General features: G+C 53.8%; 39 protein-coding genes (1 of these 39 running past the window's edge). 23 read left to right on the top strand and 16 right to left on the bottom strand.

Features of this window, described 5'->3' with window-relative positions:
- From Q8902_12210 to Q8902_12195, 4 genes are all read left to right on the top strand, one after another.
- Nucleotides 1-1,162: the 3' portion of a glycosyltransferase family 39 protein gene (locus tag Q8902_12210; protein ID MDP4200319.1), read on the top strand. The gene continues 104 nt to the left of window position 1, outside the view; only the last 1,162 of its 1,266 coding nucleotides appear in the window; its start codon lies off the left edge, out of view; the stop codon is at nucleotides 1,160-1,162.
- A 465-nt stretch (nucleotides 1,163-1,627) separates the two neighbouring features.
- Nucleotides 1,628-2,020, top strand: a complete 393-nt coding sequence (locus Q8902_12205; protein ID MDP4200318.1) for a hypothetical protein — start codon at nucleotides 1,628-1,630, stop codon at nucleotides 2,018-2,020.
- Nucleotides 2,021-2,024: 4 nt separating this feature from the next.
- Nucleotides 2,025-3,380, top strand: a complete 1,356-nt coding sequence (locus Q8902_12200) for a T9SS type A sorting domain-containing protein (protein ID MDP4200317.1) — start codon at nucleotides 2,025-2,027, stop codon at nucleotides 3,378-3,380.
- A 159-nt stretch (nucleotides 3,381-3,539) separates the two neighbouring features.
- The gene (locus Q8902_12195) at nucleotides 3,540-6,743 is read left to right on the top strand and encodes a choice-of-anchor D domain-containing protein (protein MDP4200316.1); all 3,204 of its coding nucleotides are present in this window, start codon (nucleotides 3,540-3,542) and stop codon (nucleotides 6,741-6,743) included.
- 59 nt (nucleotides 6,744-6,802) lie between these two features.
- Here Q8902_12195 and Q8902_12190 read toward each other — a convergent pair whose 3' ends face one another.
- Nucleotides 6,803-7,108, bottom strand: coding sequence for a hypothetical protein (locus Q8902_12190; protein ID MDP4200315.1), 306 nt, complete (start codon nucleotides 7,106-7,108; stop codon nucleotides 6,803-6,805).
- 217 nt (nucleotides 7,109-7,325) lie between these two features.
- Between Q8902_12190 and purB the strand changes: the two genes are divergently transcribed.
- Genes purB through Q8902_12175 form a run of 3 tightly spaced genes read left to right on the top strand, consistent with a single transcriptional unit; the run spans nucleotide 7,326 to nucleotide 11,561 of the window.
- Nucleotides 7,326-8,639 carry an adenylosuccinate lyase gene (gene purB / locus Q8902_12185; GenBank protein ID MDP4200314.1) on the top strand — a complete coding sequence of 438 codons (1,314 nt, stop codon included), beginning with the start codon at nucleotides 7,326-7,328 and terminating at the stop codon, nucleotides 8,637-8,639.
- Between the two features lie 52 nt (nucleotides 8,640-8,691).
- Nucleotides 8,692-9,684 (top strand): T9SS type A sorting domain-containing protein, encoded by a 993-nt coding sequence (locus tag Q8902_12180; protein MDP4200313.1) that lies wholly within the window; start codon nucleotides 8,692-8,694, stop codon nucleotides 9,682-9,684.
- Nucleotides 9,681-11,561 carry a hypothetical protein gene (locus Q8902_12175; GenBank protein ID MDP4200312.1) on the top strand — a complete coding sequence of 627 codons (1,881 nt, stop codon included), beginning with the start codon at nucleotides 9,681-9,683 and terminating at the stop codon, nucleotides 11,559-11,561. Before Q8902_12180 ends, Q8902_12175 begins: the two co-directional genes overlap by 4 nt.
- Before the next feature lie 54 nt (nucleotides 11,562-11,615).
- Here the strand turns inward: Q8902_12175 and rpsU are convergent, their stop codons facing one another.
- From rpsU to Q8902_12155, 4 genes are all read right to left on the bottom strand, one after another.
- Nucleotides 11,616-11,810: a 30S ribosomal protein S21 gene (gene rpsU / locus Q8902_12170; protein ID MDP4200311.1), complete on the bottom strand. Its 195-nt coding sequence runs from the start codon at nucleotides 11,808-11,810 to the stop codon at nucleotides 11,616-11,618.
- Nucleotides 11,811-11,929: 119 nt separating this feature from the next.
- Nucleotides 11,930-12,691: an exodeoxyribonuclease III gene (locus Q8902_12165; protein MDP4200310.1), complete on the bottom strand. Its 762-nt coding sequence runs from the start codon at nucleotides 12,689-12,691 to the stop codon at nucleotides 11,930-11,932.
- Between the two features lie 136 nt (nucleotides 12,692-12,827).
- Nucleotides 12,828-14,147, bottom strand: a complete 1,320-nt coding sequence (locus tag Q8902_12160; protein MDP4200309.1) for a M20/M25/M40 family metallo-hydrolase — start codon at nucleotides 14,145-14,147, stop codon at nucleotides 12,828-12,830.
- Nucleotides 14,134-14,649 (bottom strand): peroxiredoxin, encoded by a 516-nt coding sequence (locus tag Q8902_12155; GenBank protein MDP4200308.1) that lies wholly within the window; start codon nucleotides 14,647-14,649, stop codon nucleotides 14,134-14,136. Before Q8902_12155 ends, Q8902_12160 begins: the two co-directional genes overlap by 14 nt.
- Nucleotides 14,650-14,730: 81 nt before the next feature.
- Here Q8902_12155 and Q8902_12150 point away from each other — a divergent pair, with 81 nt between their 5' ends.
- Nucleotides 14,731-16,104 carry a hypothetical protein gene (locus Q8902_12150; protein MDP4200307.1) on the top strand — a complete coding sequence of 458 codons (1,374 nt, stop codon included), beginning with the start codon at nucleotides 14,731-14,733 and terminating at the stop codon, nucleotides 16,102-16,104.
- Here the strand turns inward: Q8902_12150 and Q8902_12145 are convergent.
- Nucleotides 16,094-16,948 (bottom strand): 3-hydroxyacyl-CoA dehydrogenase NAD-binding domain-containing protein, encoded by an 855-nt coding sequence (locus Q8902_12145; GenBank protein ID MDP4200306.1) that lies wholly within the window; start codon nucleotides 16,946-16,948, stop codon nucleotides 16,094-16,096. The genes Q8902_12150 and Q8902_12145 overlap by 11 nt on opposite strands.
- 54 nt (nucleotides 16,949-17,002) lie before the next feature.
- The gene (locus Q8902_12140) at nucleotides 17,003-17,692 is read right to left on the bottom strand and encodes a hypothetical protein (GenBank protein ID MDP4200305.1); all 690 of its coding nucleotides are present in this window, start codon (nucleotides 17,690-17,692) and stop codon (nucleotides 17,003-17,005) included.
- 107 nt (nucleotides 17,693-17,799) lie between these two features.
- On the opposite strand from Q8902_12140, the gene Q8902_12135 reads away from it, so the two are divergent.
- Entirely contained in the window at nucleotides 17,800-19,863 is a 2,064-nt protein-coding gene (locus Q8902_12135) for an ATP-dependent helicase (GenBank protein MDP4200304.1), read from the top strand.
- A gap of 40 nt (nucleotides 19,864-19,903) precedes the next feature.
- On the opposite strand, the gene Q8902_12130 is transcribed toward Q8902_12135, so the two are convergent.
- From Q8902_12130 to Q8902_12120, 3 genes are all read right to left on the bottom strand, one after another.
- Nucleotides 19,904-20,491 (bottom strand): YdeI family protein, encoded by a 588-nt coding sequence (locus Q8902_12130; GenBank protein MDP4200303.1) that lies wholly within the window; start codon nucleotides 20,489-20,491, stop codon nucleotides 19,904-19,906.
- Nucleotides 20,492-20,659: 168 nt separating this feature from the next.
- Entirely contained in the window at nucleotides 20,660-21,043 is a 384-nt protein-coding gene (locus Q8902_12125; protein ID MDP4200302.1) for a GerW family sporulation protein, read from the bottom strand.
- Nucleotides 21,044-21,078: 35 nt separating this feature from the next.
- On the bottom strand, nucleotides 21,079-21,615 hold the full coding sequence (locus tag Q8902_12120; protein ID MDP4200301.1) for a hypothetical protein: 537 nt from the start codon (nucleotides 21,613-21,615) through the stop codon (nucleotides 21,079-21,081).
- A gap of 433 nt (nucleotides 21,616-22,048) precedes the next feature.
- Between Q8902_12120 and Q8902_12115 the strand changes: the two genes are divergently transcribed.
- Genes Q8902_12115 through Q8902_12085 form a run of 7 tightly spaced genes read left to right on the top strand, consistent with a single transcriptional unit; the run spans nucleotide 22,049 to nucleotide 32,768 of the window.
- The gene (locus tag Q8902_12115; protein ID MDP4200300.1) at nucleotides 22,049-23,662 is read left to right on the top strand and encodes a methylmalonyl-CoA mutase family protein; all 1,614 of its coding nucleotides are present in this window, start codon (nucleotides 22,049-22,051) and stop codon (nucleotides 23,660-23,662) included.
- A 12-nt stretch (nucleotides 23,663-23,674) separates the two neighbouring features.
- Nucleotides 23,675-25,318, top strand: coding sequence for a hypothetical protein (locus tag Q8902_12110; GenBank protein MDP4200299.1), 1,644 nt, complete (start codon nucleotides 23,675-23,677; stop codon nucleotides 25,316-25,318).
- Nucleotides 25,319-25,329: 11 nt separating this feature from the next.
- Nucleotides 25,330-26,988, top strand: a complete 1,659-nt coding sequence (locus tag Q8902_12105) for a hypothetical protein (protein ID MDP4200298.1) — start codon at nucleotides 25,330-25,332, stop codon at nucleotides 26,986-26,988.
- Between the two features lie 47 nt (nucleotides 26,989-27,035).
- The gene (locus tag Q8902_12100) at nucleotides 27,036-28,673 is read left to right on the top strand and encodes a hypothetical protein (protein ID MDP4200297.1); all 1,638 of its coding nucleotides are present in this window, start codon (nucleotides 27,036-27,038) and stop codon (nucleotides 28,671-28,673) included.
- A complete protein-coding gene (locus Q8902_12095; protein MDP4200296.1) occupies nucleotides 28,670-29,566 on the top strand; it encodes a decaprenyl-phosphate phosphoribosyltransferase in 897 nt (298 codons plus the stop codon). Before Q8902_12100 ends, Q8902_12095 begins: the two co-directional genes overlap by 4 nt.
- 3 nt (nucleotides 29,567-29,569) lie before the next feature.
- On the top strand, nucleotides 29,570-31,081 hold the full coding sequence (locus Q8902_12090) for a glycosyltransferase family 39 protein (protein ID MDP4200295.1): 1,512 nt from the start codon (nucleotides 29,570-29,572) through the stop codon (nucleotides 31,079-31,081).
- Nucleotides 31,074-32,768 (top strand): hypothetical protein, encoded by a 1,695-nt coding sequence (locus tag Q8902_12085; protein MDP4200294.1) that lies wholly within the window; start codon nucleotides 31,074-31,076, stop codon nucleotides 32,766-32,768. Before Q8902_12090 ends, Q8902_12085 begins: the two co-directional genes overlap by 8 nt.
- Here Q8902_12085 and gatA read toward each other — a convergent pair.
- Nucleotides 32,755-34,095, bottom strand: coding sequence for an Asp-tRNA(Asn)/Glu-tRNA(Gln) amidotransferase subunit GatA (gene gatA, locus Q8902_12080; protein MDP4200293.1), 1,341 nt, complete (start codon nucleotides 34,093-34,095; stop codon nucleotides 32,755-32,757). The two genes, Q8902_12085 and gatA, sit on opposite strands and share 14 nt — an antisense overlap.
- A gap of 24 nt (nucleotides 34,096-34,119) precedes the next feature.
- Nucleotides 34,120-35,640: a hypothetical protein gene (locus Q8902_12075; GenBank protein MDP4200292.1), complete on the bottom strand. Its 1,521-nt coding sequence runs from the start codon at nucleotides 35,638-35,640 to the stop codon at nucleotides 34,120-34,122.
- 236 nt (nucleotides 35,641-35,876) lie between these two features.
- On the opposite strand from Q8902_12075, the gene Q8902_12070 reads away from it, so the two are divergent.
- The 4 genes from Q8902_12070 (at nucleotide 35,877) to Q8902_12055 (ending at nucleotide 38,726) form a co-directional block, all read left to right on the top strand.
- A complete protein-coding gene (locus Q8902_12070; protein MDP4200291.1) occupies nucleotides 35,877-36,308 on the top strand; it encodes a hypothetical protein in 432 nt (143 codons plus the stop codon).
- 146 nt (nucleotides 36,309-36,454) lie between these two features.
- A complete protein-coding gene (locus Q8902_12065) occupies nucleotides 36,455-37,420 on the top strand; it encodes a fumarylacetoacetate hydrolase family protein (protein MDP4200290.1) in 966 nt (321 codons plus the stop codon).
- Between the two features lie 7 nt (nucleotides 37,421-37,427).
- Nucleotides 37,428-37,811, top strand: coding sequence for a hypothetical protein (locus Q8902_12060; protein ID MDP4200289.1), 384 nt, complete (start codon nucleotides 37,428-37,430; stop codon nucleotides 37,809-37,811).
- A gap of 3 nt (nucleotides 37,812-37,814) precedes the next feature.
- Nucleotides 37,815-38,726 carry an EamA family transporter gene (locus Q8902_12055; GenBank protein MDP4200288.1) on the top strand — a complete coding sequence of 304 codons (912 nt, stop codon included), beginning with the start codon at nucleotides 37,815-37,817 and terminating at the stop codon, nucleotides 38,724-38,726.
- Between the two features lie 12 nt (nucleotides 38,727-38,738).
- Here Q8902_12055 and Q8902_12050 read toward each other — a convergent pair whose 3' ends face one another.
- The 4 genes from Q8902_12050 to Q8902_12035 all read right to left on the bottom strand — a co-directional run bounded on the left by Q8902_12050 (nucleotide 38,739) and on the right by Q8902_12035 (nucleotide 45,673).
- The gene (locus tag Q8902_12050; GenBank protein MDP4200287.1) at nucleotides 38,739-39,398 is read right to left on the bottom strand and encodes a hypothetical protein; all 660 of its coding nucleotides are present in this window, start codon (nucleotides 39,396-39,398) and stop codon (nucleotides 38,739-38,741) included.
- A 48-nt stretch (nucleotides 39,399-39,446) separates the two neighbouring features.
- Complete coding sequence (locus Q8902_12045) at nucleotides 39,447-40,184, bottom strand: hypothetical protein (protein MDP4200286.1); 738 nt, start codon at nucleotides 40,182-40,184, stop codon at nucleotides 39,447-39,449.
- 6 nt (nucleotides 40,185-40,190) lie between these two features.
- Complete coding sequence (dapF, locus tag Q8902_12040; GenBank protein MDP4200285.1) at nucleotides 40,191-41,090, bottom strand: diaminopimelate epimerase; 900 nt, start codon at nucleotides 41,088-41,090, stop codon at nucleotides 40,191-40,193.
- Between the two features lie 155 nt (nucleotides 41,091-41,245).
- On the bottom strand, nucleotides 41,246-45,673 hold the full coding sequence (locus tag Q8902_12035) for a choice-of-anchor D domain-containing protein (GenBank protein ID MDP4200284.1): 4,428 nt from the start codon (nucleotides 45,671-45,673) through the stop codon (nucleotides 41,246-41,248).
- Between the two features lie 830 nt (nucleotides 45,674-46,503).
- On the opposite strand from Q8902_12035, the gene Q8902_12030 reads away from it, so the two are divergent.
- From Q8902_12030 to Q8902_12020, 3 genes are all read left to right on the top strand, one after another.
- On the top strand, nucleotides 46,504-49,065 hold the full coding sequence (locus tag Q8902_12030) for an OmpA family protein (GenBank protein MDP4200283.1): 2,562 nt from the start codon (nucleotides 46,504-46,506) through the stop codon (nucleotides 49,063-49,065).
- 425 nt (nucleotides 49,066-49,490) lie between these two features.
- Nucleotides 49,491-53,879: a hypothetical protein gene (locus Q8902_12025; GenBank protein MDP4200282.1), complete on the top strand. Its 4,389-nt coding sequence runs from the start codon at nucleotides 49,491-49,493 to the stop codon at nucleotides 53,877-53,879.
- Between the two features lie 153 nt (nucleotides 53,880-54,032).
- Nucleotides 54,033-57,671, top strand: a 3,639-nt coding sequence (locus Q8902_12020) for a hypothetical protein (GenBank protein ID MDP4200281.1), incomplete at its 3' end; no start/stop codon positions are given.

Here is a 57,671-nt window from a genome sequence, read left to right as displayed (position 1 = left end):
CGATGTCTATGGCGAGCCGTATCTCATCGCTCGCAATATCGTGCATGGCAAGGGCTTCGTGTTCCTCTATCCTTACACGTTTCAAGAATCGGTCACGGCTTACGTGCCGCCACTGTATGCTTGGCTCTGCGTTCCGTTTCTCGCTTCCGGTCTTGGCGAGACGGGTATTCAGATTTTCAATTTGCTTTGCCTCCAAACGGCGTGCTTTTTCATCTATCGCTTCTTTCGGCCATACACGACTGCGAACATTTCGCTTCTGATTTTTGCCGCCGTCAGTTTTTACATTCCATTTTGGGCGCTGGCCGATGCGCTCGAACCCAACGCGCTGAACATTCTGCTGCTGGTCCTCACGGTCTTGTGTCTTGCCAATCTCTCGAAACGTCCCTCGCGAAAGCTTTGGATTGCTGTTGGCGTTCTGACCGGATTGCAACTGCTTGTCCGGCCCGACATGCTGCTGGGTGCCACGCTGTTTTCGCTGTGGCTTATCATTGTCCGGCGAAATCAGTGGCTCCAAATCGCGAAAGGCATCGCCATCGCCGCACTCGTGGCCGTTGCCATCGTTGCGCCCTGGACTATCCGGAACTACCTGACGTTTCACAAGTTCGTGCTCGTCAGTGCGAACTCCGGGATGAACCTCTTCACGGGCAACAATCCTGTTGCCACTGGCGAGTTTCGCGAGACCGGAATCACGCCGGAAAGCGAACGCATCTACCATCAGGTCCTCGACTATTCCAAGTCCCACGATCAGATCGAAGTCGATCGACTCCGATGGCAAATCGCAATGGACTGGATCAAGGCGCATCCGATGGAGGCTGCCGCGCTGGACCTGAAGAAGATCGCCTATCACTGGATTGGCCGCGCCCACACCGGCAACGAATATCGCGTCTGGACTCCGGGCCTCGCTTCGGACTGGATGAAGAACGCCTATCGCATCTTCTCGATCGTTCTGATTGCCTTTGGCGCGATTGGCCTCTTCTCGCAACGCGCCAAACCAATTCGTTCGCTGCTGCTCGTTGTCTTTCTCTATTCGACCATCGTCTCGGCAATTTTCTTCGTCCAGTCTCGCCACCGGACACTGAAGGTCGATCCCTTTTTGGTGCCGTTGGCAACCATCGGTGTGGTGATGGTAGGTGCTCGGTTGCCAAAGAACGCTCGGAGCTAATTACGTATTTATTTCTTGCGCTTCTCCCGATTCAATATTGAGCTTTATTCAAAAATTCCTAATTGAAAACAGGTGCCCAAAGTTAAAGTAAAGCTTTAACTCTCTCTTTTGAATTGTCATTTAATGAACGCCCGGTCTTCCCAATTCGCAATTCGGCATTTGAGGAAGTCCCGGACCCCCATTTCATATTTCATAATTCATATTTCATATTTTCCCCGAAAGCGGTGCCCATCACCTGATAAGTAATATAATACTATTTTTGGAGACCCATTCAAAATCAAATTTCTCTTTTTTCAATAGCCGCGTGTTCTTTCGATGTAGTTTTGAGTTGAAGGATGAGCGATCATTCCCGGAAGCACTCTGTCCGAACCGCCACCGATCTTCCCGAAGAGGCGACGATACTCTCAAGGCGCTCCGATTACGCCGGGCAAAATGTCGCCCGGAGGTCACGCTAAATTACCAACGATGATACAAGTCACACGACCTAAAGTGCAATTCGAGGAAGCCATGCTCGATAATAATTCGACCTATTTCGATACGACCATCGCCGCAGGAACATTTTCAGGCATTTTGCCTCCCCCCGATACGTCTTTTGCCGTGATCGGCCCGTACTCGAATCCTTCGTTACCCGGCGCACCCGACGTTTCGATCCTTGTACACTATTGTGCGAGTGGTTCGCTCATTAGTGCGCAAGTCTATGACATGCTTGGCAATCCGATTGGTTGGCCATCTACATTCACTTCGGACGGTCAAACGTGGGATCGCATCCCGGTTACCGCTCCTCCAGTCAGCGGCACCTATTACATCGTCGTCACGTGTGCCGGCAATTCGAAGACGCTGGGCTACACCGTCTATTGATGCGATGAGACTCCGTGCTTGGATTTGGCTGACGCTTGCAGGCTGCTCGTTCTTCGAGCAGCCTGTTGCCGCGCAGTGGCGGAAGGTCTCACATCTCGGCGACAGCATTGATTTCAACCATCGCGGAGGCGACGGCATAGGGTGTGTCTATTTCCTCGATAGGCAAGGTCTGCCAAACGTTGGCTTCGCGGGTGGCCACCACATGTGGAAGACAACGGACCGTGGCGTGAGTTGGGATACTTGTCGCCTATCCTGGCCTGCAGACTTCACAGATATTTCGTTTAGAGACACTGTCACTGGATGGGCATCGAGTATTGGTGGCTATGGCTGCTACAAAACCACGAATGGAGGGACTACTTGGTTCGCCCTATCAGTTATCGCCGGGACCTATGCTGTCTATTACAATGACTCCACTGGGAAGCTTCTGCTCGGGGCTTATGATACGACCATGCTCGTCTCAGGTGATTTGGGCGAAACGTGGCAGTCCTTGCCTGTTCAAAGTGTTGTCTCGCTCTCCTTTTCGGACGGCTCGCATGGCATCGCTTCGACGTGGCCGTATTGGGACGGGATTGCTCCATTCTATACATACGTGGATACGCAATCGTATATCTTTGTCACGTCCGATGGTGGAGCAACCTGGGACAAACGAATCCGAATCAGTCTCGATTCGCAGAATGTCTGGTGGGTTCCTACTCAGCTCCTCGCCGTGCAAGGAACGCCTACTTGTTTTGCTGTCACCGGTGGCGGAATCGTGATCTTTCGCAGCGACGATTATGGCTGGCACTGGCGCAAGATTCGTGATGACACGGCGCGGTTTCCGACGCAAGTGAATACCGGTGTAATCGCCGGTGACTTACGAAGACTAATGGTGCAAACCGACTCTGGTTTGTGGGTTTCGATCGACGAAGGCATAAGCTGGACTTACGACCACGGGCCAGGTTATACCGTCGTATCGAACGCGTGCAAATTCTACTGTGCAAACGGTCGCACAGTTGCCGGCGAAGTCTTTCATAACGGCGGCTACGGTGGGCTTTGGGAAGAAGACTGGGGCACGGCGGGCGTGGCAGAGCCGCCCGCCAGCCAGCTCAATTCGCTTGCCACGCCGAACCCGGCGGAAGACGTGGCGACGATTAGCTTCACGCTCGCGCAAGATGGCTTTATGAAGATCGAGTTGTTCGATGCACTGGGCCGCGTATCGGGCGCCGCCCTCCCCCGGTCTCTCCCAGAGGGAGACGAGTATTTTACAAAGGGTACTCACTCCGTCCCTATTTCGCTACGCGGCCTGCCCGCTGGTGTTTATTACGCGCGCATCAGCACGTCGTTTGGCTTTTCGCAGACGGTGATGCTTGTGAAGGAATGATCGAATCGCCGTTTTTGAGCTACCGCGGGGCACATATTTTTCCCCGATTTCCGTGTAACCTTCCGGTTCGGGCGGGGTTATAAGAACGAGCCATTGCTGCGATGGCCATTGTATTTCGGCTTCACCTGCTCCGTGATGTCACCTTCAAGGTCTGTTATATTGCTTCTCGTAGGTCTTGCGCTTTTGGCACAAGGCTCGCCGCGTGCGCAGGCGCAAAACCGGCACAATCTCGATAATCTCGGCACCGAGTTTTACCTCGCGTTCGGTCCGAACCTGGGCGCGAACGACCAAAGCAATGTGATGGACCTCTACATCACCGGCCACACGCACGCGCATGGAAAAGTGGAAGTGCCCGCGCTCGGCGTGTCGCAGACGTTCACGATCACACCGGGGCAGATCCAGACGATCGAGCTGCCGAATGGCAATAATGGCAACCCGTCGGTCGAAGTGACGACCGACGAGCAAATCGTGCGCGGCATGGCTGTGCATGTCACGAGCGATAGCGAAGTTGCAGTCTTTGGTCTGAATCACAAGTTCTACTCGAGCGATGCCTTCATGGGTTTGCCGAACGATGTGCTCGGCACCGAATACCGGACGATGTGCTATCAGGCCGGTACATTCGGCGGAATGAACGGCGTGCAGTATACACCGAGCGAGTTTTGGATCGTCAGCATCCAGGACTCGACGAACGTAAAGATTACGCTTGCGGACCGGTCCGCCGGTGGTGTTCAGCGCAATACACCGCAATCGGTCTTGCTGATGAAGGGCGATATCTATCTTGTCCAGGGCGTGGCCCAGCGGGGCAACGACCTGACGGGCAGCCTCATCGAGTCCGACCGGCCTATCGCGGTGTTTAGCGGTCACCAGCGGACGAATATCCCGGATACAGCACTGAACTCCGATGGCGATCCAAGCCGAGACCATCTGGTTGAGGAGCTACCTCCGGTGAGCGCGTGGGGCGATTCGGCGCTCGTCGTGCCCTTCGCAACCGCAGATTTGCCCGATCTTGTCCGCGTCCTCTGCGCGGAGGATTCCACCGAGATTTCTGTCAACGGCACGAGTGTCGGCTCCTACAATGCCGGTCAGTTTTACGAGATCACGCATCTCGCCGGCGTGACTGATATTCGCGCCTCGAAGCCGATCTTAGTCGGGCAATACATGCATACGAGCCTGGGAGGACTTAACCAGAATGGTCCACAAGCTTACGGCGATCCGGCGCTGGCGCTGGTGTTTCCCGTCGAGCAGTTCACCACATCGTACACGATCGTCAGCATCGTCGACCAGTTCTCTTTTAGCGGCAACTTCGTCAATATTGTCGTGCCAACGGACAGCATCTCGAGCATGCAGCTCGATGGTCAGCCGATGGACCCGGCGGAATTTCACCCGATCGCAAACAGCCGCTACGCCTACGCGCAGCACTCACTCGAGCAGGGGACCCACAACATCACCGGCGGTGCGCCGTTCGGCGTGACGGTCTATGCGCTCGGGCCGGTCGATAGTTATGCTTATACCGGTGGTACACTACTCAAGACCATCACGCCGCTGAAGACCGTTGGTCTGAGTATTGATTTCGGCGATCGCGTCCTGGGGGCAGCGCCCGGATATGCCGGGACGTTCGATACGACCGTTACCCTCATCAATGTCTCCGAAGATACCGTCAATATCTACTCCTTCCCGAAGCGGATTCAGGACACCGATCGATTCGATGTCAAGTTGGGGGCACCGGTACTTCCGCTGATGATATCGCCTTTGACGACAGATTCCTTCACGATTCAATTTACACCACACGAAGTCAACCGCCGGATGCACACGCAGATTACGGCGAAGACCGATCATCTGCGGGCGTATGTCGTCGATGTTTATGGTCGTGGGGTAGTAGGGGAGCTGGGCATCTTTCGTGATAGCACGAAAATATATAATATCGATACGCTTGATTTTGGCACATTCACAAAGGACGATGTGCCGAAAGATTCGGTAGTTTATATCGGTAATGCCGGTCTGGCAAAGCTCACGATCAATTCCGTTGCGATCGTGGGCGCAACGAACAATGATTTCTCGATGACGGGATTTGCCGTACATGACTCGACGGTCGATACTCCGTTTACAATTGCGCAGGCGCCGTCAACGCCGGCTGTGGTCGGGGTGCGGTTTACACCAAACGGGGCCATGAGCAATGGCTTGCGATCGGCGCAACTCACGGTGACATCCGGCAGTACCGTCCACACGGTCGTGCTCCTTGCCCGGATGGAGACGATTTATCCGATGACGCAATCGACGGCGAGCATTCCATACGGTTCCGCGCTGGTCTGCGATGACATCCCGAACACATTGACCGTGACGAATCCGAATGACGTGGCGGTCACGCTGTTGGGTACATCGATCGCTGGCCCGAATGGTGGCGATTTTACTGTCACGACACCGACGCCGATTCTGATTGCCCCGCACGGTTCGACCGATCTCAGCGTACACTTCAAACCAGCCAGCGGCACAACCATAAACCGGCAAGCCACGCTCACGCTGCAGTTCGATCTGCCCAAGAAGGACACCGTTCCGCACGTCATCAACCTGACCGGTACGGCGACCAAGCGTCAACTGGGTTTTGCGGCATCGCAACATATTCATGTCAATGGCACCGATCCGTTCAGCATGCCGATCTATGCGACGGCCGACCTGACTCCTTATAATGCCAGTGGCTACATGATTCGACTCAGTTATGACTCGGTGAATCTCAAGCTTGTGGATGTCGCCACTGCGGGGACGTTGACTCCGCAAGGCACATCGTTTCCCTTTGCCGTTTTTTCCAAGCCGCCGGGACATGATACGGTGATCTTCGAGCAATCCGAAAGTAATTCCATTCCGATTGCCGGCGGCGGACCGAGCAGCAGGCCGCTCATCTGGCTGAAATTTCAGCCCGCGCATGCTAATGATGGAAAGTCCAGTGACAGCTCCTTCACGATTGCCTATGATATTACGCTGAACGGCATGAATATCACCTCACGGTGTTTCGATCTGGTGGTCGTGCCGGGTCAGGTGGAGATTATTTCCTCGTGTGCCTCGCCATCGCTCACACCGGCGGATCAGCTCCCGCCAACAACAGTCCTGGCGCAGCCAACGCCCGATCCATTCCAACAATCGACCACGATGGAATATGGCGTGGCGGCCGATGGGCCCGTAAAGATCGAAGTGCTCGACGCGACTGGCCGCGTACGTCGCACGTTGGTCGATGGGTTTGTGAAAGCTGGTCGATATACTGCAACACTCTCTGGAGAGGACCTCCCATCAGCAGCATACTTCATTCGGATAACCGCGCCGGATGTTAAGGGAGAGTACCGGCGGGTCAGAAGAGTCGTGCTGGCGAGATAAATGATAGAACGGATCGGCCCAATGCGACCGATCCGTCCAAGCGAATCAATTCCGACGGCTTATGCTGCGTCGATTCCGCCGTTCTTCCATTCGTCCACATGCTCCGGTGCGATGACCGTCCGGGCACACTTGAAGCATGACTCGTACCACTCCGTTTTATCAAAGCGATCGCGACCCGGGAAGAAATATTTCTCTTCATCGGTCATCGAGTGCAAACCGGTCGTAACACGTGGCTCAGTTTGTGTTACGTGCGATTGTGTTACCGTAGCACGCGACAGACTGCGTTGCATGGCGGCGTTGTGCGAATGAGTCGCGGGCGAAGTGGTGGTCAGCGAAGCGGCAAGTGCAATTGTTGTTAGAATCATAAAGAACATTCTCCTACAAAAAACCTTTTTGTGGCATCAGCCCAAAGCGGGTCGGGTGCCGCACAACCGAATCGATCCGAACGAGAGCAGATCCTACTGTCAACACGGAGGGGGCGATCCATCCTCTGCGTGTTACCGGATACTGCACAGCCAACTGTCACTAAGCGGTTGGAGAAAGTGTTAGTCTCCCCACACGTTCGAGACAAAGAAACAGCAAATGATCCCTCGTTACACTCGCCCCGAAATGGGAGCTATCTGGACCGACGAGAACAGGTACCGGATCTGGCTTGAAATCGAACTCCTTGCTACTTGTAAGCAGGAGGAACTTGGCATCGTTCCCGAAGGAACGTCCGGAAAAATACGTGAGAAAGCGCGTTTCGATCCGGCAAGAATTGATGAGATCGAGCGCGAGACCAAGCACGATGTTATCGCGTTTTTGACCAATATTGCCGAATCTGCCGGCCCCGACACCCGGTATCTGCATCTGGGAATGACATCCAGCGATGTTGTCGATACGGCATTTTCCGTCCAACTCGTCCAGGCTGGCAGGCTGATTCTGGATGATATTTCGCAACTGATCAAGGCGCTCGGAGCGCGGGCACGCGAGTTCAAATACACACCCATTATTGGTCGCACGCATGGAATACACGCCGAACCGACGACCTTTGGACTCAAGCTCGCGGTGTTTTATGATGAGATGAACCGTGCAAAGGTACGGATGGAACGTGCCGTCACCAACATGGCAGTTGGGAAGATCTCTGGCGCCGTCGGAACATTCGAGCACCTGGATCCCAGTGTCGAAGAATTTGTCTGCGCAAAAATGGGACTGCGACCGGCACCAGTTTCGACACAGATCGTGCAACGCGATCATCATGCCGAGTATTTTACAGTGCTTGCGCTTGTCGCGTCCAGTCTTGAAAAGATCGCCGTGGAACTCCGGCATTTGCAACGCACAGAAGTGCGGGAAGTCGAAGAATATTTCTCGAAAGGGCAGAAGGGATCAAGTGCAATGCCACACAAACGAAATCCCATTACGCTCGAACGCGTCTCCGGCCTTGCGCGACTCATGCGTGGCTATGCGATGACCGCCATGGAAAATGTGGCACTCTGGCACGAGCGCGATATTTCGCACTCTTCCACAGAACGTGTTATCGCGCCGGATGCGACCATCGCGCTCGACTATATGCTCGAACTCATGACGCGCACGATTCGGACGATGTTCGTCTATCCCGAGGCGATGCGCCGTAATCTGGATCTAACGCGTGGCCTTGTCTTTAGCCAGCCGGTGCTGCTGGCACTCGCCAAGAGTGGACTCACACGTGAGCAAGCTTATTCGATCGTGCAGCGCAATGCCATGCAGGTCTGGGAGCTTGCGGCCAGCGGGTCACAGCCCGAAATAACCTTCCGCTCGCTGCTCGATAAGGATGCCGACGTTCAAAAGCGATTGACCCCGCAGGATCTCGACCATGCGTTCGATCCCAAATGGGCGGCGCGTTCGGTCGATCTGATCTTTGAACGCGTCGGGCTGTAAGCTAAACTTTTTTTTCGGATCGTACGTCTTCAGAGAATAACCGAATACGGTCATGCGCATACAATTCTATGTTCTGCTGCTCCTCGTATTGTTTCTGAGTCCCGCGCTCGTGCTTCACGCGCAACCGAATCTTGGTGGTTCGATCGGACTGGACGCGATGCCGGATGATAACGAGGGCATCTGCACGCATCCAATGTTTCAAGTCACCAATCCGGCGGATTTCAACTCCACCGGACTGCCCGAAGGCGTTGCGATTCCTGATTTCACGTTTTACACGATGGATAGTGTGCCGGTCACTGCGAGCAAATTGCTCGCGACCGGTAAGCCGCTCGTGTTGATCTCGGCGAGTTATACGTGCGATGTATTCCGGAATCAAATCCCGCAAATCAATCAATTGGTCACCAATTACGGAAATGCCGTTTCAATCTATCTTGTTTATACGATCGAAGCGCATCCAATCGTCGATACATGCGTCTATGTGAGCCGGAATTGGGTCGTTCGACAGGACTCGACGGATCATGTCCTGTATCGCGAGCCCAAAACCTATGGCGAGCGCAAAGCTCTTATCGATACGATGCTGCGGCGTCAGACGGACCCGGCAATCAAAGCGCCGATCATTATCGATGGGCCGTGCAATGATTGGTGGCGCACGTTTGGGCACGCGCCAAATTGTGCTTATCTGATCGATCCAAACGGGAAAGTTGTCACCTATCAGGGTTGGTTCAACGATTCGCAAAGTCCTTCACCAACATACTTATTTCAGGCAATTGATAAACTTCTGGGCAATGCATCAGTCCAGCAGACCGAGCCAACGCCCGCATCTGTTTGGCCGAATCCGGTGCCGATGGGTAGCATGCTTCACGTGACACAGATGTCTTCGAACGCAAGGTTCATACTCAGCGATGTGCTCGGGCGGTCCGTGCTTGCGGAGGGAGTTAATGCGGATGGCTCTGTCTCACTCCAATCGACAGCACCCGGCGCCTACTATTACCGGCTTGAAACTGGCGGCTCGGTCACGGCTGGAAGGTTGATTGTATCGCCGTGATGCTTGCCGGGCGGTTTCAGCGTCCGTGGTTCCTTGCTCCGCTCGCTTTGCTGCTCTATTTGGCGGTGAGCGGGTTGTTTAATATCAGTATCCTCGTAGCGTTCTATGTTGCGGTCTTGCTGGTTATCATCGGTACCCCTCTTGCAATTATTGTCCGGCTTACTGAAAAGGCCGGGCAACCGCATGTAAGCTCAATTCGAGATGTACTCGCCCTTTTCTCGCTGGCGCTTCTCCACCTAGCGCTTTACAATCTGATCCAATTTCACTGGCTCGCGGATGGCTCGATCGTTACACGCGGTTTATTCGGTGTAGACATCCCGTTTCTGGCCGGTGAAGTCCATGGCATCCGCCTGTTCGGCACACTCCGCGACTTGCATCAATTCGGAACCCCGTGGCAGTATCACGACGCGCTCTACCGGCTGCTAGCGCTTTTTCCGCGCGAGGAAACGCTGCCCGATCTTGCGTTTACGGCGCCGCTCGTTGGTTATACGTTGCTCGGTTTCTCCGTCCTTGCCCTTGCCCGGCGCCTAACAGAGAACAGCACTGCTGCCTGGGCGACCGTCGCAGCATGGTTTCTCGTTTCGGGATTTGCTGGCCTCGATCAAAGCAGTTACGCCCTGAGTCCGTCATTTGTCTTCGGCAGCCTCATCTTCGTGTGCATTCTGCTCTTGCTCGATGCGCGAAGTGAGGACATGAGTGGCCCACGGCGCGTGGTGTTTGATCTGGCAATCGCAGCTTTGCTCCTTTTGCTGGCTGAGACGAAGCTAACAACGTTCGTTGTGCTCGCTGCTGGTCTTGGCGTGCTCAGCATCCTTGCGTTGTTTCGGAAGCGATGTCGATGGGCGGTCGAGATGGTTACGATTCTGGCAGTACCAACGATTTTGCTCGCGCTTCAATCGAAGCCAAATCCGCTCATGCCGGCGGGGGATTTTCTCGTCGGCGCCCCGCTTCTGGGATATGGTAATCATCTTGCGACGCTACTCCACATGCCAACGGAAGCGTTGGACCCGGTATCACATGGCCTCTCCTTCACATGGCGTTCGCTACTGATCGTACCATTCTTCCTCCTTCATTTCATTCGCTTCACGATCGGCGATCCCCGCATTCTGGCGGCGATCATCTCGCTCATCTTTGTCTCGGGCAGGATCAAGAGCGACGTTCATCGGTTATGCGTTGTGCTCGTGCCAGTCGGATTTCTGATGCCCGTCATCTATTCACCCGCGTGGTATCCGCTGGCGCTGTCGTTTTATGCACCACTCGTAAGCACTCAGGCGGCGATACTAATCACAGTGCCCTTTGCATTCGGAATGGTTCGGGGGACGGGCCAACCGCGGCGAATGATTCCAGCCGCAGCAATTGGCATGCTGCTACTCCTTGGCTTCCTTGCCAATGGCTGGTCGGTCGTGATGCAAGATCGCGCACCCAAAGATATTGTTGGAGCGGACTTCATCCGTGCGGTGAGGAGCATCGCCAACGAGAGCGATTCTGGCGTCGTTGTTACTCGAAGATTCGATTACGAACAGCCTGGGGACGAGTCATACTTTTGGTACGCCGCACTTTCAACGCACCCGGTGGTATCGGAAGGGGCAAAATACGGCTCCTTGCTCGCGGCAGTTGCAGATACGGACTCTGCGAAGGGACTGCATCGTGTTACGGAGGCAGAACGGCTGCTGCACGTTCGCCGTGCTCTGCTGGATACGATTTACCAGTGTGCTGACTCAGCCCGGGTTGCCGAAGTGCTAAGGACACTTCATGTGGGCTATCTGGTGGAAGATAGGACGGACCATGGATCGCATGGGACCAATGAGTCCCATTTTCCCGTTGCTGATTTGGTATTCTCAGACTCCGCCTGCACGATCTGGAGGATTCGCCCGTAACGCAAAAAACCCGCTCAGAAAAGCGGGTTCTATAAAAAACCAGTTAAAGAAGCGTTACGCTTGCTCTTCCTGAATGCGCATCTGGCGTCGCGCAGCGCGCTGGCGGAGCATCTTGTTTTTCACAGATGGCTTCTCAAATGCCGTCCGGCGGCGGTATTCCTTCAGGATTCCGGCGCGCTCGTACTTCTTCTTAAAACGGCGGAGGGCTCGATCGATCGGCTCATGCTCCTGGACTACAATTCCTACCACGCTATTTCTTATCTCCTTTTCAATTGGGACGTGGTAAACCGCATTCCCTTTCTCAGGGTTCCGTGGATTTCCGAGGAAGGAATTCCGAGGAAGCTCGCCCCGAAGCTGCGTGCCCCAAATTACTCGATTATCAGTTCCACCGGGCAATGGTCGCTGCCCATGACATCTGGGTAGATTGCGGCCTGTTTCACGCGGGACATAAGTCCCTCGGTCACGAAGAAATAGTCAATTCTCCAGCCCACATTGCGCTCGCGAGCTTGCCGGAAGTTATCCCAATAGGTGTACTGCTCAGGCTTTTGGTTGTTGGCCCGGAAGGCATCGACATAACCCATATCCGTGATTTTGTCGAGCCAGGCCCGCTCCTCGGGCAAGAATCCTGACTGCCGCGACCACTCTTTCGGTCGCGCCACGTCGATCTCCTTGTGCGCCGTGTTGACATCGCCGCAAATGACGATTTCGCGCCCTTCGGAGCGCAACTCCTGCCACTGATCGAGGAGGTGATCGTAAAAGTCCAATTTGTAGCGAACGCGCTCGGGACCACGACCGCCATTCGGGAAATAAATATTATAGAGGACGAAATCACCAAAGTCCGCCGAGATTACACGGCCTTCGGCGTCGAACCGCGTTGCACCACAGCCCGAAATAACCTGCGCGGGTTTCTGCCGGGTGTAAATCGCAACGCCCGAATAACCTTTCTTTTCCGCGCTGACGAAGTGCGCGTCATAGCCACTGACAGCGAGCAGCGCCTCGTCAAGTTGCTCCGGCGAAGCTTTGGTCTCTTGTAGGCACATAACATCGGGATCCTCTCGCTTCAGGTAGTCGAGGAAGCCCTTTTTTTGCGCGGCACGGATGCCGTTGACGTTCCAGGAAAGAAGGCGCATATGGGAAGTGCTGAGTGCTAAGGCGCTCAGTAACAATGTTCTCCGATGCAAACTCTGTTCCTTATATTTTTCTTCCCCGAGATGAAGAAGCCCGGCGGGTGGCCGAACTTTCGTAAAGTCTCATGCGGCTGCGTTTTCAATGTCCTTTTGCACGGCTTCCGAATACGACCGGGACAACAACCTCTTTGCCATTGCGAAGCACCTTGAAATTGGTCAAGTCGCCTGGTTTGTGCTTGGCCAGAGCGTTTGTGTAGTCATAAATTGTGTGGATTGTCATGTCGCCAACGAGGATAATCACATCACCCTTGGCGAGCCCTGCAATTTCGGCCGGCGAGTTCTCGGTGATATCAGAGATTCTTAAGCCGTCGCCATCGTAGCCATAATCGGGTACGCCACCAACATATACGCTAAAGGATGCGGCCTTCTGTTCGGTGTCGCCAGCGGGACGCGAAAACGGAATTTTGTCCGGGCGGTTGGCTAGATCGAGCAAAATGGACTCGACGAATTTTGCGACCCGCACCTCACCATCGGCATTAATCTTCTCTTTCGTATCTGTGGCTTTGTGGTAGTCCGGATGGAATCCGGTGAAGAAGAAGAGGACCGGTACATCCTTCGAATAGAATTTCGCATGATCGCTCGGTCCGGTGCCCTTTTGAAAATACTTGAGATGCAGAGTCGCCGGAGCGTTCAAGCTATCGACCAGCCCACGAAAGACTGGTGACGTACCGACCCCTTCGAGGATCAGGGTGCTATCCTGCATCCGGCCGATCATGTCCATGTTCAGCATGGCCTGGACTTTTGTGAGCGGAGTGATCGGGTGTTCGGTGTAGTAGGCGCTTCCGAAGAGACCTTCTTCTTCACCGGAAAATGCAATGAAGATAATATCGCGCTTTGGCTTAATATTGCCCTCCCGTAGGTTTTCAGCAATTTCCAGGAGCCCGGTCACACCACTCGCATTATCATCCGCCCCATAATGGATCGCATGGACCGTATCGAGAGCGAATGGCCCGCCCATGCCAAGATGGTCATAATGAGCCCCGATAACGACAGATTCATCTTTCAACCTGGGGTCGGTGCCGCGGATTAATCCGATCACGTTCATGGCACGAGTGTGCTCATGCTTCGAGGTATCGAGCGCATGTTCGGAAAAATCAAACGGCTGTTCGTATTCTGCGGAGGTTCCAGCATGGGAGAGTCCGATGCGCTGGAACTCGGACGAGATATATCTCGCAGCCTTCTCTGCGCCCGGCTCGCCCGTGCGACGCCCTGCAAGCGAATCGCTGGCGAGGATGGACTCGCGCTCCATGACATCGTGTGCGGTGATCGCGGCGGAAGTCTTGACCTTCGGTGCCTGACCGGCGGCCCATGGGACCCACGTGACGCATAGGACCCACAGGACACATTGGATTAACTGGGGAGGACGAAGCGCAGAACTGCGCGGCTTAGTGTTTGCCATTGAGTGTGGTTATGTCTTTCAAAAGCTCCTCGCTATGGACGCGCGCATTCACATTGTGATACACGTGTGCAATCTTGCCGTCCTTGCCGATGAGGAATGACCATCGATTGGCATGATGTCCGTTGACGGGTACTCCATAGGCATCAATGATCTTGCGGTCGGTATCGACAAGCAGTGGGAAATTCAGATGGTCCTTCTCGGTGAACTGCTTGTGCATTTCGATCGGGTCCATCGAGACTCCGAGGACAACCGTGTTCTCGGCTTTGTATTTGGCATTGTCGTCGCGGAAGTTGCACGCTTCAATCGTGCAGCCGCCTGTCATGTCTTCGGGATAGAAATACAGCACGACATTGGATTTGCCCTTATAATCGTGCAAGGAAACATGCGATCCATCGGTGATCTGAGCAGTGAAGTCCGGGGCGGTATCGCCGGGTGCAAGAACGACTGGTTGAACGTTGGCTGAAAGTGTCATGTTAAATAGTGCGACAAGTAAAGGTATCATAGTTTAGAGGTTTCATCGTAGCGCAGGAAAACGCCGGACGCGCGAGATACATTTCCCCTGGTTTCCCATCCAGCAAGCCCCGTGCCGCAGCCCACATCTACCACCACATCACCCTATAGGCTTGTCCTGCTCATTTGCGGGCTGATCCTCATTCGATTTCTGTATAGCCTTACATCGGAATTCTGGTTTCCGGATCAGGATGTGCTGCAAATCTATCTGATCGGACTCAAGTCGTTTGCGACACACTCATATCCCTATTTCGGGGCCGATCTCGTCTACAATGGCTCGCAGATTCCCGGCGCGCTGCAAGGCTATGTAGTCTCGGTGGGATGGTACTTCTGGAAAATCCCGGAGGCGCCGTTCATCGTGCTGAATGTGCTGCTCGATTTGAGCTTGGGTTTTCTTGCATGGTATGCCTCGAAACGGTTGCCCGATCTTTCGCGAGTCTTTATTTGGTGCTACGTTTTTCTGATTCCGTGGTCGCTTTGCTTTTTTTCTCGCATTGTCAATCCATCGTATGTAATCGTTGGCGCGATCTTATTCTTCATCGCATTCTTTGAATCGCATCCAACGCTGCGCATCGGTGTGATGCCGCAATGGCCCTGCTTTTTCCTGATGGGATTCGCGATTTTCTGGATCATGCAGCTTCACCTCTCGTGGGTGTTGCTTGGGCCATTCACGGCTGTTGCATTCTTCTATTTGCTGCGGACGAAGAACATTCGGATTATTCTGACGGGTATCCTCGCATTTCTTGCTGGGTGTCTGACGACCGGCAGTCTTCTTATGCCCACACTGCTCACGTATGGTTTGGCTCCGGCCTCCGCCTCTGGTGGGCAGACACAAAGCACAGTTGGGATGGTGCAGGTCAATTTCGAGAATGCGAAGGATCTGTTCCGAATTCTTAGTATTTACTTCGCATATGCCAGCTTCGAAGTCTCACGCTTCATCGGGGCGCATACGCCAGAACGCCTGCAATTCCTGAAGGATTATTGGTGGGCAGCGCCATTCACGGTGTTCGTGGCATTGATTGGCGTTGCACAATTGCTCTTTTTGGTTTTTCGATCCATTCGACCGGGCCGTAAAGATACGATGTTTCGCCATGTGAGTCATGGGGTCCTATCAGGACTTGGTATACTTTACGCGAGTTCGCTTTTCTCCAAAGTGCAGGTTCCGGCGCACGGAGCAGTGTTGCTCTTTCCACTTGTTGTGCTATTTGCCTTACATGCCTTTCACGAACCGATGCGAAAGCAATGGATTCGCAGGACGATGTACACGGCGTTTGCATCAGCAACCATCATGTATGGTGCGATCGCATGGAAGAATTACACAACGATCTCCATGTACACCAATAGAGAACCCATTGTCCGGGCACTCGCACAGGAAGATTACACTATCGTGGGTCGTCGCCGGTACGAGAAAGAGTTTGATCCGAAGGCTGTGTCGCTCAAGCCTTAGGCGAGTAGTCGTAAAACCCTCGGCCTGTCTTCTTGCCGAGTAAATTTGCTTCGACCATCTTCTGTTGCACCAAGTGCGGGCGGAAGCGCGGCTCCTGGAAGAACTGGTCATAGACCGATTGCGTAACGGCAAGGTTCACGTCGATGCCGATCAGGTCCATCAACTCGAACGGCCCCATCGCAAAACCGTTGGCCTTCATAATGCGATCGATTTGCGCGTGCGTCGCAATGCCATCACCAAGCAGCCGGAATGCTTCGCCATAGAAATTGCGAGCGACGCGATTGACGATAAAACCAGGCGTATCCTTGGCAAGTACCGGCGTCTTTCCTAATTGCTTGATATAGCCTTCGGCGCGGTACATCACGTCGTCGGTTGTCTCGTGTCCACGAACGATTTCGACCAACTTCATAAGATGCGCCGGGTTGAAGAAGTGCAGGCCTAGCACCCGATCCGGCTTACGTGTTGCACTGGCAACTGCGGATATCGAGAGCGAAGATGTATTCGTTGCGAGCAGGCAATCTTCGCCGACCATGTCGCCCAGCTTTGAGAATAAGTCCTGTTTTATTTCGAGTTTTTCGATCGCGGCCTCGATGACGAGTTCGGCAGTCTTCAGATGATCGAAGTGCGAGGTGGTCCGGATGCGCAGTGCGGCTTCGTTCGCTTCCTTGTGCGTGAGTTTGCCGCGCTCCACCATCTTATCCGTCATGCTACCGACTGAGCGGTACGCGCGTTGCAAAAAGCCGTCTGCAATGTCGTAGAGCACGACCTCATAGCCCGCGAGCGCGCTCGAAAGCGCAATGCCGGTCCCCATGGTGCCAGCGCCGATAATGCCAATCGTTTTCATAGATTAAGGCCAACGTACTGTCGGCAACGTTAGCTCCACTCGGAGTGGCTCAGTCTATTGAGAAAGCTTCATCACTTTTCCGCCTCGAATCCAGTTGTCGCCTTGTACGATATACCAATAAAATCCCGCCGGAAGAGATGTGACATCCAGATCAAACGTGTTCGTGCCTTCGCCGCAATCGCGTCGAACGGCTCTGACCTGCCGTCCGCCGATATCGAACAATGAGATACTTACGGGGCTAGACGTTGTCAGTGAACAAAGAACGTGTATGCCAGCAATAAACGGATCAGGGGTCAATTCAACCACCTTTACTTTTGGATCACTGCTCACTTCATTAAGTGGCAGAATACCCGTACCACCAATTTTGGTCCCGCCGACACGATCTCCGCCACATGTGCGAACACCACCCAAGTGCATATCAATACCCACGGTGGTGGAGTCAGGTCCTAATCGTTGTGGCGCAAAGTAGAGGTCAAAATATCGGGCCGACGGATCAGCCGGCTTTGAAGAATTGACAAGATCGAAGCGACCGTCATCAGGATAATAGCCATGAGTGATGGAAATGCTAGGACAAAACCACAAGTCCGAGTATAATCCAATGCGTGCGATTAGCGCTCTATCTCCCAGCGTAACGGAATCCACGAATTGGTGGTCGATGAAGACATTGTAATTATGGAATTGTCCAAAGCATGGAACCGCTATCATGGATGGCACCCAAAGTAGTACCCAAGCGTATCTGTTCATGTCTCAATATACGTCTGAAACGGATTGATTGCAAGGTCACAAATCCATACCCTTGAGAACCGTAGTGCATAGCTTAACTAATCGCGTGCTGTCACGGTTGTCCTTTTATGTCCGAACAGGTGCCCATCAACGAGGGATTAACGGTTGCTCCGAAGCGCTTCGTGCTCAAGCGAGCGGCCGATCTCGCCCAAATTGATGAATCGCGCTTCAAAGTCCGTTACGAGCAGGAGCTGAATCCGGCACAATTCGAGGCCGTTAAACACAAGGATGGTCCTGCTCTTGTCATTGCTGGCGCCGGTACTGGCAAGACACGCACGCTGACCTATCGCGTCGCACGCTTGGTCGAGCAGGGGGTCGATCCCAAGTCGATCTTACTGCTGACATTCACCCGCCGCGCCTCGCAGGAGATGCTTCGGCGTGCATCGGCACTGCTGCATGATCGCGCTGCCGAAAACGTTGCCGGTGGCACATTCCACTCGTTTGCGAATCTCACGCTCCGCAAGTATGCCGCCGTTATCGGATTCTCCAATAATTTTTCGATTCTCGATGCCGGCGATTCGCACGATGTGATTAATCTGCTTCGCTCACAGATGGGCGTTGCGACAGCGCGCCGTCGCTTCCCGAAGAAGACAACGCTTGGCGCGATGTTCTCGCTTGCCGTTAATCGCCTAATGTCGGTCGAGGAAGTTGTCGAGAATGATTTCCCGCATTTCCGCGAGGATCTGGGCGATATCCTTCGCCTGCATGGCGCGTATCATGCCTACAAGCGCAAGGCGAACGCGATGGACTACGACGATCTGCTGACGAACCTCGTGCTCCTGTTGGAGACCGACGAGAAGATCCGCCGTTCGGTCGCGCAGAAATATCGATACATCATGGTCGATGAGTATCAGGACGTCAATCGTCTGCAAGCCCGCATTGTGCAGTTACTCTCTGGTGATGATTCATCTCGCGCGAATGTGATGGTCGTTGGCGATGATGCACAGTCCATCTATCGGTTCCGTGGCGCGGAAGTCGAGAACATTTTCGATTTTCCGAAAGAGTATCCGGGCGCGAAGATCATTCCGCTCGAAGAGAATTATCGCTCGACGCAGCCGATCCTTACGATGACGAATCACATCATCTCGCTTGCGGCCCGGCGATATGAGAAGACGCTCTTCACCCGCTCGGTGCGCGGCGAGATGCCGCAGGTCGTTTGCGCCGAAAGCGAAGCTCAACAATCGCTCTACGTCGTCGAGAAAATTCTGGAATATCGCGAGATGGGCGTGGGCCTGAACGACATCGCTGTGCTGTTTCGGTCGGGATATATGTCGTTCGATCTCGAACTCGAACTGCAGCGCGCAAACATCCCGTTCCAAAAATTCGGCGGCATGAAGTTTATCGAGACGTCGCACATCAAGGACCTCACCGCGATGCTCCGCGTCATTGAAAATCCGAAAGATGCTGTAAGCTGGTTTCGGATTTTACTGCTTCATGATGGTGTCGGTCCAAAAACCGCGGAGCGCATCGTCAATCAAATTGTCGATTCTGGTTTTGGATTTCGTACTTCCGATATTGATAGCGAAGAGGCTGCTTCGCCATCGAGTCCGGCGCCGAAAGTATCGTCCGCAATTCAGGATTTGTTCGGCGCTCTGAAGTTTGTTGCCAGCGAACGCATGACGCCGCCCGAAAAAGTCGAGCATCTGATCGAGTACTATAAGCCCATTCTGCGCCGAAAATACGATGATTACCAGAAGCGCGAGAAGGACATCGAGACGTTTCAGCTTATTACGGAACGCTATCGCTCACTGACTTCGCTTCTCAGCGATCTCTCGCTCGATCCGCCAAGCGAATCGCTCACGGACATCGAAGAGACCACGAAGGACAACGAAATCCTGACACTTAGCACGATCCACTCTGCGAAGGGCCTCGAGTGGAACGCAGTTATTATCACGAATTGCCTCGATGGCCGCTTCCCATCGGTCCACGCCGCGCGCGATCAGGAAGATTTGGAGGAAGAGCGCCGCCTTATGTACGTCGCCGCCACGCGCGCGAAGGAGCATCTCATCATCACGTATCCGACCAATCTCTACGATCGCGAATCAGGGATCGTCCTCTCGAAACCGAGCCGGTTCATTGATGGAGTGGTCGAAAAAGAACTTGCCGAAGGGTGGGTGATTGCGCAGGAGTAGATCGCTCAGCGTGATCGGTAACCATCGGCGTCATCCCGATTCAGTCGTCGAATCCTTTTCCTTTAAGTATTTTCGGTATGTATTTCTCAACCCGTGCCTCTCGAGTTTTGGATTGTTTGGCTGTGGAGAAGTAGTAAAGGTATCCTCGTTCCCGTCCCGGTGTAAGTGCCTCAAAAGCGGTCTTCAGGTTTGGGCTTGCATCTAACCTGCTTTGAAATTCTTCAGGAACAGCGTATTCAGAAGTCTCCTTATGCTTCACTTTCAATCCGGCCTTTTCCACTTCTATGGCTTGGCGGATATAGGCTTTTAAGATAGGCTCCAACTCGATAATTTCTCGAAGGTGGGTAAACCGAATCTGGCGTGCGGCCTGCACATTTTTCGTTTGCTGGATGAGAATTGCCTCCGGATCATCCAACAAGGCACCTTTCATGAAGAGAAGCGCACAGTATTCCTTAAATCCATGGATCAGGACGATGTTTCTCCCGTCAATCGTGTAGCAAGGTTGGCCCCACTTCAACTCTTCGGTCAGCCCACAGTCAAGAACGATCGTTCTCAGCTTCTCATACTCTTTCTGCCACGTTTTGGCATTCTTGAGGAAAAAATCGACCTTGGGGTTCTTTCCATCCATTGATTCTTTGGATTACAGTGAGCGTCGAAGTCATGGATTCGCGAAGTGAACCCCTTCCACCCTATACAACAAGGTTTGACACTCCCGGCATCGCAAATTTTCAATGAATTTTTGAAAATCGTTTTTAGCTAGAGGTCGCGCGCGACGTGCGCGACCTCTGCCGATCACTTAATTCGATGAGGCGGGGACCTTCCCGTCCTTCTTGAGATATTCGGAGAGAATATCGGGGGCTTTCTCCAGCAATGCGTTCAACCCTTTGTTCGACTTTGTCGATACGAAGTTGATCATGTCCCCTCGCGTGACGAGGAATCCGATCGGTTCGATTCCCGTCCCCGCTCCGGCTCCGGAGCCCTCGCCCTTACCCTTGCCGTTTTTCGGTGCGTCGCCTTCGCCTTCTCCGCCGCCGAATCCGAACCCGAGTCCCACACGGATGACCGGCACGCAGGTGAACTCGCCAAGCTGGAATTGATCTCCGATGACGGTCTCCGTTTTTGCTTCACTCTTCAGGAAGTCGGTCACTTTCGAGATGACCGTGTCAAATTGTGCATTCATGTTGGTTGTGTAAGTTTTGTGATAGATGAGATTGTTTATGCCATGAGCGCCAAGAGTATTTTTCCGATCCGATCTTCAACGCGGATTCGGAACTCGGTCGCGCCGTCAAAATTGATTCGAAAGAGCCGGTCTTCGTTCGAGAGCCACACTGCCAATGGAAAGAGCCAGGCATTCGTGACGTAGTCGTCGGTATCGAGATTCAAGTAGAAATCCCTCACCACGAACGTGCGCATCACGGCCATGCCTTTCCTCTTTGCCTTCGCGAAAGAGATGTGTCGCTTGCGGGCTGCTTGCTTCTGGGTCGCTTGCTTCTGCTTTCTCTCGAACGGGTCGATCGTCTTCCGCCATCCGAGGACGCAGAGCCCCAGGAGGAGCCGCCGATCCTGAAAGAACGCATCGCACGATGCGACGCCTCGATACGAAAGCCTGCACACTCCCCGTGCGCTATCGAGCTCGAGTGCCACCGGTGTCAGCAACAGAAAGCAAAGGATTGCGATGAAGAGCAGAAGTACGAGGTAGATCATCAGCGCGAGCCATCCGCACGCTGACATACCGAATGGCGTGCCACGCATGGAATCGAAGTCTTTGCGCTCCTATCACACCCCGCCCAGATGAAACGCAGCGAGAACTTGACGGGCCGTTTGAATATCTGCCTTGAGGTCGGTCAATTCCGGGGCCGGGGTCGCAGGTGTGGCACATGCATTATCTTGTGCGAAATAAGCAATCGCAAGCTCCGCGTGCCGCGCAGATTAGGCTTTGCCGAACGACCCCGGAACAAAACACAGCGTGTGATCTGGCCTCCGCCCCCTGGGGACGAAATCCGCCGCGTCATCGTTGACCCAGAATATCCGAGAAACCATGCAAAACGGCAGTAAAAATGGCAAGATGAGTACCAATGGTGTCGCCGCCAATGGTAGCCTTCCCACATCATTCGAGCAGAGCGAGGAATACCAGCAGGCTTATCTATTGTGGAAGGCGCGCGCGGAAGCCGGGACGACGACCGGGATGAAGTACACCACGCTCTCGGGCAAGCCAGTGGAGATGCTCTATTCACCCACCGGAGCAGGGGAGGACGTGCGCGGCACATCCCTACAAAGTCCAGACGACTTTGTCGAGAATGTCGGTTTCCCCGGACAATTCCCGTACACGCGCGGGATTCATCCGAACGGGTATCGAGGCAAGCTGTGGACGATGCGGCAGTTCGCCGGATTCGGCACGCCCGAGGACACCAACGAGCGATTCAAGTATTTGCTCGCGCACGGACAGACGGGACTCTCGACGGCATTCGATCTGCCGACGCTCATGGGCCGCGATGCGGACGATGCATGGTCGGAAGGCGAGGTCGGGATTTGCGGCGTCGCGATCTCCTCACTCAAAGACATGGAGACGCTCTTCGCCGGCATCCCGCTGGACAAAGTCTCGACCTCGATGACGATCAACTCGCCCGCAGCGATGGTCTTCGCGTTCTATCTTTGCGTTGCCGAGAAGCAGGGCGTGGCGTTCGACCGCCTGCGCGGCACACTGCAAAACGACATCCTGAAAGAGTACATCGCTCAAAAGGAGTTTATCTATCCGCCGGAGCCTTCGATGCGGATCATCACGGACATGATCGAGTACTGCACGAACGAGGTCCCGCAGTGGAACCCGGTCTCGGTCTCGGGCTATCACATCCGCGAAGCCGGTTCGACCGCAGCGCAAGAGCTGGCCTTCACGCTCGCTGATGGATTTTCGTATGTCGAGCATTGCCTGGCGCGCGGGATGGACATCGATGCATTTACGCCGCGCATTTCGTTCTTTTTCAATTCGCACATCGACTTTTTCGAAGAGATCGCGAAGCTCCGCGCTGCACGCCGTATTTGGGCGCGCCGCATGAAGGATAAATACGGCGCAAAGTCGGCACGCTCGCTTTCGCTTCGCTTCCACACGCAGACCGCTGGTTGCTCCCTCACAGCACAGCAGCCGGAGAATAATATCGTCCGCACGGCATTCGAAGCGCTGGCGGGCGTGCTCGGTGGCACGCAATCGCTGCACACGAACTCGATGGACGAAACGCTGGCGCTGCCGAGCGAGAAGGCCGTGAAGATCGCGCTCCGCACGCAGCAAATCATTGCCTACGAGACTGGCGTCATCAATACGGTCGATCCGCTTGGCGGCTCGTACTTTATCGAATCCGAAACGGACCGGTTAGAGCGCGAGGCGAATGTGTACTTCGATCAGATCGACGCCCTGGGCGGCGTGATTCCGGCGATCGAAGCTGGATTCTTCCAGCGCGAGATTGCGGACGCGGCCTATCGCTATCAACTCGAACTCGACCGGAAAGAGAAGTATATTGTCGGCGTGAACGAGTTTGTCGAACTCAATGAGAAGATCGACATTCCGATCCTGCAGATTTCTCCTCAGGTCGAGATCGATCAGAAGCGCAAACTCGCCGAACTGAAAGCGAACCGCTCGCAAGCGGACGTCAACGAGTCGATCGAAGAGATTCGCGCCGCCGGATTCGGACACACGAACCTGATGCCGGTGCTCGTCCGCGCCGCACGAAACTACGTCACGCTTGGCGAGATGATCAACACACTGAAGGTGCCGTTCGGAGAGTATCAGGAGGCGATCGTATTTTGATTGCCTAATCACGTGAAGAAATTCCGGCTTCCTCGAAGCCTGGAGGTCCTCCTTGGCCTCGTTGTATTGATCGAACTCGTGCTGCCGCTCTTCAAACGAACAGCAGGCCTCGATGCGTCGGAACTGATACTACTGGTTGGTCAGTATTCCAGACTTGTTGCACATGGCGTACTCTTGCCCAGATGGGCGCCAGACGGATTCTATGGATTTGGCGTGCCGAGTTTTTACTTTTATCCACCGGTTGCCTTCTACTTGTGCGCCCTCGTTCGAGTTATTACTGGTCTAACTGATCCGTATTCTTTATTTCACGCGGCAAGTTTTCTGGCAACGATCGGGAGCTTCTTCACGGCTCGGGTCCTTCTGAAGATTCTCGGCTCGCGAGGCTACCAAATGAATATTGGCGCCATAATCTATACCTTTGCGCCATATCGCCTCGCGGAATTATACTCCCGCTCTTCTATTACATGCCACGTTGGCTATGTCTTTCTGCCCCTCGTTTGGGCGGGCCTTGTTTTGATTGTGAATGGCGAATCGGCACGCCGCATGAAGGGCATCCTGTTGCTGGGAGTCTCATCCGCACTTATTGCCTTAACCAATGTTCCATTAATGCTAATCACCGCAGGTTCCATCGGCCTTGCGGCAATCGTGTGTTGGAGACTGTGGACAAGGCAACGTGCGGCACATGTTGCACTGGCAGTCGTGATCGCAGCAGGACTCGCTGCATTTCATTTCTCTTCCGTTCTTGCAGCCCAACCGCAGACGCAATTGAAATCCATACGGGGGGTCCCGGAATATCTCATCAACGATCTCCTTCAGTTTGGCAACCTTCCAACGGCGTATCATGAAGGATTAATATACCTTGCTGTTCTCATCGCGGCTATTGCATTTTGGAGGGCGCGGCGAGAATCCAGTAGCCCCATCGCGGTTGCAGAGCGAACTACGATGCGGCTGGGAATAGTGTTTACACTCGTAATGATATTCCTGGAAACGCCATTCCTGAGTTGGACCGTTTGGTATCACATTCTCATTTTAGAACTCACGGTTGGCGCCGAACGATACTACATTCAACTCGTTCTTTTTGCGGCAGTCATCATTGGCATTGCTCGGTCACCGAATTTGCTTCGAGCTTCGAGCGCGATCGTATGGGTATGGACCATTGGCGCTCTTTTTCCGGCACTGCTAATATTGTTCAACGTCCATCTCTTTTCACATCTCGATGCGCCGCTCCATGATCCGACGGAGTATCTCCCAGCCTATACAGTACGCGAAGGCGACTTGCATCTGCTTCGGGATCACCAGCAGGATCCGATGATACTCGCAGACTTCGCTCCTGGTGACACAGTAATTAGTCGGGAATGGCGTCCTGTTCTCGAACAGTATGACGCGAGTCTTCGTCAGCCCGTCGTGGCGACATTTCATCAATTTTACTGGCCCCAGTGGCATCTCTATATGAACGATCGGGAGATTCGGTCCACGTTCGACTCGCTCGGCCGGGCAAAAGTGTTATTGCCTGCCGGGCATTATCAACTCTCCTGGCAACTCCAAAGATCGCCGCTGGAACGAGCCGGCATCTGGGTGTCCTCGTTGACTTTTTTGGGCGTTGCCATTGCAGCAGGAGGAAGTCTGGTTCAAAGGCGCAAATCCCGAAAGCAGTGAGATGAACTAACATGAAAGCACAGCCCCGATCTTTCAAGGTATTGCTTGGCCTCCTGATCTTCGTGGTCGGATTGGAGTTGGTCGCTCCATTCGTGGTGCAATCGGTCGGCGTGGATGGCCCTGGACAGCTGAATCTGGAGCGTCAATTCAATAGCATGATCGCCCGCGGAGTGTGGATTCCGCGATGGGTACCGGAAGGATTTCATGGCTTTGGCTCGCCAGCATTTTATTTTTATCCGCCACTTGCCTTTTATCTGACGGCATCGCTTCAAACCCTGACCGGAATCACAAATCCGTACACGCTTTTTCAATTTGCGGGTTTGATTGGCACCGTTGCCAGTTTTGCCTCTGCATGGTACCTGTTCGCGATGCTGGGCGCGCGAGGTTGGCCATTGATGTTCGGCAGCTTCTTATATGCCTTCGGACCGTTTCGCATTGCAGAGCTATACTCTCGCTCATCTCTTTCCTCTCATATCGGCTATGTGTTTGTACCGTTGATTGCGGCCGGCATTATCAAACTGTTTTCCACAAATCCGAATACTCGGATTCGTGGCGTGCTCCTGACGGCAATCATTGGAGCATTACTCGTGCTAACCAGCATTCCGCTTACGCTATTGATCGGCATCGCAATCGTGGCAGTAATGATTGCCCTACATCGGGAGATCAATGCTCGCGGGCTGCTTTTGCTGGTGGGTGCTGGCTTGGTGAGTCTGTTGCTTTCGTTGTGGTACCTATGTTCGGTAGTTACATATCAGCGATTTGCCCAACTTGCCACGCTCACGGCAAAACGCGAATTTATTATTGACGATCTGCTTCATCTGCAAAATCTGCCCACGCTCTTTCATGTCGGGATTATTGTTGCGGGTATCGCAACCGCTATACTCGCTGCTCTGCCGGCTCGAGCCTGGCTCGGATATTCAGCAGTCGAACGAGCGGTGCTCAGGTCCGGACTCGCAATCACCGTGGTTGTGGTGTTGCTTGAGCTTCCCATCGTCCGCTCGTTTCTCTGGGGATCTGTGCCCTATCTTGCCCTAATCCAGGGGAGTTGGCGATTCTTCATTCTATTGCTGCTGTTCATTGCCATGTTCGTCGCACTCGCGAAAACGCGAAAACTGGTCGCAGCTTCGAATGTGATTGTCTTGATCTTCGGGGTCTCCGCGATTCTGCCAGCCATGATGATCGTTTTCAATTTGCATCTGTTTCCTCACCACAATGATCCGTTGACCGACCAGATGGAATACGCACCCGCCTACACGTTGAGCAATCAAGCGGCGCTCGATAGCCTGTTGCCGGCCAGCGCCCCGATCATTCTGAGTTCCTCGCACGAGACCAAACCATCGGATCACATTGTGTCAATTCGAGGGACAATGACTTCGGATGAATATGACGTTCAACTCGCGGCGAATCGCCAAGTTACGTTCCATCGGTTCTATTGGCCTGCCTGGCATCTCACGGTGAACGGGCACACAGTTCAATCCTATCCTGATGGACTTGGTCGAGCGACTACAACTTTAGAAGCGGGACATTACTCGGCGATCTGGCACTTGGAACAATCACCTTTGGAGTGGGCCGGGAGGTGGATTTCGGAGCTAGCGTTTGGTGGAATGTTGGCCACACTGGTAATCGGTCTTTTTCGTGGGTGGTTTAAGCAAAATTCGTCGGCCACATAGATGCTCTGCCGCTTAGCACTTTACGTTCTTTGCATGATCGCATACAGATGAAGACGCGTGTGAACCTTTGGGGCACTGGCCATGGCACAGAGGCCGGGAATGCCTCCGCGTTCCGACTTCCACGGTGGTTGGAAGTGGTCCTTGCGATTGTGGTCCTGCTGCAGCTTGTGGCCCCGTTCGTCGCACACACATACGGGACCGATGGCCCCACTCATATGTATTGGACCACTCGGTTTGGAGAAATGCTGTCCCAGGGTGTGCTCGTCCCACGATGGGTGCCAAGTGGGTTTCGGGGTTATGGTTCACCAGCGTTCTATTTTTATCCGCCAGTCTACTTCTATGCCAGCAATCTCGTCAAGGTGGTCTTGCAGATAGGCGAGCCATACATGATCATGCAGATGACCGGGCTACTCCTAACCATAGCTAGCTTCGGTACGACTTGGTTTTTGTTGAGGACCGTTGGCGCCCCACGCTATCAAGCCCTGATAGGATCCAGCCTTTACGCATTTGCCCCGTTTCGCATTGCCGAGTTATATTCGCGTACTTCACTTCCTGCTCATTTGAGTTATGTGTTTTTGCCGCTCCTGTGGTGTGGGCTATACCTGATTATTTCACGCGAGAATGGTCGTTCGGGGGTGATTCTGACCGGAGTTTCCGCGGCGCTGATGTTCTTGAGCAGTATTCCGCTGACTGTTGGCACGCTCGCACTCCTGCCCTTGGTGGCCATTGCAGAACGCGAACAACTGACTCCGATCGTATTGCGAAGAATTGCCGCCGCAGTTGCACTCTGTCTGGGGCTGACGGCATATCAACTGATCTCGATCGCGACATACAAGAATGATATACAACTTGCGATCCTGACGCGGATTCCTGACTATCTCATTCTCGATGTACTTCATGGCAGGATGCTGCCCGCATTTTATCACTACGCTTTGTTGTATCTCTCAGCGGCAATTCTGGCGGTCGTTTATTTTCGGCCTCGGACCCGTCAAACACTCACGCCGACGGAAAGGAATGTGCTGCGCGGCGGTCTGGTCATCATCGCGTGCTTCGCATTTCTTGACACACCCATCGTGAGTGAGCCAATTTGGAGCGCGGTCTCACTCATTGCGCAAGGCACATGGCGCAACTATATATACTTTTTGCTCTTCGCAGCAGTAGTAACCGGTACGATGCATTCAAAAGTATTGCGTACGTCTGCTACGTTCATAACAGCGCTATGGTGCTTCGGAGCCCTTCTACCGCTTGCGTTGATTCTGACAGACGCCCACTTCTATCGGCATGATCCGGGTCGAACTGGCGACACACCTGAGTATCTCCCCAAAGCAGCGAGTCTCAACTTTCTAACGAGCGTCGTACCAGCTGCACCCCAAGACCCACTTCCGGCCGAGGACTCGCGCGCGCGTTCGCCGGGCGGAGACACCGTGACCTATCATCGTTTCTACTGGCCCGCCTGGCATCTCTATGCGAACGATTCGGAAATCAGGACCTGGCCAGACTCGGTGGGCCGCGCGCGCGCTGCGATACCAGCCCAGCCCTCCCGGCTATTTTGGCGCCTGGAGCGAACACCGCTAGAACAGGCTGGACTCTGGATTTCCGGTCTAACCGTCGGGGCACTTCTCGTTGCCGGGGGAATAGGTCTAGTCCGAAGCAGTGTTAGTCGTCGAAATACTTCGACACCGTGACGAACCTCAGAACGATACTCCGCCTGTTCCGTCCCCTGCAATGGACGAAGAATCTCTTCGTCTTCGCTGCGCTTGTGTTTTCGCAGCATTTGCTCGATCCGGCTTATTTCTTACTTTCTGTTCGAGCATTCCTGGCGTTCAGCATGACGGCCAGTTTCATTTACATCGTTAACGATATTGCGGATCGGGAGCACGACCGGCTGCATCCTAAAAAGCGATTCCGGCCGATTGCGTCGGGACAGGTCTCCCTGTTCCAGGCTGTCGTTCTCGCAAGCATTCCGCTCATCGCGGCCATCGTGCTTACCGCGAACCTGCCGTGGACATTCATTCTTTGTCTGGCGGCCTACCTGCTCCAAAATCTGGCATACACCTACTTTCTGAAGAATCTCGTCCTCATCGATGTCTTCGTGATTGCGATTGGATTCATGCTTCGGGTGATCGGCGGCGCGCTCGTCATTGATGTGCCCCGTAGTTCGTGGCTCATTCTGACTACGATGTTTCTCTCACTCTTCCTCGGCTTCGCGAAACGCCGCGGGGAGTTGGTGGCGATCGGTACCGCGAGTCCGGAGGATAAAGCGAAATATCATACGCGGAAAGTCCTGCATCATTATTCTGTCGATTTTGTCGAGCAGATGACGACGATTTGTGCCGCCGGGTTTATCTTTAGTTATGCCCTGTATACCGTCTCTGAGCGAACGGTGAAGATGTTCGGCACCGAAAACCTCATCTTCACAACGCCTTTTGTGCTCTATGGGATATTCCGATATCTCTATCTTCTCCACAAGAAGAATCTCGGTGAAAGCCCAACCGAAGTAGTGCTGTCGGACATTCCGATGATTGTCAACTTTGGGGCTTATGCAATCGCCATGATTGCGATTATCTACCTGAAGTGAGTTGTGAGTACGCTCACGCGCATTGCGAAGATATATCGGGTTGAAGCCATGCTCGCGCTCGGGGCAATTGCGGTATGCATCCTCTTCGGGTGTACTCAGCAGTATTTCCTGGATGGGCATACTGCAGGTGTGCGCGGGCTGCTCAGCCCGCCGCTTGATGATGTATACATTCACTGCCAGTTCGCGCATAACCTGTTGAGTGGTGGACCTTATGGTTTCGCGAACAGCGTGCCGCTTACGGCCGACACATCGCCGCTCTGGGTTGTTCTCATCGCAATCGGTGGACTGTTTACATCGCGACTTGAACTTGTCGCAATCGTGCTTTCGATGATTTGCTTTGCGATCATTCCGATCGGGATCTATCGGACCGCGCGCGATCTGTTCGGATTGGAGCAACAATTGTCCATTCTTGCCGGAGCGCTCGCTATTCTCACGGGTCGCATCGCATGGAGCGGCATGAGTGGCATGGAGACTGCGCTGGCTGCACTGCTCATGTTACTTGCGGTCGAGGAACACTTGCGGTCAAGACGAACCGCATGTATCCGCGCCCGCGAAGCCATCTGGCTCGGACTTGGAGTACTGACGCGACCAGAATTTATTTTCGTAGCCAGTGTATTCGCAATCGATTGGATCGTCGCGTCCGTTCGAGAGCATCCCAATGTGAAGGCCGCTCCCATCGTTGTCCTAACGTTTGTTGCGATCAGCTCGCCGGCGATACTGTTGCCGATCGTCACGCGAGGTTCGTTGCTGTTTCATTCGAGCGTGGTACAGGGTGCTCATGCATCGCTTGTTCCGAATGTCCTGTATCTCTGGTTTGTGCTCAAGATCATGATCGCCAATAACATTATCCTGCTCGCACTGGCAGGATATGGAGTGTGGAAATGCGCAAAGGACGCGCGTATTGCGTTGCTGCTAATTATTATTATCGGCCTCCCTCTTGCGCAGGCATTCGTTGCACCGCAATTTCGACATCACGGACGCTACATGTTCCCTGTGCTGCCGCTCATCCCACTGGTTGCCGTTTCGATGCTTGCCGTGATTGCGCCGAGAATGAGTACGCCTGCAAATCGCATTGTCATGGCGGTTATCATATTCGCAAGTTTGGTTGAGACATATCGCTGGTCGCGAATTTCGGCGGAGTCTGTCCGCAACATCAACGATCAGCACCTGATGGCGGTCGATTGGCTACGCCAGAATATGCGTCCGACTGATACGTTGGCTGTGCAGGATGTCGGCGCCATCGGATATTTCCTGGACAAGCCGGTGATCGACTTAACTGGCCTTGTTACGCCATCGATATGGCCCGTTCAACACGATCAGGATTCCGTTTGGCGTGCCGCCCGCAAGATGGGAGCGAACCTGTTTGTGATCTACAACCGGCTGAATCCCACGTACTTCTTGCAGCATAGCGATTCACTCGTTCTGGCGACCGAGTTTCGCGTCCGGTTGCCGCTCGCATCCTCCGCCGATACCGTGATGAGCGTGTATCGGCTCAAGGAGACACGGCATGGCTAATAGAGAGCGCTCGATACGGCTCATTGGTGGGGCACTACTCGCAGTTGCCACTGTTGCGACGCGATTTCCGTTTCGTGCGCACACGCTGTTTGAGTTCGACTCAATCAATTTCGCAGTTGCAGCGACGCGCTTCGATTTGGGCGAGGTCACGCCGCATATGCCCGGCTATATTCTGCATGTGTTGCTGGGTCGGCTGCTCTATTGGATCTTGGGTAATGCGAATCCAGCTTATGTCTGGCTGAGCATCATTCTTTCAGTCGGTGCAGTACTCTTCCTTTGGCGGGCGGCCGCGCAAGTTCGCGGCGAACGCGTGGCCGTTATTGCCGCGATACTCTGGCTTACAACACCGCTCTTCTGGTTTCACGGCTGCGTGTCATCGGCCTACGCCGAGGAAGCGTTTTTTGCTTCTGCCATGCTCTACCTCGGGCTTAAGCTTCTCAATTGGTACGAGCGGCCGTTACTCTTTACTCTTCTGATAGCATTTGCGATTGCCGGCGCCGCGCGCCCGAACGATCTGCTCTTCTTCCTGCCCGCGATTATTACTTTGCTGATTGGACTCAAACCTTCGCGTCGGGATGTGATTCTTGCCCTGACGTGCTTTGCGGGCGTCTCAGCTATTTGGATTGCCGAATTGCTGCGCGAGTCGGGGGGCCTCACAACCTATCTCTATTACGCACAGCATGAGTCCAACTTCCGGACGCAATCGCTTCTCTTCGGTCACCCCTGGCAAAGCGCGCTCGATACCATCGGCAAAGTCTTGTTTTACTTGCCGATCGGCATGGGTGCCTCGTTGGTCGGGTTGCTGGGGGTGGGGTTAGTATTCCCAACGCGCATCGCTCAATTCGTTTCGCAATATCGACGAAATGCGAAGGCCTGGTACGTCATTCTGATTGCATTGCCCGCGCTGATATTCTATCTGTTCGTCTTTTTTATGAAGGCGGGATACTTACTCAATGTGCTGCCGAGTGCGATTCTTATTACAGCGGTTTTGCTCGATCAATCCGCGATCTGGTTGGCCGAGCGGGTGAAGCGTCGGCCCGAGAACAGGATGCGTCTCACGCGGCCGATCATTACTCGGAATGCCGCATGGATCACTGTCGGACTGGCGGCAGTCAATTGTCTCTGGTTCTTTGTGTCGTGGCCCGGCACTGAGCAGAGCCGGTATAATAACGAAAACACACGCAATTCTTTTATTCATGGTGCGCTGCACCGCTTCGAAGAATCCGGCAAGCAATTGGGCACGCTGGCCAATCGAGCGTTTGAATATACCAACATCTCGGGGATTCGCGCGGTCGATAGTCTGAACCAGACCACGCTTCGAGCACTCGAAGCAAGTGGCGCCGGGCGCGCTTCAGCCGTTATCCTCGCATCATGGTGGGCTCGTTGGTGCTATGTTTTGCTGCCCGATGCAACGACATTCGATATCGAATCAGCGGGACATGAAGGACATCTCGCCGTTGGCATCTCGCAAAACTTACATCGCGAGAATCTCGAAAACGCAATCATCCGGTTTCATGCATATGGCCCGGTGCTCCTGCTGCTGCGGCACGATCGTCCCGATTTCGCGCAGGTGAATAGCCAGCTTCATCTCGAGCGACTGCCAATGCCTGAATATCTGGACATCTATCGCGTTCTGGACACGGCCTTCACCCTTCGCTGGCAGGACAGGACATTTATCCGGGAATGAGCGGGGTGTGAAATTCTTTCGAGAGACGGAAGAGCATCGCTTCGTCGAATTGCTTCGCGATGAGTTGAGCGCCGACAGGCAATCTATTGGCGTCCAGTCCAACCGGCACGCTGATCGCCGGGACTCCGGCACAATTTGCACTCACGGTGAAAATATCGTTCAAGTACATTGCCAGGGGGTCACTAACTTTTTCACCGAGCTTGAACGCGGTTGATGGCGTTGTGGGGGTCAGGAGCGCATCACACCGCTCGAATGCGCGGTCGAAATCTTCTCGAATGAGTCGGCGGACTCGCTGAGCACGTTTGTAGTACGCATCGTAATACCCGGATGAGAGTACGTAGGTGCCCAGCATAATTCGTCGCTTTACCTCGCGTCCAAAGCCTTCGGTCCGGCTCGTTCGATAGGTCTCTTCGAGCGCAGCAACCCCCTGCGCACGCTTCCCATATCGAATGCCGTCGAAACGAGCCAGATTGCTCGATGCTTCAGCCGTTGTCAAGATATAATAATCGGCAACGCAATACTTCGTGTGAGGGAGTGAGATTTCAACAATCTTGCAGCCGGCCGCTTGAAGCTTTCCCTTCGCTTCTTCGACCAATCGACGAACATCCGGTTCGATGCCTTCGCCAAAATATTCTTTTGGCAGCCCAATACGAAGGCCGCTGACATCCTGCTGCAGCGACTCAGTATATTTCGGAACAGGTATTTTGGCGCTGGTTGCATCCATCTCATCGTAACCGGCCATCACTTCGAGCGCACGAGCAGCATCTTCAAGCGTGCGGCTGAACGTGCCTACGGTATCGAAAGACGACGCAAACGCTGTCAGGCCATACCTCGAAATTCGACCGTAGGTTGGCTTCAGACCAACAACGCCGCAGAATGCTGCCGGTTGCCGGATGGAGCCACCTGTGTCCGTACCGAACGCAATATCGCAAGCTCCAATCGCCGCCGCGACCGCGCTGCCGCCGCTCGATCCGCCTGGGACGCGGCTGGTGTCCCACGGATTTCGTACAGGACCGAACGCCGAGTTTTCGTTCGAGGAGCCCATCGCGAACTCGTCCATGTTGGTCTTGCCGACAATTTGTGCACCGCTCTCGACCAGTCGCTGAACACACGTTGCCGTGTAGAGCGAATGGAATGGCTCAAGAAACTTCGAGCCGCAGGTCAGTCGTGCGTCCTTGAGCGCGAGCACATCCTTGATAGCGACGGTCATGCCAGCCAGTGGGCCAGACGTTTTCGGATACCGCGCGTCATCGAAGATCTCGAGGAAGGCGTTCAACTCCGGGTTACGCGAGTTCGCGAGAGTCCGGGCACTTTCAAAAGAGGTCATGTCCTGCAAAAATACGCTCGAATGTTACTGCCTCAGCAAGTCTTCGAAAAGCTTCCAGAGGAACGGATAGGGAAGGGCCTGACAATCTTCGATCTCCGATGGTGCCCTTGGCTGAAGGAATTGATTGAGATAGGATTGTCCTTGCTCCCGAAATGCTTCGAGATCGAACGAGCATCGATCCAGCAGGATCAGGCTTTTGAGAAATCCGGCGGTTGCTCCGGTTTGCCGGCCTCGAAAGTGTCGTTGCAGGTATCTCGGGATTGCCTCTGTGCGCATCGTGATTTCTTCCCGCCGATTCGTCGCCAGCAAAACATAAATGTGCAGAATCAGTAATGCGATATTGTAGCCGGCCTTATCACGCCGGTAGATTGGAATGTCCCGTGTAAAGTCGCGGAATAGCTCCGAGGCGGTTTGGTCGCGTCCGCGACGTCTCGGATTCCATGGGACTTCCCCCTCGGCAACTTGAAGGTATCGCTCGTAGAGCAACCAGCGTTCAAGGACCGTGTCGGGCTGCGCATGAAAGCGCGGATTGGCGGCGACTGTATCCAGCACGGCTCGCGCCCGGTCGAACTCCAGTGAGTGCATCCTAAGCAAGAACTCGTAGGATTTGAAATAGAACCAATTATTCGTGCCGTGCGGATAGATCGCCTCACAGGTTTCGGCGGCCTCGAGACCTTCTGCAAGTTTGGATGCATGAAACGATGATATAAGTCGTGTCAACGAAAACTCGCCAGTCACCGACGGGGTATTCTGAAGTGGGTAGGCTGCAAAAAATGCGTCGGCTTCACGTGTAATGGCAATTGCGGCGTCATGATCGCGCTCAAGCTCGAAGGCGCTCGATTCCATGCGATAATAGGCCAGCCCGGTATCATACGATGGGAATTTCTCGAATATTTCTTTGCATCGATTTGCGGATACGCGGGCGCGCCGCTCGACACCAGGAAAACCGAACGCCCGCCTGGCAAATTCGAGCGTATTGAGTTGGACGAGCCGTGCCGCTTCCGACTCGGCGTCTGCACGTTGCCGCAGTGCAACAAGCTCGCGGTCATACCGGTGATAGGCGGCCCGATTCCCAGTCAGCGATGCATTTTCAGCCAAGGCTTCGAGGCACTCAATCGCGCGCTGCGTAAGACCGAACTCCCGGCATTCCTTCAGCACGCGGGGTAAGATTTGCATGGCTGTTCTCCGGGCGCCGAGCAACAGGAGCACGCGGACATGGAATAGAGCCCGGACCGTGCGGTAGATCGCCTGACGCCTGGGAGATCCTTGCCGGAGCTGCAAGTGGCCCATCGAACTGAGGAGCCGCTTTTTGATCTGCGAGCGGAGCACGACGTAATCCGTGTCCCGCTCGTTCACAGAGTCCCCAAACACCGCCCGTGCAATTTCGGAATCATTTGCGTGTGCAGCCCCGAGTTTCAAAAATGATCGGACAAAGCGCCGTTCACGAGTTTGGAGCCCGCGCTTACGAAAGAGATTTTGTGTGGTGCTATCCCCGTAATTCTTAATTATCCTTAGGAGTTCACCAATATGTAAAAGCTCTTGCATATTGATAAAATTAGCTCAGTGATACTATAAACAGCAATATATAGTGAATTCAGCCTAGAGTTTCTCGTGTATTCAAGCTATGAAAAGCTCAATTCGACTTTAAAAGATTCGTGAAAATCGCCTTGCTTCGCCTCATCCATTCGCACTACTTTTGTATTGGAGCAACGTAACGGTTTTCCTCACAACGGATCGACTGTTGTGAAGTAGCCTCCAGAAAACGATTAGAAAGGCAAGCTATGAAGATTCTCGTTACGATGCTGTTTTTTACCAGTATCTTAGTGCTGGCCTCGCCAGTGAGTGCAATGATTACTTTTACCGTTCAAAACCAGCAAACCGAGTCACTTGGGACTGTGACGGTCAGCTGCGTCGATGGAGATTTTTATGTGACAGTTGCAGGATCGAGTTCAGCCTCCGTGGACATTCCGGATTCTGCCACAAGCATTACAATTTGTGGGACCATGGTCCCGGTTGGACAAAAAACGGAACTGCATCTCGCGTCTGGCAAGCTTGTGGAAGTATTATGGAGCGGTGCCGCTCCGACGATCATCGATCCGGATGAGATCCTTATGCGGGACAGCGAGACCTCGACGTCGCATCTGCTGGCGGAGTTGCGCGCACGTGCCGGTGACTGGGCGCTTGCCCATCGCGAGTTTTATGCAACTGCCTAATATCACACTGCGGAGCTCCTTTCCCCTTCATGCATGAAATGCAGCCTGCAATGGCAATCTTGCCTGAGCAGTTTTGCTAGAGCGGTCCTGCATGAGATGCAACGGTTACGCCGGGCTCACACCCGGCGTGCCGTAAATTTGCATCTATGAAGATTGTCACCTATAGAACCCGTTCGTCTTCCGCCCGTGTCGGAATCATTGCAGGTCAGGAAATCATCGATCTCGAGCGCGTGAGCACTGGCCCGGATGTTTTGCCCAATGAAGTTATCGCTTTTCTTCGGCTAGGCGATCCGGCCATGGCGCGCGCCAGAGAGATTTTGAGCGTCGCACTCGATGACCCGAAGGCATTTCCGAATGCACGGGTGCAACGAGCAAGCGCCGAGCTTCTGGCTCCCATTCCACGCCCAACCTCGATGCGCGATGGATATGCCTTTCGGCAGCACGTTGAAGCCGCCCGGCGCAATCGTGGCGTTGAAATGATCCCCGAGTTCGATCTCTTCCCCGTATTTTATTTCACGAATCATCAGGCCGTAATAGGTCCGGGACCTCTGCAAGTCATGCCCGAGCACTTGAATCGCCTGGATTACGAACTCGAAGCTGCAATTGTCATTGGCAGGGAAGGACGTAATATCAAGGCTTCTGAGGCGGATGACTATGTCGCTGGCTACATGGTCATGAACGATTGGTCCGCGCGCGCGCTCCAGATGGAGGAGATGAAGCTTTCGCTCGGACCCGCCAAAGGCAAGGACTTTGCGACCGCGATCGGTCCATATCTCGTCACGCGTGATGAGCTGATCCCGTATCGTATTGCCGGCGCCAGTGGCGAACGATATGATCTAACGATGACGGCCAGCCTGAACGGCAAAGAACTCAGCCGCGGAAATCTTAAGGATATGACGTGGACATTCGCCCAGATTATCGAGCGTGCGAGCTACGGAGTGACGCTGTTTCCGGGTGATGTCATCGGCTCTGGCACTGTCGGAACTGGATGCCTGCTCGAACTGAATGGCTCGAAGATCACGGATAATCTTTGGATCAAAGAAGGCGATACGGTTACGTGTGCCGTAGAGGCACTCGGAGAGCTGACGAATACTGTTGTAAAGATGTTGTAGGACCGTTATGACTGACAAGATCTATCTGCGTTATGCAATTGTGGCCTGCCTGATGGCCATCGGTTGCTCGAAGAGCGAATACCCGGGACTCGGCAAGCAAGACTCGTTGCTTGTTACAACTTTGAAAGAGCCATCGGATACCGCCCATCCGCAACCCGTCACCAATGCGGCAGTGATGGACTCATTGAAAATCCGGGAGGAGCGGGACAAAGCTAAACTCGAGCGACTCACGCCGATGCAGGTCGTGCAGGTCTATGACGGCTACCGTCCGCTCCGAAATGCGAATACGAGTCAGACCCAACTCGATTCATTTCTTATGGTGATGAAGATCACGCGAGATGAACTTCATGCGGTCCTTGCCGAAGGCGACCGGCTCGGCTGGGCAAAATAGGAAATGACAAATGACGAGGGTCAGCAGAAGCTTGCCCGCCTTTTCATCCTCCTCGCGGCTCTTCTCTGGAGCACTGGTGGTGTCTTCATCAAAGAAATATCGCTCGATGCCTGGGGGATCTCGTTCTGGCGTAGTGGATTTGCCGCTGCGACAATTTATTCTATCTATCGCATTCAACGCGGCAAGAATATTTCTGCTGAGCGCTGGCTGACGCCGTTAACGATTATGAGCGCGGTCTGCTATGCCGTCCTGCTCGTTCTTTTTGTGTTGGCTACCAAATTAACGACAAGCGCGAATGCTATCTTTCTGCAATACACGGCGCCAGTCTATGTCCTGTTTATCGAACCGCTTGTAACCCGCACGGCGCGCCGGCGAGGTGATCTCTGGACCGTGCTGATCTCGATTGCGGCAATGGCGCTCTTCTTCATTGGTCGTTTCGAGGCGCGAAGTGTTTGGGGCAACATTGCGGCACTTGCAAGTGGGGTGGCGTTTGCAGCGTTCGCCGTACTACTCAAACACGAGCGGGCGACTCAGGGGAGCCGGTGGCACATTGTCATTCTGGGGCACATGATGATTGCTGCAGCGATGGGACTGATGGGGCTCATGGGACTCATTGGTCCCATGAGTCTAACTTTGGCTTCCGGTGACCTGATAAGATTGCTATATCTTGGGATCGTTCAGATCGGGCTGGCATACGCACTCTTCACATTCGGCATCTCGCGTGTCCGTGCGATCGATGCCACACTGATTGCCATGGTCGAGCCCGTACTGAATCCGATTTGGGTCTATCTTGGCGTTGGTGAACGGCCCACGAACTACGCGATCGTGGGCGGCGCAATCATCCTCTGCCTTTCGCTTTTCCGCACGGTGCGCGGCGCAACTGAAGAAGTCGAGTCCGCGCGAGCTGGGGAGTAAGGGCTGATGGCCTTAGTGGGGAGTGAGATCGAAAAGGTAGGCGAGGCCTAACTCAACTGAAGCAACTGGTCCATTATCATTCGAGGGCTCAGGTCCTGCCGAGGCGGTCTTGATGATCTGCGTAAATCCATAAGCCCCTTCAATGAGCAAGCGTAGCTCGGTTCGATCTGTCTCCATCACCGGGATAGAACCGCCGATGCGACCTTCAAACAGCATATTCATATCGCTTGTGCTATAGCCGGGAATTGACGTATTGTCCGGTTTCGAGGTGAGGGTAAGCGCCATGGGCACTCCAATGCCCAGCCCAATGGTAAAATCCCCAAGATTGAAACCGGGGCGAATAGCAAGATAGCCGGTCGTGATGTCGGTGCCATTCGCCGTGTTCGTCTCGTCATGAAAGTTGATGGTGCGTGCATCGTAACAGAGCGCCAGATCGAACCCAATATTGGTGCTGAATGGAAAAATCGCAAGGCCCCCAACCGAAAATGCGAAGCCCGTACCGGGCTTCAGGCCACTCGACGTAGTACCGGCATTGGTCGCCACACCGGCGGTGAACATCGGGCCGACCTTAATGTCCTTCCAGTTTTCTATGGACATGCCCGATTGGGCTTGAGCCGGAATGATGAATACGAGGCTCAACGCAAGAGCCATGAACGCGGAGATAGTCTTCATGTCAGAAAAGATTGGTGTGAATGCACGACTACAAATATACCACATCCGTCAGTGCAACAAATCGAACTGGTAAGTAAGGCCTGCTTCGACAGTCGGTAATGGCCCCGCCCCAACCTTCGAAAAATGGCCCGTCGTGTCGAAACTCGAGGTGCCCGTGACAGTGTGCCCGAGCGGATAATTGCCGCTCACGATCAGATGAAGCATACCGCTTTCGGCATGCAAGATCGGGATCGAGAGGGTTGCGCGTAATTCCGTTAGCGTCGCAAGATCGCTAGTATTCGCATTAAGATTTCCGGCGTACTTTCCGGTCGTGTTCGTCCTCGGATTTGTAAACACGGCGACCGCTTCATTCGCGCTGCCGCTCATCGGTAAATCGAATGCCAGTCCGACGAGCAGCCAGAAGATCCGCAAAGATGGTTGGATGGCAATGTAGCCGATATTCAAATCGATGTTATCCGAATCCCCGGACGTTGCCATGGATACATCGCGCGAATCATACAGCAGACTGAAATTAAGGCCAAGCCAGGAATTGATAGCACCATCGATCGTGCCACCAAAGGTATATGCAAACTGGGCCATCGAATGCCAGCCATCCGGGAGCTTCTCGTTTTGCCGGGCATATCCTGCGGTGAAGTAGGGCCCCATCGTAATGTCATTGAAGATCCAGAATGTAGAAGTATCCCGTGCGTACTTCGCCGGAACGTATACTTTCGGCTGGGCCGTGACCGGACGCACCGAGACGCCGATGGCGGTCGTGACAATGACAATGCTGAGCAGCAGTTTCATGCAGACTTATTCTGTTCTGGTAATGGCGAACGCGCCGGTGGCTTCGTCGAAATCGAATGTGCCGGTTTCGCCATGGACGACACTTCCTTCGAGCGAAAGATTGCGGATGTGCTCGCCCTCGATCGAGAAATTCACAGAAACGTATTCCCCACTTTGCGTGAGAAGACGAACGGGAAGTTTCGAAATTCTGCCCGTCAATTTGGCCACGATTGCCGAAGACATGCAGCCCGTGCCACAGGCGAGTGTCTCGCCTTCCACACCGCGCTCGTATGTCCGAATGCGCAGATACTTCTCGTCGCCATCGGAGCGGACATCGATGAAATTTGCGTTCGCTCCAACCGGCGCAAAATCCGGATGCCACCGAAGCAGTGGACCAAAGTGCTCGATATTCAACGCTTCGATTTCCGCTTTGCCAAACGGTCGAAGCGCTTCGGAGAATACGACGATATGCTGCGACCCAAGATCGACGTAATGTGCGTATATGCTGATGCTATCCTCCAGCGGCAGAGACAGGTTCAATCGAACGATCGAGGGATCTTGAAAGTAAACTCGCACATTACCTGTCGGAAGGATTTCAGCACGATTAATTGCGCCAAGTACTTCGAATTCCGTCCGATCGGTGGTGACGAATCCATAGCTGCGGGCCGCATCGACGGCACAACGGCTTCCGTTACCGCAGAGCATCCCGGTTGAACCATCCGGATTGTAATAATCCATTCGGAAAGGCGCGGACCGGCTTTGATTAATCAGGATCAGGCCATCTGAGCCGATCCCTTCCTTGTAATCGCAGGCCTTCCGAACGAGTAACCGCATCTCATCGCGTGAGAGCGAGAGCGGGTCTTCCCATGTATTAAGCACGACAAATGTATTGCCGGCCGCCGTCATTCGCTCGAATGAATGTTGCATCTGCTTAATTAGGATAAAGCGTGTAAAGGATGAAGGATGAAGAATGATTGATGAAAGATTCAATCCGCAATCGCTGAAGCAGCAGGGGCAAACACTGCCAGCGATGCGATTATCACTTTCATTCCTCAGCCTTCATCCCTCATCTGTTCTGAGAGTTATTGCACGCTCATCTTTTTGACTTGCGGCGGCTGGCCCTGGGCTTCAAACTCATAGAAGAAGCTTCCGGAGCCGACATCCTTCGCGCTCAGCGGCACCGAATAATGCCCATGAGCATAGACCGCTTTGTCGAGCGGACGATATATTTCGCGTCCGCTTGCATTCAGGATGCGGATGGTGATCTGAGTGTTGTCCGAGCCGACATCAAACGGTAAGAATGTTGTCGGAGAACTCGAGCCGAACGGATTGGGAGTATTCTGCTCGATAAACGTTGCCGCAGCTTCGCCGGCAGTAAAGTGTCCCTGCCCGCACAAAGAATCCAGTTGGACCACACTTGGGGTCGTGATCGCAACGGCTTCCTTGGTATCGGGAAAAACCGGGTCGGTTACAAGTTCACTCTGGGCACCCGGCGTGAGGCCATCGTGGATTCGGAATGTGAGCTTCAGAAGCGCACCCGGATTCCGGAGTGTGTCAGATCTCGACTGGATGTCATACACAATGGTCTTGGTGCTGCCGGGTGTCCCAAGTGTATCTGTAATCGTAACTTTCCACAGTGGGGAAGGGACGAGGCTGCCTTGTTCCCGCTTGTCCTTCAACTCCTCGATAATGGATGGATCGTACGTAATCGTCCCATGAATATGCTGCAAGCCGATAGAGTCAGGCACGGAAGATCCCAAACGAAGATACGCGAAAATGTAATCTCCAGCATGAGCAGCAAAATTACCGCCGAAGGAGACAGGCACTTGCAGAGGCGCCTTATCGCGAGCGATCAACACTACGGAGAATTGCGCCGATGGATCATCGTCCAAGGTAAAGGTCAGCGTGGCTGTCCGAGGAGTGTACTGAAGCGGTGTCGATGCCAGGAAATGAATCGCAACGTTCGCATTATCATTTTCTGAGATCGTGGTATCGGCGGCAAAGATCGAAGCGAAATCTGCGGCGTTCGGTCCTGTGATCGTCCACTTGCTTGAAAGTGGCCAGTTGCCGACATTGCTCAGCATCAGGTTGCCCGAGCCCGGAGTTCCGACGGTAAGCACACCAAAATCAACAGTATCACTTGAAAAGTGCGGCACAGGTGCTGCGCCGATACCAGTGAGAATGACAGTCTTCCCGACGGAATCCACGAACGGCCTGCCGGATCCAACGATCGAGTCCTGAACCAGTCCGAGCTTCGTCGGAGTGAATGTCACGGGGACGGAAGCAGTGGTCGCAGAATCAACGGAGATCGGAGCCGTCGCGACGGATGCAAACGGCACGTTGGGTAGGCGCAATGCAGTCGCTGTCAGTGTCGTATCCGATGTGTTGGCAAGTCCAACGGTCATTGTTACTGGCGCAGCGCCGATGCGGACCTTGCCAAAGTTCAGAGTGTCTTTGTCGAACGCCAGGAAGCCCGAGCGGTCGTGACCGATGAGCGTCACGATCTGCATCGTCCCATCGTCAAAGCTGAAGACCAGTTGTGCTTCGTGGTCCGGCAATAAGGGACGCTTTGGCGAGAACGTCACGGAGTAAAGGTGCGTCTCATGCATATCCATGGAATCCATTACGGGCGTAGCATCTATTGTATCCGGTTTCGCCGTCGTCACAAGAAACTCATTATACAGATCGTTGATCTTAACAATGCTTGCCTGAAGCGGCCAATCGCCTGTATCGGAAAGTGCGAACTGCGATACACCACTCGTTAAGCCGACGTCGGTCTTCGCGATGTTGACGGTATCCGGCGATAGCACCTCTATGGCCGCAACGCCGGTTCCGAATACCGGGATCGAGTCTTGCCATATCGTGCCCTGCTTCGCATGCAGCATGGCGGAGAAGCGCCCGCGCGCCGGTGGCTCGAAGCTAATCGAGATATTGCTGTCGGCACTGTTTGTCGAAACCGTCGCTGTCTTGGTAATCGTAGCAAATGGCCCGGAGAGCGGAGTGATCCAAATCGAGTCAATCGTAATGTTGACGTTCGAGCCGTTCCAAACACCAGCATTTGCAAGCGCGGTCACACCAACGTGGACCTTGCCGAAATCGAGACCGGTCACGGGCGATTCGGTATACTGAACGTGTTGCGCCTGTTCTTTTGCGATCAGTTGAACGGTGTCCATCCGCCCATTGCAGTAATGAATTTCGAGCCGGCCATAGTGGGGCAGTCCCGTACGATCATTGGTCGTGAAATAGACGCCAATAAGCTTTGAGGTCATGCCGTCCGGCGGGATCGTGCAGGGGAGTGGGAATTTCAGTGGCGAGAGTGTGAACCCATCTCCAATGACATCCACCGAGCAGATTTGAAGCGGAGCGTCCCCTGTATCACGCAGTTCCGTCAACTGATAATTGTTCGCGCCACTTGGGACGATGCCGTAGTCCATCACAGGTGGATCGAAAATCGGAAATGCTTGGGTCGCGAATCCATACATGAAGATGGAATCGGTCTGAACGCCGGCTCTGATGTGGAGCCAGCCACTGGCCGGTCCGCGACGGTGCGGATGGAACGAGAGCTGCATCGTATTGCGGCCCTTGTTAAAGACCGGCGGTGCCGGTTGATCGAGATTGAATGTCGAGAGATCGTTCGAACTGATCGTGCTCTGGAATCCCGTCGCGATGGCGCTTGCATTGTTCAGGCCCACACTGCGGTATCCGATATCCTCGACCTCAACATTGCCAAAGTTTACAAGCAACGTGTCGTATGTGATCTGAGGTGGTTCCTCGCGTCCGATCAATGTGACCGTTAGCGGAGTATCCGCATTGTCGAAGTAAAATACCAGACTAACCTTCAGCGTCGTCCGAGTCAGTGTGCCCGGATTAAACGTGATGAGATACGGCCTGGCTTCGCCAGCATTCAGAAGGAATGCCGTATCGGGTGGCGTGAAGGAAAAGGCAGATTTGTCTCCATTCTGAAGTCCGACATAGGTAATATGACCGGTCCAATTGCCGGAGTTCCGGAGCGTATCCGGCAACGTCGCCGTGCCATAGGACCGGACCGTGCCGAAATCAAGTGTCATGTTGTCCATCTTGACGATGGGCATGGCGCCTTCGCCCGACAATGCAATCTGTGTCACTTGTCCCGTTGTCCGATTGCGGAAAAACGCTGTTGCGCTGTACTTCTGCGCTGCGGCCGGAGTAAATGTGATGGGGATTAGTCCCAACGATGGCTTCAGCGACCCCGACTTTGCGATCGCAAAGGTATCCGGAGGCAGGAATATTTTCGCTGTCTTCATCCAGCCCGGTACAATCCAGATGGAATCGAAGCGAAGGTCACCATTTCCAAAATTGTTGACAACGACGTTCTGCTTGCTTGTCGAATGGACTCGTACGCGATTGAAGTCGATCGCCGTTGTACCAAACTCTGCTTGGGGTGCCGCACCCGCTCCGGTCAATTGGATCGCTTGTACGCGATCCGGAGCATAGGCGTTCGATGAATAAATATGGAGTACCGCCTGAACCGGGCTGGCTTTGGTCGGCGTGTAAATAATCCGAAATTCATTGGTGCCCTCGTTCGGCAGCGCGAATTGGTCGCCGTCTTCGGAGATGACGCTGAACTCACCAGCATCTGGTCCATCAATGCGAATGCTATCGATCTTCAATGGATCGACGCCGCAACTGCCAATGGAATCGATCCAGGGACTGCGAGATCCGACATCGACCGTTCCAAAACTATGACTTGTGTATTGAACCGAGATGTCCGCAGTGTGCTGCGCCATGGCGATAGTAATCCCACCCTGGTTCTGCCCATAGAAGAATCTAGGATCTCCACGTTCGGTTACTCGATCGTAAATACGGAATCTCAGATTCGAGGTCGCGCCGGCAACCCGTGAGGTATAATAATGCGACGGTTGGTATGCGGAGTCCGGTTGAATGAAGCTCACCGGACGCTCATCCGCGGCAACGCCAGAAGTCCAATAGCTCAAGTAAATATTATAGCTCGTACCTTTTGGTGACGGCCACATAGGTGGGTTCTTGAGCGGGAATGGGGCATTCCAGGCCGTATCCCTATAGAGATACGCCGCATCGAATCCACTATCCGGCGTTTGGCCCGGAAGCGCACTGAACGTTCCCCAGCAATAAAGATCGGCCGTGATCCCCGATAGAGGCGTAAAGTTGTTATGGCTCACCGTCGCGGTGGATTGGTTCGCCGGGACGAACACGGTATCGCGCGGGGTATGTCGATGCCATGGGTGCCAGGTTTGCCCAAAGGCAGCCGGCATGATTGCAAATGGCACGACAAGCAACGATATGGTCGCAGTCGCGGCACGCACTGCAAATCGCCGCGAGGTGAGCGGCCGTGGGGTGACGAGCCGTAATGACGCGCGCGAACGAAGCCGCAACATGCTCATCAGAGCGCAGCTTCCAAGGACGGCATCAAGAACAGTAAATCGAACTAGCCCCATGTGACCAATCGTGGTAACGCTCAGCGTGGAACAGCCGAGCAAGAACTGTGATTGCATCTTCGTCAATATTTTCGAGCAACGACTAGAGTGACGCACCCCGGCGGAGTAATCCACTCGATCGTACCCGAAGCCCACTCCGAAACCGCGGAGTGTCAACGGGGGCATGCGTGATGTCGTGGAGCTGGCAATGGAAACAAAGGACGGATGTCCTTTTACCCGCCGGGGCGTTGGCGGTCCCTGCGCTTGGGGCGCACATGACGCGGGGGGTAGGGGCCGACCCAACGTCATGTGTGTTGCAGGGCACGCTCGAACCCGTGATGTTCCTGTTGAGGTTTCCGCCTTTCGGCACTATGGGTAAGGTTGTTTTAGAAAGTATGGATTGTGGGGGAAAGTGGTTGATTGTTCTACACAAATTGCCATATCAATGTCGTTTTTAGCGGGACGCGACAAAAAACAAGTTATTTTTACATGGAGTGATTCACTCGGAGTGACTTTTCGGTAGGGCGAGCCTTGGAGCGAGCGTTGCAAAACGGCGCCACCGGGTGAATGCCTCGGCGAGCATGTTCGCGTTCTTCGTCGCTTCTCGTGAATGTTATGCGGAAACCGCTCGCCGCATTCCGAATCGATGCCGCCATGCGGTTTCGCGGAGTGCGTGCTTGAACCAATTGTTTCGGATGACGTTCTGAGAAGGCTGCTTTCCGCCTGAGTGAGAGAATTTGAATTGTTCTCCGAGTTGCTTTCTGCTGTATCTGTGAGCCTGAACAGGCAAATTGAATGTGCATGACCGTCGAAATGCATGGGCCGTTTGGTCCGCGCACGTTGCGGTTAACCTGCACCTAAGCGGGAAGTGATGATCCGTATCCGTGACTGATGACCAACTATTGCTTATGAGACTTCGTAAAACGACCCCGAACCTCCTCTTCATCTCCCTCGTAGCGGTCGCGCTGGCGCTTTCTGGCGCATCGAGCGCCCACCGGCTTGCGCATCATCGGCTCCACCATTCGGCCAATCCAAAGCTTCCCCCGCCGCCGCCCGCCGATAGCACCAAGAGTGCATTCGCCAAGCTGGTGGTCAAGAATCTCGGCCCGGTTCTCAACTCGAAAGTCAACGATTTTTCGCCGACATTGACGGCTGATGGACTGACAATGTTTTACGTTTCCGACCGATCCGGTGGCGTTGGCAAGGAAGACTTTTGGATGACCACTCGGGCGGACGCCAGTAACGATTCTTCATGGTCGGCGCCTTCTGATGTGACGGAAATCAATTCCTCGGAGGCCGATGGTGCTGCATCGATCGCGGCCGACGGACAGACAATTTACTTCGCAACCAATCGCAATACCACAGTCGCCAACGACGTGAATATTTGGGTGGCGACACTCGATGGTATTCACTGGAAGAACGTCCATGAGGTTGGCGCTCCGGTCAATACCGTGTTTTGGGAGTCTCAACCTTCGATTTCTCCCGATAACAAGCGGCTATTCTTTGCTTCCAACCGTCCTGGCAAAATTGGCTCTGAGGCCAAGGAGAACGTCGATATCTTCGTGAGTCATCAGTTGCCTGATGGCCGCTGGGGCGATCCGATCAATCTCGGCTCGAAGATCAACACCGGCAGGTATGATGCATCTCCCTTCCTCGCGGCAGACGGTACGACTCTCTTCTTTGCTTCAGACGGCCACGGCGGACTGGGTGGGCTCGACATCTTTAAGTCTGAGTGGAAAGGCCCGACGGACACCGATTGGACGGAACCGGAAGCACTTCCGGCGCCGATTAATTCACCGGCGAACGATTTCTTTATCTCATTCTCGGCTGCAACGAACTCGCTCTATTTTACAAGCGATCGCGATGGTGGAAGTGGAAAATTCGATATTTGGGTCGCACTCAATCCACCGGCTCCGAAGCCGACACTCGTACTCAAGGGACGTTGCTATGATGTGAACACACAAGACAATCTTGGTGCGCACGTGATCATCGTTGACGAACGCACGGGTGATACCGTTTATAATAAGCCTGCCAACAGCGCGACTGGCGAGTACCTCGCAGTACTCACTGCTGATAAGGATGGAAAGCTTGGAGGCCCTTACATCATCAGTGCCACGGAGTCGAATCACTTTCCGTATCCGGCAACACGTGATATGATCCCGCTCCGCGATGATACTTCGCGTATCTGGGTCCATGACATTCCAATGAATAACGAAAAGCCTCCGATCGTGCATTGGGTGACGGAAACCCCGCAATTGCTGAAGGAGAAGCCATCGTTGTATCCAAACTTCAAGGGAGTCGTCATCCGCGAGCAGAAGACGATCGAGCTCTTTACATTGCTGCCGATGCTCTTCTTCGATCTGGGCAACGGTACGCTTCCGAGCCGCTATGCGCTCTACACCAACCCCGACCAGACAAACGGGTTCTCGGAGGACACGATCAGTTCAACGCTCAACGCCTATTACAACTACCTAAATATCGTCGGGCAACGGATGCGCAACAATCCGAAGACCGTCATCACCCTGACGGGTACGAACTCTCAGGATGTCGAACAGGAGATGTCGATCGACCTTTCTCGCCAACGCGCGGAAGGCGTCAAGAAGTATCTCGTTGAGATTTGGAAGATTGATCCCGAGCGCATCAAGGTCGAAGCACGCAAGCTTCCAGAGAACCCAACCCTGCCGACTACACCGGAAGGTATTGCCGAAAATCGCCGGGTCGAGCTTGGCAGCGATGCATGGGAGATCGTTCATCCAGTGCTCTTCAATCAGGTCGTGAAACGTCCTGACGCACCGACAGGTGGTTTCCAATGGGAGAACGGATTGCGCGATGATGCCATCGCCAAACGCGATCTCGTGATTTCTTATCAGGGTAAGCCCTGGGCGGACATCTCCGATCTGGGTCCACTTTCGACCACGAGCTATTCCGGATTCAACTGGCGCTCGGCCGAAGGGAACAAACTGCCCGACGGGGAAGACAAGATGTCGGTCCAACTCAAGGTTACCGATAAGACAGGCCGCGAGGTCCTTTCAAATCAGGATAATATCGATGTCAAACAGTTCTCGATCAGCCAGGTCGTAGCCGAGCACTTAGGCGATAAGACTCGCGAGACCTATAATTTGATCCTGTTCACCTATAACAAGTCCGACATGGGCAAATGGAATCACAAGATTCTCGATAGCTATGTCTATGGTCGTATCCAGCCGAATTCAGACGTGACCGTCAATGGGTTTACGGATATTCTGGGGACGGACGACTACAATGTCAAGCTTTCGACCAATCGGGCGAATGCCGTAAAGAATGATGTCAGCGGACACATTAAAGGACGCGTCAAGTCGTTGACCGCACATGGTTTTGGTAAATCAGGACCAAACGGTCCGGCGATGTATCCGAACGAATTGCCGGAAGGCCGTTACTACAACCGGACAGTCCAGGTGTTGGTAGAGACTCCAATCAATCCGGCCCCTTAACGGCTTGGATGATCAATATTCGATGAATGGGATGGCCGCCAATCTGGCGAAATCGCGCCAAAAACGGCCTCCCATCATTATTCATAATATTTTTTTGTAACCGCTGCATTCTCGAACGTTTTAAATATAGCAGCCTTTGGTGAAGGCGTGTCTTGCGAATGAGGAACTATGTGTCCCATTCCTGAGATGCTATTGGTGATTCACCACTGCCGGTACTCGTGTTCTGCTGCTTATTGACGAGATCCTCCGGCGCCTTTGCAATCGCTTTCTTCGCTACGCTCCCGTTGCTGCGGGGGCTGTTTTAAGATCGGTAACCGGAATCGCGTGCGACTCCAGAAAGGTGTTGCAACGTGATTTTGCAGGGCTTGTATTACTGCTTCGTAAATCTGATGGCAATGGAAGAGTCACATTTTGAATGCGACAGAATGACGCGACGTCGCGCATCTTTTCGATGTGTGCTCGCGGTTTGGTTCTCCATTCTAATCCTGGCATTATGCGGCGTGGGCCTGCGGGCGCAGGACGCAAGGATCCACCACAAGATTGTCTCCGAATACCACAAAGCACCCCAGATGGGTCGCGATCTCTGGTTTACCCTGCTCACGAACTATGGTCTGCAAAACCTGTCCGGCAAGTACTTCGCGCTCTACGTGACCTCGCCGAACACGACGAACGTCTACGTCCAGCTCACGGGTGGGGCGCGGAATACTATTGTCGTCCAGCCTTACAAGATGACGACATTCAACATGCCGCTCACATGGGAAATGCATGGGAGCGGCACTGTCGGTCCGTTCGGAGTTCACGTCTGGTCGGACGATGCCGATATCAGCGCGTACGTCATGTCCCACAATCCCGCGACCTCCGATGGCATGTACGTCATCCCGACAATCGGCTGGGGCACCGAGTATGTCGTGGCCGCCTACGCCGCGCTTAACGAGGGTTCGGGCAGTACGACCATCGATCTCCCCAGTGAGTTCGGGATCGTCGCGAACCAGGACAATACGCGTGTCTCGATTACGCCGACCGCGGACATCCGGGTCGAAGCCAGCAGCGGCGCATGCTGCAGTTGCGTGCTCGCGCTGAAGGGCCAGACCTTCCTGGTCAGCTTGAACCGGGGCGAGTCCGTGCAGTACGAGAGCACGTGTACCCAAGACTGTGATAACTATGACCTGACCGGGACCGTGCTCAAATCAAACAATCCCATTGGCGTCGAGGGTGGCTCGCAGTGCACGAATATTCCATGCGATTTTCCCTATTGCGATCACGTGGTCGACATGCTTCCGCCCGTGCGCACCTGGGCGAAGTCATACTACACGTTGCCGTTCTACCAGCCGGCTGGCGCGTCCTCCGGCCATCAGGCTTCGACCTTCCTTGTCGTCGCGTCAAAACCGGGGCAGGTCATCAATCGGTTCGATAATGTTAGCGGGTTGTTGCCAGTCTTTACTTCGTCCCAAAAGTACGACTTTTTCTTTCTGAACGACATTGATCTGGGCAGTCGCTGGTCTTCGAAAGATCCATTCGAACTCGTGCAGTATATCAATAGCGCGTCGTACCCGGACAGGATCAACGGCAATGGCGACCCTGCCGAAGTCGTGATTAATTCGGCCGAGGAATTCAGCAAGACGGCGGTATTTTGCACGCCCATTTCGATCGGGTCTCAAGGGCCATACACGCACTATGTGAACATTGTCGCGAAATACGGCGATACCAATGTAAAGTTCGATGGCAAATCCGTGAAGAGCTTTCACCAAGTTTACATGGACGGCATTTTTGAGGGATACCGGGCCGATGCCGTCACTCCTGGTACGCACATCGTGACTTCCGATTCCGGGGTTGGAGTATATATCTACGGCTACGGCCACGACGAGTCTTATGCTTGGACCGGCTCATTCGCCAACAACAGCTATAACAGTGCTGACTCGACGGCGCCAAAGGCCGACACGTCCGGTCAGTGTTTCCAGGCGCATGTCAACTTGACTGATGTGGATGGCGATTCCAATAATCTTGGTCTGTATTACATTAGGGTGGATTCAAGCAATAACATGACCTTTAACCTCGACCCGGCATGGGTTGAAGGGAACGCGATAACTAAGACGTTCTACGATATGACGGTCGCTGACTTATCCAAGCCGGCGATCCTGATCCTCTCCGCGTTCGATCAGGCAGGCAATGTCACGACAGTCACCAGTACATACGCGCCACAGGATGCTCGGCTCGGTCCGCCCCTGCAAGATTTCGGTGTCGGCGATCCAAGTAGTTGCATCGTTATGTACGATACAATATCTAATACGCTGAATTTGCCCTACTACTTCCATAACATCAGGCTCGCGCGTGGCGATCAAGGTTTCTCTTTCCCCACGGATACGACCCTACCTGCCTCGCCGCTGGCGGTCGGAAGTGTGAATTTGGTCAAGATTTGTTTCAAATCGTTGAGGGGTTCAACTGTATTCGACACGCTTCTTATTGATGATGGGTGCAGCGTGAAGAAGGTCCTATTGACCGGTACCGGTGGACAACCCGATTTCCGCACCACGGGCCATGATTGGAGCACTCAGCTTCTCGGGACGGACAGCGTCTGGGATGGGACGAAGGGATTGCCGATCGAGGTGGTCAATACTTCTGCCGTACCGATTACGATCAATTCAATGTGGGTTGATGCCGTGGATTCCGCGAATTTCCTTCCGGTGAAGGATTCGCATTGGGCGACACCATCGAAACCAGTCTTAATTCCTGCCAAGGGACATGACACAGTTACATTCACGTTCCACACGACCCTGACGGATCCTATTGGTCCATATTCGCTGAATTGGTTTGCCAAGAGTGATCAGCTTGTGAGCTCTACCGAAACGGGAGTCCGCTCCAATATCCTGACCGCACAAACAGTCTCCGCAGGTACGACCTTTACGGCCGATACGACATTCGATATCGAGTGTGCGAATGCGACCTCTCCGCCAGCATCACTCCAATTTGTAATCACCGCGACTGGCAGCGCTACCAGCACGATTACTAAGGTCCAGCATAGTTCTACGGAATTCTCGATGTTCGGGGTGATGCGCGATGGGAATGCCATTCCTGATCCATCGCACATGAATGAACTGCTGAATTCGGGACAGAAGCTCGTGGTAACGGAGCAGTTCCAGGCTCCATTGATGAAAGACACCACGTTTTTCGATACCATCACCGCCTTCTACATTGACCAAACAGATGGCCTGACGAAGATGGTCGGTGGTCGTCCGCTGCTTGCTACAATCCATGTGATATATCGAAGTGGTGTGGTAACCCCGGCGCTCTTGACCTTCCCAGCGGTCCCATACCAAGGACCGCCTGTTACGCTGCCGATTGCAATTAAGAACACGCAGAGCAGTGAGACGCTCGTGGTAGACAGTATCTTCATCAACCCGCTCCTCGATCTCAAGAACCAGACTTACGGCAAGGCATTTACCTTTTCGTTGACTGGTGGCGCCAAATGGACTCCCCAGGCGATTGCCCCAAATGGAAGCGTTACGATTCTTGTCAGCTTTGATCCTTCCATTAGCTTCGATCAGACTCAACAGGTGACGGTACAGGTAAATAGCAACAGCTGTCCGGATCTCCCGCTTCAGTTGGTTGCTCAGACGACCGTTAGCGGCGCGTCTGGCGAAGACTACGTTCCAAGTGGCTTCTCGGCTTGCGACCTAGCGCCACGGACGGTCACGATTTATAATACCAAGCCGAAGAATGCCGATGAAGAGGTCGCGGACACAATCGTCAAGGTGTGGTTTACGTCTACGAATTCTCCGATCGGAAAGAATTTCTCCGTCGTCGGAGATCCGGTGCAGGCCCAGGCTGTGATCCATGGCTATGACTCACTATCCATCCCAATCACGTTCCAGCCGGACCCAACTGTCTTCGGCCGTCAACCATACCAGGATACGATTTACGTTACGCTGCACAACTGGCGTATTGATGAGACCGTCTTCGTGGTCGTCCGAGATACCGGCGTGACCGAAGCTCTAACGGCTACGGCGGGTTCGGGTGCCAGCGTCATCGGCCAGACCTTCACGCTTCCGATTTCGTTTAGCGTGAACAACAACGGGCTCGCCGAGCCGTTAGCGAACCGGAAGATTTCGCAGGTGAAGTTCACGATCGCGCTCAATAGCAATCTGCTAAGCATCGATCAGGGAACGATCGCCAGTCAATTCGTGGCGGCTACATCACCAGCATGGACCGTCGATCCGTCATCGAGGCTCGCGCTGGCTCCGCAGATTCCACAAATTCCACCCGTACACAATGGGGCGATTCTGGATACGCTGTATCTGACACTGAATGCTCCGAGCGGCAGCTATCTCGACGAGTCGAATATTCTTCCTCTGATCGGCAGCCTGAAATTCCAGGTGAAGTTGACCGACAGTGCCGACAAATCGCCGATCACACTTGTGAACACGGAATTGCTGACATCGACGGGTGCGATCGCAGGTTGCGTTTCGCCAAGTTCGATGAGTGGTAATTTTGCCGATCAACTGCTGTGCGGCGATAAGACCATGCGGGCTGTGATGAACGGTGCCACGGAAATCGACTTCATCCATCCGGCGACCCCGGATCCGGTCACAGGAAACGCGATCACGATCAGCTATGCGAACCGTCTGGAAGGCGTCCTTTCGCTGGGGATTTATGACATCCTGGGCAACGAGGTCGCGCGTCCGCTTGACGGCGTCGCACAGGGTGCTGGTTCATGGCAGGTTGTCTGCGATGTATCGCACCTACCGAGCGGTCAGTATACCTACCGCCTGAGCGAAGGCCGCACTGTGATCTCGAAACAGTTCGTGATCCAACGATAAATCACGCGAACCACATGAAAACGAAGCCTACATACGCGTTGAATGGAATTCTTCGAGACCCGCCGGGGGCGTCGCCGATTTCACTAAAAATTTCTCAATTCTCTTTTTAGGTGAGACTTACGAATGCAAATGTCACATATTAATTTCGACACGATGAAACACCGTTATGTGCTCCGCGCGGCTGTGCGTTATGCTTACGCGCTTTTAGGGCTTGTGCTTCTGCTCGCGATGCCGCATGCCGGCGCGCAAGCCCAGAATGCGCGTATTCACCACAAGATCGAATCAAAACATCTCCAGGCTCCGCAAATGGGTCGGGATTTGTGGTTTACGCTCATTACGAATTACGGTCCTGGCGGTTCTGGGAAGTATTTCGCACTCTATGTAACCTCCCCGAATGTAACGACGGTTCACGTCCAGCTTACGAGCGGTGGCACGTATTCCATCGATATTCAGCCATACAAAACGGCGGCATTCAATATCCCGCTGCAGTGGGAGATGGAATCGAGCGGACAGGTTGAGGACATGGGCGTTCATGTCTGGTCGACCAATGCCGACATTTGCGCCTACGTGATGTCACACAATCCTTATACATCGGACGGAATGTATATCATCCCGACGATTGGCTGGGGCACCGAGTACGTAGTCGCGGCCTACGCCGCACTTTTCGAAGGCTTTGGCTCCTATGTCTTCGATCTTCCGAGTGAGTTCGGAATCGTTGCGGATCAGGACAACACCCGAATCAGTATCACCCCGACCCAAGACGTTCGAGTCGAAGGTTCGAATGGTGCATGCTGCAGTTGCGTGATGGGTCATCAAGGGCAAACGTTTCAGGTTGTCCTGAACCGTGGTCAGTCAATCGAATTCAAGACCACGTGCACAACGGACTGCGACAATTTCGATCTTACGGGTACGGTCATCAAGTCGAACAATCCGATCGGTGTGGAGGCAGGCTCACAATGTCCGAATATTCCTTGCGATTTCCCATATTGCGATCACGTTCTCGATTACATACCGCCGGTTCGAACGTGGGCCAAGACCTACTACTCTATTCCATTTTACCAACCGCCGGGAGCGACGTTGGCGCATAATGCTTCGACATTTCTTGTCATTGCGACCAAAGCCGGGCAGGTTATCAAGCGCTATGACAATGATCGCCAGCAGGACCAGATCTATTTCACCGCAAGCAAGAAATATGATTTCTACTGGCGCAATGATATCGATCAAGGCAGCCGTTGGAGTTCCGATCAGCCATTTCTGCTCGTGCAGTATATCAACAGCTCGAGTTATCCGGATAACGTCAATGGCCAGGGCGATCCGGCTGAGGTCGTTGTTCCTTCGTCCGATCAGTTCACGAAACAAGTCGTCTTCCAAACGCCAATTTCAATTGGCAACAAGACGCCGTATACGAACTACGTGAGCATCATCGCACACTATGGCGATAACAACGTAATTCTCGATGGCAAATCGGTTAAGAATCTGACGCGAGTTTATATTGACGGAATCTTCGAAGGTTATCGCGCGGGTAATGTTGCGCCAGGTGGTCACGTCATTACGTCCGATTCGGGTGTTGGCGTATATATTTATGGTTATGGATTCGATGAGTCGTATGCCTGGACGGGTTCCTTTGCCACGAATTCATTCAATAGTCCTGACACCATACCACCCGTGGCCGACACTTCGGGTCAGTGCCTTCAGGCGCATGTCAACCTTTCTGACTTGTTGAGCGGTGGCGATTCGGTTACCGGTATCTACTATATCCGAGTCGATTCGGTCAACAACATGGGTTATTTACTCGATTCATCCTGGATCGAAGGTAAGGCCAAACCGAAATCGCTGTATGACATGACCGTCGCGGACCCCACCAAGCCGGCGATCCTGATTGTTTCAGTATTCGATCAAGCTGGCAATTCCACGACAATTACCAGCACGTATGTTCCTCAGGATGCACGGCTCGGACCCCCATTGCAGGATTTCGGCGTCGGTAATCCGAGCAATTGCGTGATGATGTATGATACGATTGTTAATACACAAAAGACGCCATATCATTTCAAGAGCATCTCGCTGGTACTTGGTGACCAAGGATTCTCATTCGCCTCCGATACCGTAAAGCCGGCATCCCCAATTGGCATTGATAGCGTCGGCATCGTCAAGATCTGCTTCAAGTCCATTAAGGGATCTACCGTCTTCGACACGCTTCGCGTTGACGATGGCTGCTTCGTTAAAGATGTGATCCTTACTGGTACCGGTGGGCAACCGGATTTCCGGATTACCGGACACGACTGGGGCACCCAACTCCTGGGCACATCCAGTGTCTGGGATGGAACGAAGGGGGCAGCCATTGAGATCGTAAATACCTCACCGAACCAGCCAATCAAAATTGATTCGATGTGGGTGGATGATCCAGTGCATTTCAAGCCCACAATGGATTCCCATTGGGCTACTTCGACTAACCCTGTTATCCTCGGAGGTAAGGGGATCGATGTGGTGACCTATACATTCACGACAACCGATCCTCCCGACACAGCGGGACAGTATCGGACGATGTGGCATGCACTGAGCAAACAGCTCATCAGTGGTTCGGAAACCGGCATCCGGTCGAATAATCTGACTGGCCTTGCAGTGACCCCGGGTCGTTCGTTCTACTCGAACATCGACACCACGATCACTTGCGCCAGTGCGGGCAACGACGTCTTGATACTGACCGACACCATTGCCGCTTCCGGGACCAGCGCCACGACGATTTCCAAGGTTATCCATAGTTCGCCATACTTCACGAACTTCACGGTGACCCGGAATAATGGGACATTGGTTGCGAATCCCTCGAACATGCAAGAGGCTCTCAATCCGGGAGACATGCTCTTTGTATCCATGCAGTTCGATGCGCCGCTCTCCAAAGACAGCACGTTCATCGATACCGTCTGGGCGTATTACGTGGACGATAGAGATGGCACCACTCAGTTGATCGGAGGTCAGCCGCTGATCCTGAAGGTACACGTTATTTACCGTTCCGGAGTGGTCAGCAATGGAGGTGTCGTTAACTTTGCGCCGGTCAAGTATCAAAGTCCGGTAGTCTGCCAGACATTGACAATAACCGACACTACAGATGAACCGCTTGATGTGTCCGGATATGCGACAAACGTCACGTATGCGAGCTCATTCAAGATCACGGGCTTGCCTGTGACGCTGCAGCCTCATCAGTCTGTAACGGTGACAATTTGCTTTGATCCGTCGGTGAGCTTCGACGCGAAGCAAGATCTCGCGGTAACCTTCACAAGTCCGAATTCTTGCACTCCGCTTACTGCAGAAATCACTGCGTACACTACGGTTGGCGGTGCGGCCGGGCAGGGTTATGCCGCCAGCGGATTCTCAGCCTGTGATAATCCAACGCGCACGGTTACAGTTTATAACCTGCAGCCGAAGGATGCCAGTGGCGAGGTCGCCGATACAATTGCGGCGATCAGTTTCAAGAGCGGGAAGAACTTCTCTGTTCTCGGAAATCCGATTGGCGACACAGTACATGGGCAGGGTTCCTTACCGGTCCAGATCATGTTTATTCCGGACCAGGTGGGTGGCCGCAACTTCTATAGCGACACGCTCTTTGTCGAACTCAAGAGTTCGCGAAGTGACACAACGGTCGCCATCTACGTGGCGGATACTGGCGTGACTCAAGCCGTAACGGCTACGGCGGGTTCGGGTGCCAGCGTCATCGGCCAGACCTTCACGCTTCCGATTTCGTTTAGCGTGAACAACAACGGGCTCGCCGAGCCGTTAGCGAACCGGAAGATTTCGCAG

Source organism: Bacteroidota bacterium (assembly GCA_030706745.1).
Classification (GTDB): domain Bacteria; phylum Bacteroidota; class Ignavibacteria; order Palsa-1295; family Palsa-1295; genus PALSA-1295.
The sequence above is the reverse complement of the archived record's forward strand: the minus strand, read 5'-3'. Positions and strand labels throughout refer to the sequence as shown.

What these genes read in the sequence shown, in the direction of transcription:
- Q8902_12145 (MDP4200306.1), bottom strand. Translation starts at nt 16,948, where the DNA reads ATGAAAACGATTGGCATTATCGGCGCTGGCACCATGGGGACCGGCATT.
- Q8902_12120 (MDP4200301.1), bottom strand. Translation starts at nt 21,615, where the DNA reads ATGCGTGGCACGCCATTCGGTATGTCAGCGTGCGGATGGCTCGCGCTG.
- Q8902_12200 (MDP4200317.1), top strand. Translation starts at nt 2,025, where the DNA reads ATGAGACTCCGTGCTTGGATTTGGCTGACGCTTGCAGGCTGCTCGTTC.
- Q8902_12155 (MDP4200308.1), bottom strand. Translation starts at nt 14,649, where the DNA reads ATGATACCTTTACTTGTCGCACTATTTAACATGACACTTTCAGCCAAC.
- Q8902_12075 (MDP4200292.1), bottom strand. Translation starts at nt 35,640, where the DNA reads ATGCAAGAGCTTTTACATATTGGTGAACTCCTAAGGATAATTAAGAAT.
- Q8902_12165 (MDP4200310.1), bottom strand. Translation starts at nt 12,691, where the DNA reads ATGCGCCTTCTTTCCTGGAACGTCAACGGCATCCGTGCCGCGCAAAAA.
- Q8902_12050 (MDP4200287.1), bottom strand. Translation starts at nt 39,398, where the DNA reads ATGAAGACTATCTCCGCGTTCATGGCTCTTGCGTTGAGCCTCGTATTC.
- Q8902_12105 (MDP4200298.1), top strand. Translation starts at nt 25,330, where the DNA reads ATGAAAGCACAGCCCCGATCTTTCAAGGTATTGCTTGGCCTCCTGATC.
- purB (MDP4200314.1), top strand. Translation starts at nt 7,326, where the DNA reads ATGATCCCTCGTTACACTCGCCCCGAAATGGGAGCTATCTGGACCGAC.
- Q8902_12130 (MDP4200303.1), bottom strand. Translation starts at nt 20,491, where the DNA reads ATGGATGGAAAGAACCCCAAGGTCGATTTTTTCCTCAAGAATGCCAAA.
- Q8902_12035 (MDP4200284.1), bottom strand. Translation starts at nt 45,673, where the DNA reads ATGCAATCACAGTTCTTGCTCGGCTGTTCCACGCTGAGCGTTACCACG.
- Q8902_12100 (MDP4200297.1), top strand. Translation starts at nt 27,036, where the DNA reads ATGAAGACGCGTGTGAACCTTTGGGGCACTGGCCATGGCACAGAGGCC.
- gatA (MDP4200293.1), bottom strand. Translation starts at nt 34,095, where the DNA reads ATGACCTCTTTTGAAAGTGCCCGGACTCTCGCGAACTCGCGTAACCCG.
- Q8902_12180 (MDP4200313.1), top strand. Translation starts at nt 8,692, where the DNA reads ATGCGCATACAATTCTATGTTCTGCTGCTCCTCGTATTGTTTCTGAGT.
- Q8902_12070 (MDP4200291.1), top strand. Translation starts at nt 35,877, where the DNA reads ATGAAGATTCTCGTTACGATGCTGTTTTTTACCAGTATCTTAGTGCTG.
- Q8902_12055 (MDP4200288.1), top strand. Translation starts at nt 37,815, where the DNA reads ATGACAAATGACGAGGGTCAGCAGAAGCTTGCCCGCCTTTTCATCCTC.
- Q8902_12125 (MDP4200302.1), bottom strand. Translation starts at nt 21,043, where the DNA reads ATGAATGCACAATTTGACACGGTCATCTCGAAAGTGACCGACTTCCTG.
- Q8902_12135 (MDP4200304.1), top strand. Translation starts at nt 17,800, where the DNA reads ATGTCCGAACAGGTGCCCATCAACGAGGGATTAACGGTTGCTCCGAAG.
- Q8902_12140 (MDP4200305.1), bottom strand. Translation starts at nt 17,692, where the DNA reads ATGAACAGATACGCTTGGGTACTACTTTGGGTGCCATCCATGATAGCG.
- Q8902_12190 (MDP4200315.1), bottom strand. Translation starts at nt 7,108, where the DNA reads ATGATTCTAACAACAATTGCACTTGCCGCTTCGCTGACCACCACTTCG.
- Q8902_12065 (MDP4200290.1), top strand. Translation starts at nt 36,455, where the DNA reads ATGAAGATTGTCACCTATAGAACCCGTTCGTCTTCCGCCCGTGTCGGA.
- Q8902_12160 (MDP4200309.1), bottom strand. Translation starts at nt 14,147, where the DNA reads ATGGCAAACACTAAGCCGCGCAGTTCTGCGCTTCGTCCTCCCCAGTTA.
- Q8902_12060 (MDP4200289.1), top strand. Translation starts at nt 37,428, where the DNA reads ATGACTGACAAGATCTATCTGCGTTATGCAATTGTGGCCTGCCTGATG.
- dapF (MDP4200285.1), bottom strand. Translation starts at nt 41,090, where the DNA reads ATGCAACATTCATTCGAGCGAATGACGGCGGCCGGCAATACATTTGTC.
- Q8902_12045 (MDP4200286.1), bottom strand. Translation starts at nt 40,184, where the DNA reads ATGAAACTGCTGCTCAGCATTGTCATTGTCACGACCGCCATCGGCGTC.
- Q8902_12025 (MDP4200282.1), top strand. Translation starts at nt 49,491, where the DNA reads ATGACGCGACGTCGCGCATCTTTTCGATGTGTGCTCGCGGTTTGGTTC.
- Q8902_12030 (MDP4200283.1), top strand. Translation starts at nt 46,504, where the DNA reads ATGAGACTTCGTAAAACGACCCCGAACCTCCTCTTCATCTCCCTCGTA.
- Q8902_12205 (MDP4200318.1), top strand. Translation starts at nt 1,628, where the DNA reads ATGATACAAGTCACACGACCTAAAGTGCAATTCGAGGAAGCCATGCTC.
- Q8902_12085 (MDP4200294.1), top strand. Translation starts at nt 31,074, where the DNA reads ATGGCTAATAGAGAGCGCTCGATACGGCTCATTGGTGGGGCACTACTC.
- Q8902_12115 (MDP4200300.1), top strand. Translation starts at nt 22,049, where the DNA reads ATGAAGTACACCACGCTCTCGGGCAAGCCAGTGGAGATGCTCTATTCA.